General features: G+C 69.4%; 55 protein-coding genes (2 of these 55 running past the window's edge). 11 read left to right on the top strand and 44 right to left on the bottom strand.

The window, feature by feature from the left end; genetic code table 11:
• Positions 1–75: the 3' end of a GlsB/YeaQ/YmgE family stress response membrane protein gene (locus DC434_RS07290; RefSeq protein WP_116634600.1), read on the top strand. 198 nt of this gene lie to the left of the window's left edge; only the last 75 of its 273 coding nucleotides appear in the window; its start codon lies beyond the left edge, outside the window; it ends in the stop codon at positions 73–75.
• 71 nt (positions 76–146) lie between these two features.
• Here the strand turns inward: DC434_RS07290 and DC434_RS07285 are convergent, their stop codons facing one another.
• From DC434_RS07285 to DC434_RS07235, 11 genes are all read right to left on the bottom strand, one after another.
• A complete protein-coding gene (locus tag DC434_RS07285; protein ID WP_116634599.1) occupies positions 147–1,442 on the bottom strand; it encodes an RNA polymerase sigma factor in 1,296 nt (431 codons plus the stop codon).
• The gene (locus DC434_RS07280; protein ID WP_116634781.1) at positions 1,442–1,867 is read right to left on the bottom strand and encodes a YciI family protein; all 426 of its coding nucleotides are present in this window, start codon (positions 1,865–1,867) and stop codon (positions 1,442–1,444) included. The genes DC434_RS07285 and DC434_RS07280 overlap by 1 nt, the downstream gene beginning before the upstream one ends.
• Before the next feature lie 133 nt (positions 1,868–2,000).
• The gene (locus DC434_RS07275) at positions 2,001–3,389 is read right to left on the bottom strand and encodes a glycosyltransferase (RefSeq protein ID WP_243408850.1); all 1,389 of its coding nucleotides are present in this window, start codon (positions 3,387–3,389) and stop codon (positions 2,001–2,003) included.
• A gap of 8 nt (positions 3,390–3,397) precedes the next feature.
• A complete protein-coding gene (gene guaA, locus DC434_RS07270) occupies positions 3,398–4,984 on the bottom strand; it encodes a glutamine-hydrolyzing GMP synthase (RefSeq protein ID WP_116634597.1) in 1,587 nt (528 codons plus the stop codon).
• Complete coding sequence (locus tag DC434_RS07265) at positions 4,981–5,472, bottom strand: DUF3817 domain-containing protein (protein ID WP_116634596.1); 492 nt, start codon at positions 5,470–5,472, stop codon at positions 4,981–4,983. The genes guaA and DC434_RS07265 overlap by 4 nt, the downstream gene beginning before the upstream one ends.
• A 156-nt stretch (positions 5,473–5,628) precedes the next feature.
• The gene (locus tag DC434_RS07260; RefSeq protein ID WP_116634595.1) at positions 5,629–6,606 is read right to left on the bottom strand and encodes a class I mannose-6-phosphate isomerase; all 978 of its coding nucleotides are present in this window, start codon (positions 6,604–6,606) and stop codon (positions 5,629–5,631) included.
• The gene (locus DC434_RS07255) at positions 6,603–7,811 is read right to left on the bottom strand and encodes an ADP-dependent glucokinase/phosphofructokinase (protein WP_243408849.1); all 1,209 of its coding nucleotides are present in this window, start codon (positions 7,809–7,811) and stop codon (positions 6,603–6,605) included. The genes DC434_RS07260 and DC434_RS07255 overlap by 4 nt, the downstream gene beginning before the upstream one ends.
• Before the next feature lie 31 nt (positions 7,812–7,842).
• The gene (locus tag DC434_RS07250) at positions 7,843–8,706 is read right to left on the bottom strand and encodes a ketose-bisphosphate aldolase (protein WP_116634594.1); all 864 of its coding nucleotides are present in this window, start codon (positions 8,704–8,706) and stop codon (positions 7,843–7,845) included.
• 46 nt (positions 8,707–8,752) lie between these two features.
• Positions 8,753–9,598 (bottom strand): carbohydrate ABC transporter permease, encoded by an 846-nt coding sequence (locus DC434_RS07245; RefSeq protein WP_116634593.1) that lies wholly within the window; start codon positions 9,596–9,598, stop codon positions 8,753–8,755.
• A 2-nt stretch (positions 9,599–9,600) separates the two neighbouring features.
• Positions 9,601–10,524 carry a sugar ABC transporter permease gene (locus tag DC434_RS07240; protein ID WP_116634592.1) on the bottom strand — a complete coding sequence of 308 codons (924 nt, stop codon included), beginning with the start codon at positions 10,522–10,524 and terminating at the stop codon, positions 9,601–9,603.
• Positions 10,525–10,610: 86 nt separating this feature from the next.
• Complete coding sequence (locus DC434_RS07235; RefSeq protein WP_116634591.1) at positions 10,611–11,909, bottom strand: sugar ABC transporter substrate-binding protein; 1,299 nt, start codon at positions 11,907–11,909, stop codon at positions 10,611–10,613.
• A 231-nt stretch (positions 11,910–12,140) separates the two neighbouring features.
• Here DC434_RS07235 and DC434_RS07230 point away from each other — a divergent pair, with 231 nt between their 5' ends.
• Entirely contained in the window at positions 12,141–12,944 is an 804-nt protein-coding gene (locus tag DC434_RS07230) for a DeoR/GlpR family DNA-binding transcription regulator (RefSeq protein WP_116634590.1), read from the top strand.
• Positions 12,945–13,022: 78 nt separating this feature from the next.
• Complete coding sequence (locus tag DC434_RS07225; RefSeq protein ID WP_116634589.1) at positions 13,023–13,646, top strand: glyoxalase; 624 nt, start codon at positions 13,023–13,025, stop codon at positions 13,644–13,646.
• A gap of 60 nt (positions 13,647–13,706) precedes the next feature.
• On the opposite strand, the gene DC434_RS07220 is transcribed toward DC434_RS07225, so the two are convergent.
• The 15 genes from DC434_RS07220 to DC434_RS07155 form a co-directional block, all read right to left on the bottom strand.
• The gene (locus DC434_RS07220; RefSeq protein WP_243408848.1) at positions 13,707–18,317 is read right to left on the bottom strand and encodes an ExeM/NucH family extracellular endonuclease; all 4,611 of its coding nucleotides are present in this window, start codon (positions 18,315–18,317) and stop codon (positions 13,707–13,709) included.
• 271 nt (positions 18,318–18,588) lie between these two features.
• On the bottom strand, positions 18,589–19,347 hold the full coding sequence (locus tag DC434_RS07215; protein WP_116634587.1) for an SURF1 family cytochrome oxidase biogenesis protein: 759 nt from the start codon (positions 19,345–19,347) through the stop codon (positions 18,589–18,591).
• A 58-nt stretch (positions 19,348–19,405) separates the two neighbouring features.
• On the bottom strand, positions 19,406–20,521 hold the full coding sequence (locus DC434_RS07210; RefSeq protein WP_116634586.1) for a GuaB3 family IMP dehydrogenase-related protein: 1,116 nt from the start codon (positions 20,519–20,521) through the stop codon (positions 19,406–19,408).
• Between the two features lie 54 nt (positions 20,522–20,575).
• Positions 20,576–22,264, bottom strand: a complete 1,689-nt coding sequence (locus tag DC434_RS07205) for an ATP-binding cassette domain-containing protein (RefSeq protein WP_116634585.1) — start codon at positions 22,262–22,264, stop codon at positions 20,576–20,578.
• A 77-nt stretch (positions 22,265–22,341) separates the two neighbouring features.
• Complete coding sequence (locus DC434_RS07200) at positions 22,342–22,707, bottom strand: type II toxin-antitoxin system VapC family toxin (RefSeq protein WP_116634584.1); 366 nt, start codon at positions 22,705–22,707, stop codon at positions 22,342–22,344.
• Complete coding sequence (locus DC434_RS07195; protein ID WP_116634583.1) at positions 22,704–22,952, bottom strand: AbrB/MazE/SpoVT family DNA-binding domain-containing protein; 249 nt, start codon at positions 22,950–22,952, stop codon at positions 22,704–22,706. Before DC434_RS07195 ends, DC434_RS07200 begins: the two co-directional genes overlap by 4 nt.
• 40 nt (positions 22,953–22,992) lie before the next feature.
• Entirely contained in the window at positions 22,993–23,544 is a 552-nt protein-coding gene (locus DC434_RS07190) for an OsmC family protein (protein ID WP_116634582.1), read from the bottom strand.
• A 99-nt stretch (positions 23,545–23,643) separates the two neighbouring features.
• On the bottom strand, positions 23,644–25,434 hold the full coding sequence (locus DC434_RS07185) for an ATP-binding protein (RefSeq protein WP_116634581.1): 1,791 nt from the start codon (positions 25,432–25,434) through the stop codon (positions 23,644–23,646).
• Positions 25,431–25,778, bottom strand: a complete 348-nt coding sequence (locus tag DC434_RS07180) for a response regulator (RefSeq protein WP_116634580.1) — start codon at positions 25,776–25,778, stop codon at positions 25,431–25,433. Before DC434_RS07180 ends, DC434_RS07185 begins: the two co-directional genes overlap by 4 nt.
• On the bottom strand, positions 25,775–25,918 hold the full coding sequence (locus DC434_RS20085; RefSeq protein ID WP_165807993.1) for a hypothetical protein: 144 nt from the start codon (positions 25,916–25,918) through the stop codon (positions 25,775–25,777). The genes DC434_RS07180 and DC434_RS20085 overlap by 4 nt, the downstream gene beginning before the upstream one ends.
• Positions 25,915–27,402 carry a glycosyltransferase gene (locus DC434_RS07175; protein WP_116634579.1) on the bottom strand — a complete coding sequence of 496 codons (1,488 nt, stop codon included), beginning with the start codon at positions 27,400–27,402 and terminating at the stop codon, positions 25,915–25,917. The genes DC434_RS20085 and DC434_RS07175 overlap by 4 nt, the downstream gene beginning before the upstream one ends.
• Positions 27,402–28,115 (bottom strand): PHP domain-containing protein, encoded by a 714-nt coding sequence (locus DC434_RS07170; RefSeq protein WP_116634578.1) that lies wholly within the window; start codon positions 28,113–28,115, stop codon positions 27,402–27,404. The genes DC434_RS07175 and DC434_RS07170 overlap by 1 nt, the downstream gene beginning before the upstream one ends.
• Positions 28,112–29,101, bottom strand: a complete 990-nt coding sequence (locus DC434_RS07165; protein WP_116634577.1) for an ATP-grasp domain-containing protein — start codon at positions 29,099–29,101, stop codon at positions 28,112–28,114. Before DC434_RS07165 ends, DC434_RS07170 begins: the two co-directional genes overlap by 4 nt.
• Positions 29,101–30,144, bottom strand: a complete 1,044-nt coding sequence (locus DC434_RS07160) for a response regulator (protein ID WP_116634576.1) — start codon at positions 30,142–30,144, stop codon at positions 29,101–29,103. Before DC434_RS07160 ends, DC434_RS07165 begins: the two co-directional genes overlap by 1 nt.
• Before the next feature lie 167 nt (positions 30,145–30,311).
• On the bottom strand, positions 30,312–30,623 hold the full coding sequence (locus tag DC434_RS07155; protein WP_116634575.1) for a DUF2277 domain-containing protein: 312 nt from the start codon (positions 30,621–30,623) through the stop codon (positions 30,312–30,314).
• A gap of 143 nt (positions 30,624–30,766) precedes the next feature.
• Between DC434_RS07155 and DC434_RS07150 the strand changes: the two genes are divergently transcribed.
• Positions 30,767–31,180 (top strand): DUF4190 domain-containing protein, encoded by a 414-nt coding sequence (locus tag DC434_RS07150; RefSeq protein ID WP_116634574.1) that lies wholly within the window; start codon positions 30,767–30,769, stop codon positions 31,178–31,180.
• Positions 31,181–31,244: 64 nt separating this feature from the next.
• On the opposite strand, the gene guaB is transcribed toward DC434_RS07150, so the two are convergent.
• Positions 31,245–32,747, bottom strand: coding sequence for an IMP dehydrogenase (gene guaB, locus DC434_RS07145; RefSeq protein WP_116634573.1), 1,503 nt, complete (start codon positions 32,745–32,747; stop codon positions 31,245–31,247).
• 292 nt (positions 32,748–33,039) lie between these two features.
• Here guaB and DC434_RS07140 point away from each other — a divergent pair, with 292 nt between their 5' ends.
• The 4 genes from DC434_RS07140 to DC434_RS07125 are packed head-to-tail and all read left to right on the top strand — an operon-like array spanning position 33,040 to position 37,103.
• On the top strand, positions 33,040–34,347 hold the full coding sequence (locus tag DC434_RS07140; protein WP_116634572.1) for a branched-chain amino acid ABC transporter permease: 1,308 nt from the start codon (positions 33,040–33,042) through the stop codon (positions 34,345–34,347).
• Positions 34,348–34,352: 5 nt separating this feature from the next.
• A complete protein-coding gene (locus DC434_RS07135; RefSeq protein ID WP_116634571.1) occupies positions 34,353–35,330 on the top strand; it encodes a branched-chain amino acid ABC transporter permease in 978 nt (325 codons plus the stop codon).
• A gap of 52 nt (positions 35,331–35,382) precedes the next feature.
• Positions 35,383–36,336 (top strand): ABC transporter ATP-binding protein, encoded by a 954-nt coding sequence (locus DC434_RS07130; RefSeq protein ID WP_116634779.1) that lies wholly within the window; start codon positions 35,383–35,385, stop codon positions 36,334–36,336.
• Complete coding sequence (locus DC434_RS07125; protein WP_116634570.1) at positions 36,333–37,103, top strand: ABC transporter ATP-binding protein; 771 nt, start codon at positions 36,333–36,335, stop codon at positions 37,101–37,103. The genes DC434_RS07130 and DC434_RS07125 overlap by 4 nt, the downstream gene beginning before the upstream one ends.
• Before the next feature lie 180 nt (positions 37,104–37,283).
• Here the strand turns inward: DC434_RS07125 and DC434_RS07120 are convergent, their stop codons facing one another.
• The 3 genes from DC434_RS07120 to groES all read right to left on the bottom strand — a co-directional run bounded on the left by DC434_RS07120 (position 37,284) and on the right by groES (position 40,073).
• Positions 37,284–38,555 (bottom strand): ABC transporter substrate-binding protein, encoded by a 1,272-nt coding sequence (locus DC434_RS07120; RefSeq protein ID WP_116634569.1) that lies wholly within the window; start codon positions 38,553–38,555, stop codon positions 37,284–37,286.
• Positions 38,556–38,699: 144 nt separating this feature from the next.
• A complete protein-coding gene (gene rarD, locus DC434_RS07115) occupies positions 38,700–39,632 on the bottom strand; it encodes an EamA family transporter RarD (protein WP_116634568.1) in 933 nt (310 codons plus the stop codon).
• Positions 39,633–39,776: 144 nt separating this feature from the next.
• Positions 39,777–40,073: a co-chaperone GroES gene (gene groES / locus DC434_RS07110; RefSeq protein ID WP_028502311.1), complete on the bottom strand. Its 297-nt coding sequence runs from the start codon at positions 40,071–40,073 to the stop codon at positions 39,777–39,779.
• 160 nt (positions 40,074–40,233) lie between these two features.
• Between groES and DC434_RS07105 the strand changes: the two genes are divergently transcribed.
• Positions 40,234–41,442, top strand: coding sequence for a class I SAM-dependent methyltransferase (locus tag DC434_RS07105; RefSeq protein ID WP_116634567.1), 1,209 nt, complete (start codon positions 40,234–40,236; stop codon positions 41,440–41,442).
• Positions 41,443–41,448: 6 nt separating this feature from the next.
• On the opposite strand, the gene DC434_RS07100 is transcribed toward DC434_RS07105, so the two are convergent.
• The 12 genes from DC434_RS07100 to DC434_RS07045 all read right to left on the bottom strand — a co-directional run bounded on the left by DC434_RS07100 (position 41,449) and on the right by DC434_RS07045 (position 52,197).
• Entirely contained in the window at positions 41,449–42,708 is a 1,260-nt protein-coding gene (locus DC434_RS07100; RefSeq protein ID WP_116634566.1) for a hypothetical protein, read from the bottom strand.
• Positions 42,692–43,786 (bottom strand): hypothetical protein, encoded by a 1,095-nt coding sequence (locus tag DC434_RS07095; RefSeq protein ID WP_116634565.1) that lies wholly within the window; start codon positions 43,784–43,786, stop codon positions 42,692–42,694. Before DC434_RS07095 ends, DC434_RS07100 begins: the two co-directional genes overlap by 17 nt.
• 4 nt (positions 43,787–43,790) lie before the next feature.
• Complete coding sequence (locus DC434_RS07090; protein WP_116634564.1) at positions 43,791–44,279, bottom strand: hypothetical protein; 489 nt, start codon at positions 44,277–44,279, stop codon at positions 43,791–43,793.
• Entirely contained in the window at positions 44,276–45,355 is a 1,080-nt protein-coding gene (tsaD, locus tag DC434_RS07085) for a tRNA (adenosine(37)-N6)-threonylcarbamoyltransferase complex transferase subunit TsaD (RefSeq protein WP_116634563.1), read from the bottom strand. Before tsaD ends, DC434_RS07090 begins: the two co-directional genes overlap by 4 nt.
• The gene (rimI, locus tag DC434_RS07080; protein ID WP_116634562.1) at positions 45,352–45,840 is read right to left on the bottom strand and encodes a ribosomal protein S18-alanine N-acetyltransferase; all 489 of its coding nucleotides are present in this window, start codon (positions 45,838–45,840) and stop codon (positions 45,352–45,354) included. The genes tsaD and rimI overlap by 4 nt, the downstream gene beginning before the upstream one ends.
• Positions 45,837–46,454, bottom strand: coding sequence for a tRNA (adenosine(37)-N6)-threonylcarbamoyltransferase complex dimerization subunit type 1 TsaB (tsaB, locus tag DC434_RS07075; RefSeq protein ID WP_116634561.1), 618 nt, complete (start codon positions 46,452–46,454; stop codon positions 45,837–45,839). Before tsaB ends, rimI begins: the two co-directional genes overlap by 4 nt.
• Positions 46,451–47,650 (bottom strand): hypothetical protein, encoded by a 1,200-nt coding sequence (locus DC434_RS07070; protein WP_243408847.1) that lies wholly within the window; start codon positions 47,648–47,650, stop codon positions 46,451–46,453. Before DC434_RS07070 ends, tsaB begins: the two co-directional genes overlap by 4 nt.
• Positions 47,647–49,245, bottom strand: a complete 1,599-nt coding sequence (locus DC434_RS07065) for a PAS domain-containing sensor histidine kinase (protein WP_116634560.1) — start codon at positions 49,243–49,245, stop codon at positions 47,647–47,649. Before DC434_RS07065 ends, DC434_RS07070 begins: the two co-directional genes overlap by 4 nt.
• Positions 49,246–49,452: 207 nt before the next feature.
• Positions 49,453–50,259 carry a response regulator transcription factor gene (locus DC434_RS07060; RefSeq protein ID WP_116634559.1) on the bottom strand — a complete coding sequence of 269 codons (807 nt, stop codon included), beginning with the start codon at positions 50,257–50,259 and terminating at the stop codon, positions 49,453–49,455.
• Positions 50,256–50,738, bottom strand: coding sequence for a tRNA (adenosine(37)-N6)-threonylcarbamoyltransferase complex ATPase subunit type 1 TsaE (gene tsaE, locus DC434_RS07055; RefSeq protein WP_116634558.1), 483 nt, complete (start codon positions 50,736–50,738; stop codon positions 50,256–50,258). The genes DC434_RS07060 and tsaE overlap by 4 nt, the downstream gene beginning before the upstream one ends.
• Complete coding sequence (gene alr / locus DC434_RS07050) at positions 50,735–51,841, bottom strand: alanine racemase (protein ID WP_116634557.1); 1,107 nt, start codon at positions 51,839–51,841, stop codon at positions 50,735–50,737. Before alr ends, tsaE begins: the two co-directional genes overlap by 4 nt.
• Entirely contained in the window at positions 51,838–52,197 is a 360-nt protein-coding gene (locus DC434_RS07045; protein ID WP_116634556.1) for a holo-ACP synthase, read from the bottom strand. Before DC434_RS07045 ends, alr begins: the two co-directional genes overlap by 4 nt.
• A 229-nt stretch (positions 52,198–52,426) precedes the next feature.
• Between DC434_RS07045 and DC434_RS07040 the strand changes: the two genes are divergently transcribed.
• Positions 52,427–53,257: a type IV toxin-antitoxin system AbiEi family antitoxin domain-containing protein gene (locus tag DC434_RS07040; RefSeq protein WP_116634555.1), complete on the top strand. Its 831-nt coding sequence runs from the start codon at positions 52,427–52,429 to the stop codon at positions 53,255–53,257.
• Between the two features lie 141 nt (positions 53,258–53,398).
• On the opposite strand, the gene glmS is transcribed toward DC434_RS07040, so the two are convergent.
• Together glmS and coaA are read right to left on the bottom strand one after the other, a co-directional pair.
• Positions 53,399–55,246 carry a glutamine--fructose-6-phosphate transaminase (isomerizing) gene (gene glmS, locus DC434_RS07035; RefSeq protein ID WP_116634554.1) on the bottom strand — a complete coding sequence of 616 codons (1,848 nt, stop codon included), beginning with the start codon at positions 55,244–55,246 and terminating at the stop codon, positions 53,399–53,401.
• Between the two features lie 76 nt (positions 55,247–55,322).
• Positions 55,323–56,267 carry a type I pantothenate kinase gene (gene coaA, locus DC434_RS07030; protein WP_116634553.1) on the bottom strand — a complete coding sequence of 315 codons (945 nt, stop codon included), beginning with the start codon at positions 56,265–56,267 and terminating at the stop codon, positions 55,323–55,325.
• A 36-nt stretch (positions 56,268–56,303) separates the two neighbouring features.
• Between coaA and DC434_RS07025 the strand changes: the two genes are divergently transcribed.
• A protein-coding gene (locus DC434_RS07025) for a Ppx/GppA phosphatase family protein (protein ID WP_116634552.1) crosses the window boundary here: on the top strand, positions 56,304–56,821 show its 5' portion. 427 nt of this gene lie beyond the right edge of the window; 518 of the gene's 945 nt are visible here — the first part of the coding sequence; it begins with the start codon at positions 56,304–56,306; its stop codon lies off the right edge, out of view.

Genomic DNA, 56,821 nt, shown 5'->3' with positions numbered 1-56,821 from the left:
GCGATCGGCGGCGCCATCGTCGTGCTGCTGATCTACGGCCTGATCGTCGGCCGCGGCAGCAAGGCTCGCAACTGAGCGGATACTGACGCCCGCACAGCACCCCAGAGACCCGTCCCTCCGGCAGCATCAGCTGTCGGAGGGGCGGGTCATCTTTCGTGTCCGTGCGCCTTCCGATCCAGCAGCGCTCTCTCCCGGTCATTTCCGGCCAGCCCCGCTGCCACGGCGAACTCGCTCCGCGCCTCCTCCTCCCGCCCGAGACGCAGGAGCAGCTCGCCGCGCGTCGCGGGCAGCAGATGGTAGCCGCGCAGCACGCCCGACGACGACAGCTGGTCGATGATGCGCAACGCCGATGCCGGGCCCGTGGCCATCGCCACCGCGGCCGCACGGTTCAGCTCGACCACAGGTGAGGGGGCGATGCGTCCCAGCGCTTCGTAGAGCAGCACGATCCGGTCCCAGTCGGTGTCGTCGACGGATGCCGCGACGGCATGGCACTCGGCGATCGCTGCCTGCAGGCTGTAGGCGCCGCGACCGCGACCGACGGCATCCGCCGCAGCGAGAGCCGCACGACCCCGCGAGATGCGGCTGCGATCCCAGCGGCGCCGGTCCTGATCGGCCAGCAGCACGGGGTCGCCGTTCGCGTCCACCCGAGCGGCGAACCGTGCCGCCGTCAGCTCCATGAGCGCGAGCAGGCCGTGCACGTCGGGCTCGCCGGGCATCAGCGCCGCCAGCACTCTGCCGAGCCGGATCGCCTCGTCGCTGAGCTCCGGCCGCATCAGGTCCGGGCCGCTCGACGCGGCGTGCGCCTCGTTGAAGATCAGATAGAGCACCCCCAGGACGGCTCCGAGGCGCTGCGCGTGCTCCTCGCGGGGCGGCACCTCGAACGGGGCGTTCGCGGCGGCGAGCGTCTTCTTCGCACGGACGATCCGCTGCTGCACGGTCGCCGTCGGCACGAGGAACGCGCGGGCGATCTCCTCGCTCGACAGACCGGCGACGACGCGCAGGGTGAGTGCGACCTGCGCCTCCTTCGAGAGCACCGGGTGACAGGCGATGAAGATCAGGCGCAGGACGTCGTCGTCGACGGCATCCGGATCCCACAGCATGTCCCCCGCTTCCGCCTGCTCCCGCTCCAGGTCGTGGGCGAGCAGCGCGACGCGCTCGTCGAGCCGCTCGCGACGGCGCCACCCGTCGATGGCCTTGCGCTTCGCGACCGCGGTGAGCCAGGCCGCCGCGTTGCGCGGAACTCCCTCGACGGGCCACTGCCGCAGCGCGTCGACGAGCGCCTCCTGCGCGAGATCCTCCGCCAGGCCGAAGTCGCCGACGATGCGGGTGAGGGCACCGACGATGCGCGCGGATTCGATGCGCCAGACGGCGGCGACGGCGCGCTCCGTCGACCCCTGATCGGGGGCGGAACGCGCCGTCTCGCTGCGCGGGGAGTCGTCCATCACTGCTGTGCGCGCTGCGCCTGCTCGTCGCGCCAGCCCTCTTCCTTCTGGATCCACTCGTTGTCGGCGGGGAAGTCGGACATGTCGGTGACGCGGCGCACCTCGAGGAAGGAGCCGGGTCCGAGGGGTGCGCGGCTCGCCCACTCGGCAGCCTCCTCGCGACTGGAGACCTCGATGATCCAGAAACCGTTGAAGAGCTCCTTGGTCTCGCCGTAGGGGCCGTCAGTGATCAGGGGCGTCTCGGCGCTGAAGTCGACGACGAATCCCTCGGCGGCGTCGGTGAGGCCTTCACCCGCGGCCAGCACGCCGGCCTTGATCATGGACTCGTTGTACTTCCCCATCGCCTCGATGACCTCTTCGAACGGCATCTCCTTGAAGGACTCCACCGCTTCGTCGGTCGCGCGCATGATGAGCATGTACTTCATGATGTTCTCCTTGTTCGAGGGGCCGTCTCTCGACCCTCTCATCACAGACGTCGAACGGGAATGCCCCGGATCGACATCCTCGGGAGATTTTCTCGAGATTCTCTCTCGAGGCCGTTCCGGTAGCGCGCGGAGCTCAGCGGCGCGAAGGACGCGATACCGCGTCCCGGATCACCGCGGCGAGAGCGGCGAGGGAGTGCTCGGGGTTCCAGGCCGCTGCGACCGCGGGGGCCTCGGCGCTGAGCCGCGCGCGCCACTCGTCGTCAGTGAGCACGCGCCGCAGGGCGTCGCCCAGGGCGTCGACGTCGCCGCCGGGGACCAGGACTCCCCCGCCCTGCTGCAGCACATCGCGGATGCCGTAGCGCACGTCGTAGGCGATGACGGGCGCACCATGCAGCAGCGCCTCGACCACTCCGAGCGGCTGGCCTTCGAACGCCGTGGACGTCACGACGACGGACGCACGATCGAGCACCCGCCCCGGGTCGTCGGTGTAGCCCGCGAGCAGGATCCGCTCCCCCGCATCGAGCTCGTCGAGCAGGGTCTGGATCTTCTCGTGCTCGGCTCCCTCGCCCCAGATCTCCAGCCGGGCGCCCGGAACATCGGCGGCGAGGAATGCGCGGATCGCCTGATCGACGCGCTTGGCGGGAGCGAGCCGCCCGAGCACGACGACCAGGCCGTCCTCGCGCAGGTCATCCCGCCGCTCGACCGGTGTGATGGGGTTGGGGACGACGACGTGCCGCGCCGCGTCGCCGAACCGGGCCACCACGTCGTCGCGCTGCGTCTCGGTCGGCCACACGACCGCGTCGAACCGGTCGGCCAGCGCGAGCCAGCGCTTCCAGAACACGCTCATCGGCGCATCCGGCGTGTACGGCGCCTCGAGGTGGATGGTGTGGATCGGGTGGATGATGCGCACACGGGGATCCGACCAGTCCGCGACGAGCTCGCCGAGCTGTCGGGACTCGCAGATCACGACGATGCGGCGGTCGCCGAAGGACGCCGTGACGTGGTCGAGCCACGCACAGTACAGCCCGCGGAACCCGCGGACACCGCCCACGACCTCCCCCGATGCATCGTGGATCAGCACGGGCTGCTCGGTGAGATGCCAGTCGGGATTCCCGGGGATGACCGGCAGCGCCGCGAACGGGCGGCCGTCGGCGTCCTCGAGCACCCGGTACTCGATGCCGGGCTCGGGTGACGCCGCAGCATCCGCCGCCGCGAGGAGCCAGGCCGCCGCTCCCCCGCCGGGCGCGGCCGCCTCGTCGAAGAGATTGCGCATCCGCGACGGGTCGGTCAGCTCGCCGTGCTCGGCGAAGAACGCCCGGTGCTCCGCGTGCGCGGCCGCCGTACCGGGATCGAAGGTGAGCAGCTGCGGCCCACAGCCGTCGGCGACGCCGGCACGGGCCAGCTGCCGGGCGCGGGCCAGCGAGGCGATCGTGTATCCGCCGTCCCGACCCGGGATCAGACGGCTGGACAGCACCAGGTACTCGGCGTCGGGGAGCTCCCCGGCCGCCGTATCCGGGGACACGGCGTCCCCTACTCCCACTCGATCGTTCCCGGCGGCTTCGACGTCACGTCGAGCACGACGCGGTTCACGTCGCGGACGCCGTTCGTGATGCGGTTCGAGATCTTCGACAGCACGTCGTACGGCAGGCGAGTCCAGTCGGCCGTCATGGCGTCTTCGCTGGAGACCGGACGCAGCACGATCGGGTGCCCGTAGGTGCGGCCGTCGCCCTGCACGCCGACCGAGCGCACGTCGGCGAGGAGCACGACGGGGCACTGCCAGATCTCCTGGTCGAGGCCCGCCTTGGTGAGCTCCTCACGGGCGATGGCATCGGCCTCGCGCAGGATCTCGAGACGATCGGCCGTGACCTCGCCGATGATGCGGATGCCGAGACCGGGGCCGGGGAACGGCTGGCGGCCGACGATCGCCTCGGGGATGCCGAGCTCGCGGCCGATCGCGCGGACCTCGTCCTTGAACAGCGCGCGCAGCGGCTCGATGAGCTCGAAGTCGAGGTCGTCGGGAAGTCCGCCCACGTTGTGGTGCGACTTGATGTTCGCGGTGCCCGCTCCGCCGCCGGACTCGACGACGTCGGGGTACAGCGTCCCCTGCACGAGGAACTTCACGGGAGCGCCGCCCGAGGCCTTCGCCTCGGCGACGAGGTCGAGCTGCACCTTCTCGAACGCGCGGATGAACTCGCGGCCGATGATCTTGCGCTTCTCCTCGGGGTCGGTGACCCCCTTGAGGTGACCGAGGAAGGTGTCGGCGGCATCGACCGTGATGAGTCGGACGCCGGTGGATTCGACGTAGTCCTTCTCGACCTGCTCGCGCTCGCCCTTGCGAAGGAGCCCATGGTCGACGAACACGGCGGTCAGCTGGTCGCCGATCGCCTTGTGCACGAGAGCCGTCGACACCGCGGAGTCGACGCCGCCGGAGAGGGCCGAGATGACGCGGGCGTCGCCGACCTGCTCGCGGATGCGCTCGATCTGCTCGGCGATCACATTGCCGCTGTTCCAGTCGGAGGCGAGACCGGCGCCCTTGTGCAGGAAGTTCTCCAGCACGCGCTGGCCGTGGTCCGAGTGCTTGACCTCGGGGTGCCACTGCACGCCGTAGAAGCCGCGCTCCTCGTTCGCGAACGCCGCGACCTTGGTGGCGTCGGTGGTCGCGAGGACCTCGAAGCCCTCGGGAGCCTTGGCGACCTGGTCGCCGTGGCTCATCCACACGTTCTGCTCCGCCGGCTGGCCGCCGAGGAGGGTTCCGCCGTCACCCGAGATGACGGCATCCGTCGCGCCGTATTCGCGCAAGCCCGTGTGGGCGACCTCGCCGCCGAGGGTCTGCGCCATGTACTGGAAGCCGTAGCAGATGCCCAGCGTCGGGACGCCGAGGTCGAACACGGCCGGGTCGAGGCGCGGAGCGCCCTCCTCGTAGACGGACGAGGGCCCGCCGGAGAGGATGATCGCCACCGGGTTCTTCGCCGCGATCTCCTCGGCGGTGGCGGTGTGCGGCACGATCTCGCTGTACACACCCGCCTCACGCACACGGCGGGCGATCAGCTGCGCGTACTGCGCGCCGAAGTCGACGACGAGAGCAGGGCGCTGCTCGGTCTCGGAATGCTCGGTCAACGGACACCTTCCGGGGCATTGTTCGGGTGGGTCGCTGAGCTTGTCGAAGCGTCTGCGGCCTCCCTGGTGGCGAGATAGGTCTTCACGTCGCGGGCGACGATCGTCTCCATGATGAACGAGAGCAGCGGGATCACACCGCCGAGCGCGAGCAGGATGAAGCGGAGGAACGGCCAGCGCATCAGGCTCCACATGCGGAAGCACGCGAACAGGTAGACGACGTAGAACCAGCCGTGCGCCACGAGGATGAACAGCGACAGGTTGAATCCGTCGCCCGTGGATTCGAGGCCCTCCGGGCCCTCGACGACCGGAGCGAACCAGAGCGGTCCGCCCGAGCCCCCGGCGAAGAGTTCGAGGTGGATCGGCGTGTACTTCAGCACCATCTCGGCGACCAGCAGGAGCAGCATGACTCCGGTGATGATCGACGCGATCTGGTAGAACTTCAGCGCACCGCGGATCGCCGGAAAGCTGGCGACTTTCGGTTCGGGCATGAGTCCAGTCTAGACGGCGCGCGAACGGTCCGATTCAGGTGTCGGCACCGCCTCCGCGCGTGCACGACTTCGGAGATCGAAGGCGAATCCCCGGGCGTCCGGTCCGTTCCGGCGGCGTGTCGGGCCCCATCTCCGCGGTTGTGCACGGGATGCCGCTCAGGGCGCCGGCGGACGAGCGACCAGCAGCTCGCCGTCTCCGCTGACCTCGAGACGGCCCGCGGCTGCGGGGACGAGCACCGTCGCGCCGGCGGCGAGCTGCTGCCCGGCGAGATCGACCGTTCCGCTGACCACGACGACGATCGCGAAGCCCGGCTCGACGACGGCAGCGCCGTGGACCGGCATCCGCTCCAGGCGGAAGTACTCGTCGGCATCGCGGGGGAACACCGAGCCCGACGGCGGCGCCGCATGCACGAGCGCTCCCATCTCGGCGAGACTCCGCGCCGTCCTGGTCACGGCGGCGAGCGCGAGGTCGAAGCCGAGGCCCAGGTGCCCGTGCTGAGGGCCGTCGATCTCGAACCCCTCCCACTCGAGCAGGATCGACAGATCCTCGGGCTGCTGCAGCTCGACGAGGAGCACGCCGGCGCCGATCGCGTGCAGCTCTCCCGGCGGGACCCAGACGACGTCGCCCGGCTGCACCTCGACGGCGTGCAGAAGGCCGAGGAGCGTATCGACGTCCTGGCGCGCGACGAGATCGGCGAGGGCCTCGACCGCCACATCCTCGCGCAGCCCGACATGGACCGTGCCGCCCTCGAGGATGTACCACGCCTCGGCCTTGCCATGCGCACGGCCGAGGTGCGAGGCAGCGAAGTCGTCGTGCGGGTGGGCATGCACGGGCAGGCGCTGACCGGCGTCGAGGAGCTTGACCAGCAGGCGGGCGTCGGAACCCCAGCGCCGCGCGTGACGCTCGCCGAGCCACGCGACCGGATCCGCGTCGATCGCGTCGCGGAGCAGCCGCCCGTCCGCGAGGCTGGTCAGGCCGAGGGCCTCCTCGCCACGGATCGTCGTCGTGGACCCGACCCAGTCCTCCGGCTCACGGGGAGCCGCCGCCGCTTCCCCTCGGAACGCGGAGATCCGGGCGCCGCCGCGGTAGAAGCGTTCCGGTGGGCGATTCGAGGGGATGATGATCGGTTTCACTGCTGTTCTCCGTTCCGGGCGTGGGCCGCGAGGAATCCGCCGACGAAGGTGTCACCGAGGCCGATGGTGGTGGGCGATGCGACATCGAGGGCGAACGCGGCGACGCCGACGGCATCCGGGGTGGTTTCTTCGATCGCACGGACGAGCGAGACTCCCCCGCCGTGCCGCTTCATGGCGGCCGTCGCGTCCGCGTCGGCGGCGGTGAACCCGTCTCCGAGACGATAGCGGGTCGCGGCCACCCGCACCGCGCTCTCCAACGCCGGACGATGCCGCGACGCGTCGGGTCCGACCGCGAGCGCCCAGTAGCGCGTGTGCACCACGAGGGCGGGCACGGGGATCAGCCGGTGGATCTGCCCCAGCGCCGCGGCGACCTGCGCCGGATCGAGCAGATCGACAGCCCGGCCGAGATACTCCTGCAGCTCGTCCTCGTTCATGCCGTACACGTGGATGTGCGGCAGCAGCCGCGCGCGCACCGTCTCGGCGAACGCGCGGGTGTAGAAGCCGGCGTCCTCGTAGTACACCAGAGCCCCCGCCGCAAGGCGCGCCATCGCGGTGAGGAGCTCGCTGAGTCTCCGCACCAGCAGGTCGTGGTCCTGCATCGTGTTGAACCCCGAGATGAGGAACGCGGAAGCCTCCGCGAGCGCCTCGGAGAGGCCTGCGGCGATCGCCATCGTCCGATTCGGCGGATCGTTGGCGAAGATGAGCCGATTGGCCCCGGACGAGACCACCTCGCCGTCGGTCAGGCGCACACGCGCCCCCGCCGGATACTGCACGATCAGGTGCGGATCCAGCGTGTCCCCGTCGGCGGACGACAGGATCGTGATCCTGTCGGGAAGAAGCCGACGCACGTTGTCGTCGATGCTCACCAGATGCTGCACGCTCGGGATGCCGAGACCGTCGAGCACGAGACCGGCGCGGACCCCCGTGCCGCCCAGGGTCACGTCGTAGACGAAGTGCGCGGCGAAGCGCTCGACGACCTCGGAGGAGGCGACGAAGCGCTCCGCCCCGATCCCCTCTGCGGCGAAGGCGAGCACGGCGACCAGGAGAGAGCGCTCGTCGACGATCGGCCCCGTCGTGGTGAGGTCGCCGACGCCCACCTCATGCGCGCCGGCGAGCCGTTCGAGCACCGCGGAGTCCCACCGCAGCTCGTAGTCGACCGTGCCGCCGAGCCCGAGCACCAGCTGCCTGCCCACATCGCCGATCATCCGTCGAGCGCCCTCCCCGTCGATTCGTGCGTCAGTACAGGCCGGCCTTGCCGTCGGCACCGAACAGCTTGATCTTCTCAGCCGCCGTGGCCTTCATGGCGGCGATCGGCTCGGGCTGGATCGCGTTCGGCTCACGCAGACGCTCGTCGGTGCCGAGGATCTCGCGCATGCGGTTGTGGTACGCGACCTTGATGTCGCTGGAGATGTTGATCTTGTTGACGCCGAGCTCGACGGCGCGGCGCAGCTCGGAGTCGGGGTTCGACGATCCGCCGTGCAGGACGAGCGGGATGCCGACGGCAGCCTTGATCTGCTCGAGCAGATCGTGACGCAGCTCGGGGTTCTTCTCGGCCGGGTAGAGCCCGTGCGAGGTGCCGATCGCGATGGCCAGGCTGTCGACGCCGGTCTCCTGCACGAAGCGCACCGCGTCGTCGGGGTTGGTGTAGATGATCTCCGCCGCACCCGACTCGCCGTAGCTGTCGTTCGCGCCGATCGTGCCGAGCTCGCCCTCGACCTGCACGCCGACGGCGTGCGCGGCCTCGACGACCTTGCGGGTCAGCGCGACGTTCTCCTCGAACGGCAGCAGCGAGGCGTCGATCATGACCGAGGTGAAGCCGGCCTGGAACGCCGTGATCATTTGCTCGTACGTGCCGCCGTGGTCCCAGTGGATCGCGACCGGGACGCTCGCCCGATGGGCACGCGAGCGCATCGCGGTGATCAGATCGGTCGTGATGTGCGAGACCTCGTCGGGGTGGATCGCGATGATGACCGGGGCGTTCAGTTCCTCGCTGATGTCGATGATGCCGGTGAACATCGCCCAGTCGCTGATGTTGAACGCCGGGATCGCGAAGTTGTTCGCATTGGCGACGTCGAGGATGGATTTGCCGGTGTAGAGCACGTGTTTCTCCTGTTTCGTGGTGGTCGTGGGTCCGGTCGGACGGAGGTCAGCTCTTCACGGAGCCGGCGGTCAGCCCGCTGATGAAGTAGCGCTGGAAGAAGAGGAAGAGCAGCAGCACGGGGATCGAGCCGAGCACGCTCATCGCCATGATCTGGTTCCACTCGTAGGAGTGCTGTCCCATGAGGAGCTGGATGCCGATGGGGACGGTGCGCATGTCGATCGTGCGCGTCAGGGTCAACGCGAACAGGTACTCGTTCCACGCGATCATGAAGGTGTAGATGCCGACCGAGACGATGCCGGGGACGGAGATCGGGACGAGGATCCGCCAGAGCGCCGTCATGGAGCCGGCGCCGTCCACGCGCACGGCCTCGTCGAGCTCGCGCGGCAGGGTGTTGAAGTAGCCGGTCATCATGATGATCGCGTACGGCAGAGTGAACACCATGTACGTGAGGATCAGGCCCGCATACGAGTTGTAGAGGCCCAGCGCCACCATGAGGCCGAAGTACGGGATGAGCAGCGTGATGGGCGGCACCGCCTGCACGCTCACGATCACCACGTTCAGGATGCGCTTGCCGCGGAAGTCGAACCGGCTGAACGCGTAGGCCGCCTGGATCGCGACGATCAGGGTGAGCACGGTCACCGCACCGGCCACGATGTAGCTGTTCAGGAAGAACCGCATGGTCTCGGGGTTCGTGAAGATCGCGATGTAGGCGTCGAACGAGAACGTGTCGGTGAGCAGCCGCGGGGGCAGCTCGAAGATCTGGGTGTTGGACTTGAACGAGCTGGACAGCATCCAGAGCACGGGTCCGGCGGCGAAGACCGCGCCGATGATCAGGCCGATGGACACACCCGCGGTGGCGACCCGGCGCTTGCCCTTGACGGTGAGAGCCATGGTCAGTCCCTCGCTTTCTGGTGACGGACGTAGAACACGGCGAGCACCATCGACATCAGCAGCACGAGGACGGCGGAGGTCGCGGCGAGCGAGAAGTCGTACTTGGCGAACGCCAGCTTGTACGTGAAGGTGCTGAGCACCTCGGTCACGTCGATCGGACCACCGCCCGTCGTCATCCAGATGAGGGCGAACTGCTGAGAGGTCCAGATCAGGTCGAGCAGCACGAGGCTGACGATGATCGGCCGCAGCTGCGGGATCGTGACATTCCAGAACCGCTGGATGGCGCTCGCGCCGTCGACGGTCGCCGCTTCGTTCAGCTCACCGGGGATGCCCTGGAGCCCAGCGAGCAGGCTCACCATGAAGAACGGGTACCCCGCCCAGATGTTGATGAACGTGATGGTGCCGAGCGCGAGCTGCGGCGAGGCGAGCCATTCGATGTCTGTGTTCAGCAGGAAGTTGATCACACCGTTCGGAGCGAGCAGCATGCGCCAGAGCACGGCGATCACCGCGACTGTGAAGAGCCACGGAAGGACGTAGAGGGCCCGGAAGATCGCGCGGGCCGCATGGTGGAGCAGCGTGCTGTTCAGCATCATCGCGAAGCCGAGCCCCAGGATGAGGTGGGCGATCACACTGCCGATCGTGAAGACGAGGGTGTTGCCGGTCGCCTTCCAGAATCCGGGATCGCCGAGGATCTCGACGAAGTTCGCGATGCCGACGAACTCGGGCGACTTGTTCAGGATGACGTTGTCCTGGAACGAGTAGCCGATCACCATGATGATCGGCACGATCATCAGCACGAGCAGCAGGATGATCGTGGGCGACAGGAAGGCGTAGGACTCCGTGGTCTTGCGCAGCTGACGTCGCCGGCGCGACAGCGGCACTCCCGTGACGATCACCTCGGTGTCGTCGGTCGTTCTCAGGCTCATGGGAACCGGTGCTCCTTGGTTGGTCGGGTGCCGCACCGCAGTGGCGATGCGGCACCCCGTTCATGCGGGAGGCGGGAGGCGGGAGATCAGAACTCCGCTTTCCAGGCCTCCTGTGCCTTCTTGAGCGCATCGTCGATCGACTGCTGACCGTCGAACGCCGACTGCAGCTGCTCGCCGAGCTGACGCATGAGCTCTTCCGCGACAGGAAGACCCGTGAACTCGTTCGCCGGGTAACCCGCCTGGTAGATCTCGAACGCCTTCTTGAACAGCTCGTCGTCCTCGACGAAGGCCGGGACCGATTCCGAGTTGCCCGGGAACGCGTTGGCCATGGTCGAGAGCTCCGAGTTGGTCTCCTCGCTCATCAGGAAGGAGACGAGCTTGAAGGCGGCGTCCTTGTGCTCCGAGTTCTCGGCGACGCCGATGCCCCAGGATGCGTACGGGATGCCTCGTTCTCCGTCGTAGCCGTCCTCCGCGGGGAGCGCGGAGATGGAGAACTTCAGGTCGGGGTTCGTCTCTCGGATCAGGTTGATGTGCGCGAGCGAGTCGATCATCATGCCGGCACGGCCGTTGGTGAACTCCTCGACCTTGTCCTGCTCCTTCATCGTGAACGATCCGGAAGCGATGACGCCGTCGTCCCACAGGCCGCCGATGTACTCGACAGCCGAGGTGACGTCGCCGTTGGTCAGGTCGGGCTGCCCGTCCTTCAGCATCGAGCCGCCCGACGCCCAGACCCACGACATCACGTCGTTCTGCACGCCGTTCGGCGTCTCGAGCGACAGCGGGAGCACCCAGCCGGAGACGTCTCCGCCGAGGGCTGTGACCTTGGCTGCGGCATCCGCGAACTCCGTGCGGTTCGTCGGCGGCGCGGTGACGCCGGCCTGCGCCAGCAGGTCGTCGTTCGTGAACATCGGATAGACGAAGTTCACGACCGGGATCATGTAGGTGCTGCCGTCGACCTGGATCTGGCTGGCCAGCTGACTGTCGTCGTAGTCGTTCTCCTTCATCAGCGCGGTGAGATCGGCGATCACACCCTGCGAGGCGAAGTCGTTCACCCAGGCGCCGTCGAGTCCGACGACGTCGGGCATGGTGCCGGATGCCGCTCCGGCGAAGAGCTGCTCCTTGGTCGACGCGTACGGACCGCTGACCAGTTCGACCGTGATGCCCGGGTTCGCCTCCTCGAACTTGTCGATGAGCGCGCGGAACTCGCCGTCAGGCAGCTCCGGCTCCCACCACTGAGCGAACTCGATCGTGACATCCTCGCCGTCGCCGCCCCCGTCGCCTGAGGTGCTGGGCGTGCAGCCCGCCACCGCCAGAAGGGCAACCGTCGCGGTCGCGGCGCCGACGATCATTCGGGTTCGTCCGCGCCCTCGTCCCACTGTGCTCATCACTTCTCCTCTTCGAGATCGTGCCGCATGACGCGCTTCAATGCTTCTTCATGCGGTTTTGAGCCATGTTATGCCGACATCTGCGTGATCGTCAAGGGCAACTTTGTCGCATTTCCTCCTGCCTCTCCCAGAATCACAGGGATTTCCTGCACCGATCGCCGGTGTCGCTGATGTGCGTCTTTTTGCATGACTATGCGGTGTTGGTCTCTCGAATGTGCTAAAGATGAGGTCATGGATGCTTCCGGAACGGCGCGACGCCGCCTGCCTGCGGGCAGAAAAGCCGACCTCGCCAGCTACGTCGAGCAGACCGGGCAGGTGACGGTCAGCGATCTCGCCGAGCACTTCGGCGTCTCGATCGACACGATCCGCCGCGACCTCGACCAGCTCGACCGCGAGGGCGTGCTCGTCCGCACCCACGGCGGGGCGGTCAGCTCCGCGAGCGGCCCCCTCAAGGACCGCGCGCTCGACGTGCGCATGCGCGTGCAGACCGAGGAGAAGGAGCGGATCGCGCGCGTGGCGGCCGGGCTCGTCGAGGACGGCTCGGTCATCATGCTGAACGCCGGCACGACGACCCTCGCGGTCGCACGAGCGCTGCGGAATCATCACGACCTCACGATCGCCACGAACAACCTCCGCATCCCGGGCGAGCTCTCGCCGTCGGCCTTCCGCGACCTGTACGTGTTCGGCGGAGCCGTACGCTCGATCACCCAGGCGACCACCGGACCGGTGACGTTCACCATGACCCCCGGCGGACCGGAGGTCGACATCCGCTGCGACCTGGCACTCATCGCGGTCGGCGCGATCGACGAGGCCGGATACTCGACCTCGAACCTCGGCGATGCGGCCATGATGTCCGAGATGATCCAGCGCGCGGAGCGGACCGCGATCCTCGCCGACTCCACGAAGCTGGGTCGCCGCTTCTTCGCGCAGATCGCGCTGCTCGACCGCGCCGACTACCTGATCACCGACGCGCCGCCGCCGGCGCGCATCGCCGCCGCCCTCGCGCAGGCCGACGTGCAGGTGCTCACTCCCTGAGTCGACGACGCCCGGGCAGACGCGGATCGGTCAGGATTCGAGAAGTGCCGCCCGCTGCTGCTCCGTAGCGTCGATGACATGAACACGATCATCGATTCCGTCACCCTCGACGTCGCCGACCTCGAGGCCGCACAGTCCTTCTACGCAGACACGTTCGACCTCGGCGATCGTCTGCGATTCCGCACCTCGGATGCCGAGACATCCGGGTTCCGCGGATACACCCTCTCGCTGGTGGTCTCGCAGCCGGGGAACGTGCACGCCCTCGTCGACGCCGCCGTCGCCGCGGGAGCCAGCGTGGTCAAGCCCGTCGCGAAGTCGCTCTGGGGCGTGGGCGGCACCGTGCAGGCGCCGGACGGGGCGATGTGGAAGATCGCCACTTCGTCGAAGAAGGACACCGCTCCCCCGAGCCGCTCCGTCGACGAGATCATCCTGCTCCTCGGCGCCGAGGATGTCGTCGCCTCGCGGACGTTCTACACGGAGCGTGGCATCCCCGTCGCGAAGAGCTATGGCCGCAGCTACGTGCAGTTCGACACCGGGACGAGCCCGATCGGACTCGGGCTCTACCGCCACGCCTCGCTCGCGAAGGATGCGGGCGTGCCCGCTGCCGGCTCCGGATCGCACCGGCTCACCGTCAACGGCGCACTCGGGACCGCGGTCGATCCCGACGGCTTCGCCTGGGCCCCGGTGGAGGTGTACTCCTGAACGACGGAGGCCGTCGGGATCTCTCCCGACGGCCTCCGCTCTGTCATCCTGCGTGCAGGATCACCACCACCCGGTGAGCAGATCCCACAGCCAGTCGAGGATGTCCCCGATGGCGCCGCCGATGCCGCCGGCGCGGTTGACCGTGACCGTGGCCGTCGCCTCGTCACCGTCCGCCTGCGCCACCGCCACCGTGTACTTGCCCGGCTGCGTCTTCTTCGGAACCGTCACCGAGGTGCTGAACGAGCCGTCGTCGCCGACCTGGATCGTGCCGACCTCGATGGCCTGCCCCTTCTTCGGGCGCAGCTCCACCGTCACGGTCTCACCGGGCTGGTAGCCCTCGCCGGTGATGGTGAGCTTCTTGCCCGCCGTCACCTTCGAGGAGCCGAGCGCGATCGTGCCGGCGAACTCCTCCTCGCCCGCGATCGTGAACGGCACCTGCACGGTGGTCCCGGTGCCCGCGACCGCGACGGTGAGCTGCTGCTCCCCGAAGACGCCCGACGGCACCGTGAACGTCAGGCTCGCACGCCCGACCTCATCCGTGGTGTCGACGATGGCGGGATCGATCGCTCCGGCCGCGAGCTGCGTGCCGCCCAGCGAGAGCGACACCTCGCCCGGAGCCGGCTCCCCCGCGCTGAACGCGAGCGAGGAGAGCGAGAGCGTCACCTGGTCGCCGGCGCTGTAGCCGTCGGCATCCGCCGGGCTGATCACGACGCCGACCGCGCGTTGGGCGTAGTCGGGACTCGCGGTCTTGTTCGCGTCGAACCAGTCGACCATGGACTGCAGGTCGATCTTGCCGGTGTCGCGCTTGCCTGTGCCCTGCTTGAAGGTGGAGAAGTTGTCTCCACCGGCGGCGAGGAACGAGTTCGCGGCGACCGTGTAATCGGCCGCCGGATCGATCGGCGTGCCGTCGAGCGTGATCGACGTGATCCGCGAGCCCTGCGCCCCTGCGGGGTCGTAGGTGTACACGAGCCCTTCGGAGGCGCCGAGCTTCAGGAACGGCCGCGCCGAGCCCGCCGGCTGCCACTGCTCCTCCAGCACGCCCTTCAGCTGCGCGCCCGTGAGGGTCAGCGTCACCAGCGTGTTCGCGAACGGCTGGACCGTCGCCGCCTCACGGTAGGTGACGTTGCCGTCGGGATCGGATGCTCCGGTCGAGGCGTACGCGAGGTTCGCCCGGATTCCGCCCGGGTTCATCAGCGCGATGTCGGCATCGGTGGACCACTTCTGCACGTCGGCGACGAAGTTGCCGATGGTGGACTCGCCACCGCGGTTCTCCGAGCCGCTGGTCTGACGCGCGCGGTTGAGGTCGGCGGTGATGTCTCCGACCTTGATCGCCCCCAGCACGTCGGCCTCGGCCTTCGCCTTGGCCACGATGTCGGCGACCTCGGGGACGGCCGGGTACAGCGGCGCACCCGCAGCCGTGAGGGGCTTGATCTCGTTGGTGATCGAGATCAGCTCCTTCGTCTTCGCGTCCACCTGGATGTTCATCAGACCGAGGTTCTCGCCGTACTGCCCCGCCGAGACGACCGGGCGGCCGTCGATGACGTGGTTGTACGCGAGGTGCGTGTGCGCCGAGACGATCGCGTTCACGTCGTCATCGACGCCGTAGACGATCTCGCCCAGCGGCGATTCCGGGGTGATGGCCCCGACATCGACGCTCTCCGCGCCCTCGTGGACGAGGAGGATGACGACATCCGCCTCGCCGTTGGACTCATCGCCGTCGCGCAGGTCGTCGGCCACCGCGTTGACCGAGTCGACGATGCTGCGCACCTCGAGGTCGGCGATGCCTTCCGGCGACACGAGCGAGTCGAGGTCCTCGGTGACGGCGCCGACGAACCCGACCTTGACGCCGTCGAGCTCCTTGACCCATGCCGGGGCGAGCGCAGGCTCACCCGTCTCCGTCACGAACACGTTCGACGAGATGTACTCCCAGTCCGCGCGGTCCTGCACGCGATCGCGCAGGTCCTCCCAGCCCTGGTCGAACTCGTGGTTGCCCGCGGCGCTGACGTCGAGGCCGGCGGCGTTGAGCGCGTCGATCGTCGGGTTGTCGTCATTGATGAACGAGGTGAACGTCGACGCGCCGATCAGATCGCCGGCTCCGGCGAAGATCGTGTTCGGGTTCGCGTCGCGGAACTGCTTGACCGCACCCGCGAGGACGGCCGCGCCTGCGGCGGCGCCGTCGGCCTCGATCCGACCGTGGAAGTCGTTGACCGTGACGACGTCGATGCTCACCGGCGGGATCTCCGAGGAGACGCCGACGATGATCGGGTCGTGGTCGCTGGAACGGTAGGGCGTGCCCGACTCGGTGGCGCCGAACGCGTAGCCGCGGTCGCTCCACTCCGGCGAGTTGATGCCCCAGACGCCGGCGCCCGTGATGGACGCGGCGAGCGACGGCGACGCGATGACGTGGTCGAGCGAGCCGAGCTCGCCGTCGAACGTGTACGTGTGCTGACCGGCGGCCTTGTCGGCGACCAGGTCGCTCCACCCGTTCGCGGTGAAGACGTCGATCGGGTCTTCCTTGCCATAGGCGTTGAAGTCGCCGATCAGCAGCATGTCACCGCTGCCCGACGCCTCTTCCAGATCGGTCGTGAACTCCAGGAGCGACTGCGCCTGCGCGACACGGTCGGCGTTGAAGAAGCCCTGACCGTCGGCGGGCTCTGCACCCGCGCCCTGGGGCGGCGACTTCGACTTGAAGTGGTTCGCGACCACGGTGACGACCCGGCCGTCGATGTCGAACGCCTGGGCGATCGGCTCACGCGCGTTGCCCCAGACGGTCTCGTCGGTGACGGTCGCGCTGTCGCCGACGGTGGTGACGGCATCCTTCTTGTAGATGATCGCGTTGGTGATGTAGTCCGTCGTCGCCGCGTCGTTCAGCGCGTCAGGGGTGGGCACGTAGTCCCACACGTCGCTGCCGGCGTCCTCGTTGAGACCTGAGACCAGGTCCTCGAGGGCCGAGTCGATCGGCTCGCCGAGCTTGACGGAGTTCTCGATCTCCATGAGCGAGACGATCTCGGCATCCAGGCCGTTGATCGCCGCGACGATCTTCGACTTCTGGATGGCGAACTGGGCCGCATTCGCGGCACCACGGGCATCGGGGTTCTCGGACGTCAGCGTCGTGAAGTAGTTGTAGACGTTGAACGAGGCCACCTGCACATCGCCGCCGACCTCGGGAGCCGACTCGGTGCGCGGGTTCGTCGCCGCGAAGCCGACCTTGAGGTCTGCCGGAGAGGCATCGTCGATCGGGATGACGGGCTGCAGACGCCAGTCGTCGAAGCCCCACTGCAGCACGTAGCCGTTGTCGCCGAAGTCGACGGTGTCGCCGTTGCGGACCACCGCGTCCTTCGTGAAGTACGGCTGGGCGCCGGGGTGGCCGTTGTTCGTCACCTGGATGGACCAGCCGTCGTCGAGCAGCAGGCGGTTGGCCCGGTTGGCCGCGGCGATGGCCGCCGCCGCGTCACCGGGGCGCGTGGTCTCGGTGCTCTTGACGTTGAGGTCCGCGCCGGCGTTGAGCCAGAGCGTGCCGAAGTTGAAGAGCTGGTGGCTCGAGGCCAGACGGTAGGTTCCCTCCGGAGCCACGTACATGTTCTCGTACTGCTCGCGGTCGGCGCCGCGCACGGTGTCGGGAAGCGGCGTGACCGCGGGGACTCCGGCACCTGCCGCGAGCACCTCGATGTCGGTCACCGCGCCAGGGTTCAGCTGCGTCTGGCCGAAGTACTCGCCGACCGCGCCGGTCACGGAGACGAGGTCGCCGATCGCGAGGGTCGGGGCCAGCGCGTTCAGGAAGACGAAGATGCCGTCGGAGGCTCCGGGCGTGGCGTCGGTCGCGCCGCCGGAGCCCTGGGTCTGGATGACGATCCCCTTGTAGCCGCCGGTGCGGTAGTCGGCGGTGACGACGCCCTCGACCGTGACGGTCTGGCCGCTCAGCGGTGAGACGTCGGCCGTGCCCTGCACGTCGGCGATCGCGACCGTGGTCGGATCGGGATCGGGATCGGGGTCGGGGTCGGGATCGGGGTCGGTGCCGCCGGTGCCCTGCGGGGTGATGGTGGCCGAGAGCGTGAAGTCGACGCTGTTGTCGTCGGTGTCGGCGCCGCCTGTGCGGTTCAGCGACTTGACGTCGGTGTTCCCCGCCGGCGCCGTGGCCGCCGCGGTCTCGAAGGTGTTGGAGGTGCCGTAGCCGAGCAGATCGACCACGCCGTCGACGCCCGCGACCGAGCCGGGGGTGAGGGTGACGGCGGCCGTGCCCTCGACGAGCGCGAGCGTGCCGGTGGTGCCGCTCGGGGTCAGGGTGCTGACCGCGTCGGGAGCCGGGAGGTCGGCGCCGTTGGCCCCGTTGCTGTTGCCCTGCACCAGGTAGTAGCCGCCGGCCGGGATGACGCCGGTGAGCGGCGCGACGCCGTTCGAGGGCCCGGTGCCCGTCGCGGAGCGGTACTGCAGCGACATGCCGTCGAGGGCGACCGGCTCGGAGGTCGGGTTGTAGAGCTCGACGAACTTGTTCTTGAAGGCGGCCCCTGCGCTGCCACCGGAGAGGTACGCCTCGTTGATCACCACCCCCGTCCCTGCCGGATCGGCGAAGGCGGGCACGGCGGTCAGCGAGCCGAAGCCCAGCGCTGCCACACAGGTCACGGCGAGAGCGCCGACGCGCCCCTGGTTTGTACGGTGAGCGACGGGAGCCATGCGGTTCCCGTCCTCTGGAGCGGACATCATCGGTGCGGTCTCCTCGGTCGGTGGTGCGACATCTCTCATGAATCTGTCACGGCGCGCACCGGGGTCTCCCAGCCCGCACACATGTTGCGAGCATACGGAGCGCTCCGGACATCCTCAATGGAGTTCTCCGATTCGTCACCGACCGCTCACCGGATGGCCGCGGCGACCCCCGACGAAGGTCCATATCCCGGCATTCCGGCGCACATGTGCGCACGGATCTCCGCGCAGATGCGCGATGTGATCAGGCTGTTTCCGCACTCCGCGCCTCGTCGAACTCCTCGACCTCGCGCTCCCAGGCGTCTTTCGCCAGGCGGTACCAGAGGTAGAACGCGAAGCCCGCGAAGATCGCCCACTCGACCGCGTAGAAGATGTTCAGCCAGTTGATCGGCGATTGCTCTTCCGGCGCGGGAGAGGAGATGTCGATGAGCCCGGCCGTCGCCGTAGTCGAGGCGAGATACGGGCGGTACACGTCGAGATCCGCGGTGTCGCTCCACCGGCTGAGAAGCGCCGCCGTCGACATCCGATCCATCCGCTCCGGGTCGGTGCGCGGCGGGACCGCCGGGCCCTCGTCGGAGATGATCCTGCCGCTGATCGCGACCTCGGAGCCGTCGTCCTCGGCGGCGAGGCGCTCGACGGCCGCATCCGCCGCTTCGCGGTCGGGCGCCCAGCCGATCGCGACCGCGATCGACGTGCGGTCGGCGACTCGCAGCTGGCCGGTGACCCAATATCCCTCGACGTCGTCGTTGAACCGGCTCGACACGACGAGGAAGTCGCCCTCGACCCACGTCCCCGATGTCTCGACGCGCTGGCCGACGAGAGGCTCGGGAAGGTACTGCCCCGGTTCCACGACATCGGTGAGCGGCCGCACCTGCTCGGTCGCCCCCGCCGGGGGCGGATCCGTCTCGATCGCGCGCTCGAGCTGCCACTGCCCGAGCCACGCGAACACCCCGGCGACGACGAGGCACAGCAGAAGCATCCCGATCCAGCGTCCCCGGAGCATGACCTCACGAAGGGTCGGCGGGAACGGCGCAGGAGTGGTCACGGTGACGCGCGGAGCCTCAGGCCTCGTACGGGGCGAGCACGACCTCGACCCGCTGGAACTCCTTGAGGTCGGAGTATCCGGTGGTCGCCATGGACTTGCGCAGGGCGCCGATGAGGTTCGCGGTGCCGTCGGCGACGGGCGCGGGACCGTAGAGGATCTCCTCGAGCGTGCCGATGCCGCCGACCTCGACGCGGCGTCCGCGCGGCAGCTTCGAGTGATGGGCCTCCGGGCCCCAGTGGAATCCGCGGCCGGGAGCGTCGGTGGCGCGGGCGAGCGCGACGCCGAGCATGACGGCATCCGCTCCCATGGCCAGCGCCTTGACGATGTCGCCGGAGGTGCCGACGCCCCCGTCGGCGATGACGTGCACGTAGCGGCCGCCGGACTCGTCGAGGTAGTCGCGTCGCGCGGCGGCGACGTCGGACACCGCGGTGGCCATCGGCGCGTGGATGCCGAGCGTCGCACGGGTCGTGGAGGCCGCTCCCCCGCCGAAGCCGACGAGCACGCCCGCGGCGCCCGTGCGCATGAGGTGCAGGGCCGCGGTGTAGGTGGCGGCGCCGCCGACGATCACCGGGACGTCGAGGTCGTAGATGAACTTCTTGAGGTTCAGGGGCTCGTCGACACTGGACACGTGCTCGGCCGAGACGGTGGTGCCGCGGATGACGAACAGGTCGACGCCGGCCGCGGCCACGGTGTCGTAGTGCTCCTGCGTGCGCTGCGGCGTGAGGGAGCCCGCGACCGTGACGCCCGCCTCGCGGATCTCGGCCAGCCGGCGCGTGATGAGCTCGGGCTTGATCGGCTCGGAGTACAGCTGCTGCATGCGGACGGTCGCCTCGCCGTCGTCGAGCCCGGCGATCTCCGTGAGCAGCGGCTGCGGGTCTTCGTAGCGCGTCCACAGTCCCTCGAGGTCGAGCACGCCGAGGCCGCCGAGCTGCCCGAGCATGATCGCCGTCTGCGGGCTGACGACAGAGTCCATCGGCGCTCCGAGCACCGGGATGTCGAAGCCGAACGCGTCGATCGTCCACGCGGTCGAGACATCCTCGGGGTTGCGCGTGCGGCGCGAGGGCACCACCGCGATGTCATCGAACGTGTACGCGCGGCGTGCGCGCTTTCCTCGGCCGAGCTCGATCTCCATGGTCACCCGTCCAGCCTACCCGGCCCCCGACGGGGTCTGCGGCTGCGGAGCCGGTCAGCGCGAGCGCACGACCCGCCTCTCGTCCCAGACCGGCGCATCGGACTCGTAGACCTCGCCGTCCGAGCCGAACACCAGGAATCGGTCGAACGACCGGGCGAACCAGCGGTCGTGCGTGACCGCGAGCACGGTCCCCTCGAAACGCGCGAGCGCGTCTTCCAGCGCCTCGGCCGATTCCAGGTCGAGGTTGTCCGTCGGTTCGTCGAGCAGCAGCAGCGTCGCACCGGACAGCTCCAGCAGCAGCACCTGGAGCCGCGCCTGCTGCCCACCGGACAGCGAGTCGAACGTCTGCTGCGCCTGCCGGACGAGCCCGTACCGGTCCAGCGCTGAGCTGGCGGCATCCCTCGGCATCCCGGCGCGGCGGTCGTCTCCGCGGTGCAGGATCTCCAGCAGCGTGCGCCCGACGAACTCGGGGGGCGCGTGCGTCTGCGCGAAGAGCCCCGGCACGACCCTGGCGCCGAGCGTCGCCGTGCCCGTGTGCGGCACCTCGCTCAGCTGCTCTCCGGTGGACGTGACGTGACCGAGGGTGGCATCCGGATCGCTGCCACCCCTGGCCAGAAGCCGCAGGAAGTGCGACTTCCCCGACCCGTTCGAGCCGAGCACCGCGACGCGATCGCCGTACCAGACCTCGGCGTCGAAGGGCTTCATCAGACCGGTGAGCTCGAGGCCTGCGGCGACCACGGCCCGCTTGCCCGTGCGCGACCCCCGCAGACGCATGTCGAAGTCCTGCGCGGGGGGCCGCTCCTCGGGCGGACCGGCCTCCTCGAACTTGCGGAGCCGCGTCTGAGCGGCCTGATACCGCGACGCGAAGCCGTCGTTCGCCGAGGCCTTCACCTTGAGGTTCGCGACCAGGGTGCGCAGCTTCTCGTGCTGCTCGTCCCAGCGTCGCCGGAGCTCGTCGAGCCGGTCCATCCGATCGGTGCGCGCCTGCTGATAGGTCGCGAAGCCGCCGCCGTGCACCCACGCGATGGAACCTGCGCCGCCCGGTTCGAGAGTGATCAGGCGGTCCGCGGCACGAGCGAGGAGTTCGCGATCGTGCGACACGAGGAGCACCGTCTTGGGCGTCTGCCGCAGCTGATCCTCGAGCCAGCGCTTCGTCGGCACATCGAGGTAGTTGTCCGGCTCGTCGAGCAGCAGCACCTCGTCGGGACCGCGCAGCAGCGCCTCCAGCGCCAGTCGCTTCTGCTCGCCGCCGGAGAGCGTCGTGAGCTCGCGGAAGCGCGCACGCTCGAACGGCACGCCGAGCGCCGCCACCGTGCACTGATCCCACACGGTCTCGTGCTCGTAGCCACCGGCGTCCGCGTACTCCGCGATCGCCGACGCGTACGCCATCTGGGTGTCGTGCTCGTCGCGTTCGATCAGTGCGTTCTCCGCCGCCTCGAGCCCCTGTGCCGCCCCGCGGATCCGCTGCGGAGCGACGCTCACGAGCAGTTCGTGCACGGTCTGACCCTGGCGTCCGTGCCCGACGAACTGGTCCATGACGCCGAGGCCGCCGTCGATCGTGACGACGCCGTCATCGGCCGGCTGATCTCCGCGGATGATGCGCAGCAGCGTCGTCTTGCCGGCGCCGTTCGGTCCGATCAACGCGCTGGTGGACCCCGCGCCGACCCTGAATGTCGCCTCGTCGAGAAGCGGTCTGCCGTCGGGGAGAGTCAGAGACACTCCGGAGACATCGATGTAGCCCACTGTCCGTGGCCGTCCTTCCGCCCGCGAACAGCGAGCCGACCAGGCTATCAGCCCGCGATGGAACGGAGTGACCGGTGTCAGGGACGGAGCTGGGTGATCCGGCCCGACTCTCCCCATGCACGGTCCGCCGTGACCACCGTCACATCGAGACGTCGGGCGAGCGCGAGGCAGAGCCGATCCCCGAGCGACAACCCGCTGCCGCGCTTCCACATCGCTGCGGCGACCTCGGCGTCCGCATGCTGCACGGGCTCGATCACCAGCTCATAGCTGCGCAGCAGTCCGGAGGCGACGCCCCAGTCGGCTCCCGACGCTCGGACCTTCTGGGCCACCTCCGCCCAGTTCGCCGCCCCGATGACCGCACCGTCCAGAAGCTCCTCGACGGCATCAGCGCCCGGCTCGGCCTGCAGGAAAGCCAGGACGGCTGACGCGTCGAGAACGGTCACTCGACCTCGTCCTCCGCAGCCGCTGCGGACCGACGATCGGCGAGAAGCGCCGCGACGAGGTCCTTCCCGGCGAGCTGCGACCGCACCAGGGACTTGGCCTGCTCCCGGGTGACCAAGATCACTCCGCCGTCCGTCTCGATCATCAGCAGCCGCGCACCCTGTTCCCAGTGCTGCCGCGCACGGAGCTCGGCGGGGACGACCAGGCGGCCCCGGTCGCCCATCGGAGCGACAAACGTGGTATCCATGAGATCAGAGTACCACCTGGTCCTTGCCGATGGGTTTCCTTCAGGCGAGCGCGCTCGCCGTGGGAACCGTGTTCGCGAAGAGGTCGAGGACCGGGCAGTGCGCGTCGACGACCTGGCGGAGGTTCTCATACTGCTCGGGGCTGTCGGGGCCCGAGATGTCGACCTTCACCCGGATGTCGTGGAACCCGGCACGGCCCGACTCGTCGATGCCGAAGAGCTTCCGCACGTCGAGATCCCCCTCGGCCGTGATCTCGATCTCGTCGATCGTGAGACCGAGCGCCTGGGCGTAGAGCCGGTACACGACCACCTGGCACGACACCAGCGCGCCCAGCGCGTACTCGACGGGGCTCGCGGCCACGTCGTCTCCGGCGAGCGCGCTCGGCTCGTCCACGAGGAACCGGTGCTTGCCGGCGCGGATCTCGGTGGCGACCGACCCGATTCCTCTGCCGCTCACCCGGTAGGTCAGCTGTGCGCTGCTCGCATCGGCGGCGATGCGCTCGTTCCACGCCGTTCCCGCATCGGTCAGGCGCTGTGCGCGCTCGGCCGGCGTGACATCGGAGACGGCGGTGATCTGGTCCTGGAGAAGAGTCATGCGGCGACCGTAACCGGGGCGTCGGCGCCCGCGCACCCCCGACGTCACAGGGGTTCACGGCCCGTCATCGACCGTCACGAAGGACGGGGTGCGTCGGACTCAGTCGGCGCGGCTCAGGGTCCGCAGCGTCTCGGTCTTGGCCGCCGAGGGCAGCACGAAACGGAACTCCGTGCCGACGCCCTCTTCGCTGCGCACATCCATCGTGCCGCCGTGGGCGAGGACGATGGCGCGCGTGATCGTGAGACCGAGTCCGACGCCGGGTACGGCGTTGCTCGTCGCGGTCGACGCCCGGAAGAACCGGGTGAACAGCATCCCCTGTTCGTCCTTCGGGATGCCGATGCCGGTGTCGCTCACCGACAGCTCCACTCCGCCGTCGACGGGCCGCACGCGGGCGGCGACACGACCACCGCGGGGCGTGAACTTGATCGCGTTGGAGAGCAGGTTGTCGAGCGCCTGTCCGATCCGGCCGGCATCGATGAGGATGCGGACGGGCTCGGGAGCGAGCTCAGCGGTGATCTCGATGCCCTCACGCTGCGCGTGCGGCCCCGCCGACGCCACGGCGGAGCGCACGAGCTCGCCCACGTCGACCTCCGCGCGGTCCAGCGGGAACCGCCCCGACTCGACCTGCGCCGTGAAGAGCAGATCTCCCACGAGGTTCAGCAGCCGCTGGGCATTGCGCTCGATGATGGCGACGAACTCCTGCTGCTCCTCGCTGAGCGGCTGTCCTGGATCGCTCTGGAGCAGATCGAGGAAGCCGATGATCGCGCTCAGCGGCGTCCGCAGCTCGTGCGAGATCATCCCGACGAACTCGTCCTTCATCCGCGCGACCTCGACGGCCTTGCTCTCGTCGGTCACCACGAGCAGATACCCCTGCTGCGTGCCGGAGGCGTCGCGGTGGGGGTTCACGGTCACCCGCGCGGGAACCGAGGTCCCCGCCGACGTCACGATGTCGACGTCGTCCTCGACGTTCTGATCGTCGTCCGCGCCGGCGAACAGCGCCCTCAGCCCCGGTGGCAGGTCGGAGTCGGCATCCACACGCTGTTCCTTCGTGCAGTCGCTCGCGAGCGCGGTCAACGACGCCTCCGCGAAGAAGCGATCGACGCGCACGTCGTCCATCGCCTCGCTGAACGCGACGCCGAACAGCCGCTCCGCCCCCGGATTCCAGGCGGTGATCGTGCCGTTCCGGTCGGTCGCGATCACGGCCTGCGCCGTGATCGACGACCACAGCCCCTCGTACGACTCCACCAGCGAGCGGTACTGATGCTCCTTCTCCCGCAGCTGCACGATCATCTTGACGTTGTCGGCGAGCGCCGCCGTGCGTTCGCCGACCAGCTCCTCCGCCTGCTCGGCGCGCACGCGCTGCTGACGGGAGAGCTCGTTGATCACCGCGGCGACGGCGGCGAACACCAGCGGCCCGATGACTCCGCGCAGCCAGTCGACCGCGCTGTGCGGCGGATCGGCGAAGTACGGCATGAGCAGGGCGATCGAGGTCAGTCCGCCGACGACGAAGACGTAGCGGATGCCGGGCGCCGCGGCGATCCAGATGACGGGCAGCAGCACGAGCGAGGAGAAGAGCGAGCTCGCCCCACCGGTGCCGGTGCGGAACAGACCGAGTCCGACGATGTCGATCAACGGGACGAGCAGGACGACCCACCCGTCGTACACCCGGCGAGCGCTCAGCACGGCCGAATGAGCGGTCGCGGCCAGCACCAGTCCGACACCGCACACCACCGCGACGAGGTGCGTGACGGGCAGATCCGGGATCCACCAGGTCAACAGCACGGCGGCGACCGTCGCGATGAGCGTGGGGGCCTGCTTCACGAGCGGGCTGGGGTTGTCGAAGACCTGGTACCACCGGTTCTCGGCGCGGTCCAGCGGGGTCGCCCTCATCGCGTCACCCGCTCGACGATGCCGCGCAGATCCGCACCGGTGATCGGCTTGGGCAGCGCCGCATCCGCCGGCGGATAGTCCGCGGCGTCGAGGACCGAGCTGATCACGAGGAAGCACTCCGGGAAGCGCTCCTGGACGCGTCGCGCGCACTCCTGACCGGAGATCCCCGGAAGCAGCAGGTCGATCACCGCCAGGACGGGATCGATCTCGTCGAACGCGGCGATCGCGGATTCGGCGTCGTAGGCGACGAAGGCGTCGAACCCCTCGCGGTCGAGGTAGCGACGCAGAAGGGCGGCCTGGTCGACGGTGTCCTCGACGACGAGGGCCAGCGGCCTCCCGCTCATCGGAGGAGCAGCTCTCGCACGATGACGATCACGGCGACGACGGCGAGTGAGAGGAGCGCCTGCGGGACGAGTCGGCGCTCCCGACGTTCATCCGCGGCGATCTCCTCCACCTCGGAACCCTGCGGCGGCGCATCCGTCATGAGACGACCCGTCCGATCTTCTCGGTCTTTATCCACGAGGCGTCAGCACGACGCCACTCCTTGATGTACGAATCCACGGTGATCGCGCACAGCAGCGAACCGTATCCACAGATGTAGACGAGCAGTCCGGCGAAGAACCGGCCGCCCGGAAGCGGCTCGACCGCGCGGGCGAGCCAGATCCCCAGCATCGAGATCGGCCCCCAGAGGTAGAAGATCACGGCCCAGGCGAAGCGGCTCTCGTCGGTCAGGGCGAGACCGACCTGCGCGAGCCCCTCCTCGAACAGCCAGGGGAACAGTGCGAGCGCCATGAGGATCAGCGCGCCGAGCCCGGGGAACATGACCGCCTCGCGCCACGACTGCCTGCCGATGCGGGGATCCAGCTGGACGGAGTAGAGCATCGAGAAGAGGTAGACGCACGCCGCGGAGATCCACATGAATCGGAACACGAACTCCGCGATGTCGCTGTGCACGAGGAGGAGTATCAGCAGGGCCGACGCCGCCAGGAGCATGAAGGCGGGAAGGAGCAGGATGACGAACCACGCGAGCCCGAAGGTGAAGCTGCCGAGGTTGTGGGTGCGGCTCGGCCGGAACCAGAGCTTCCGATAGATCGACGTCAGTTGCACGTTGCCACGGGCCCACCTGAGCCGCTGCTTCCAGAGGCTGTCGACCGTGCGAGGCTCCTCCGCGAGGACGACGGCGTGTGGCTCGAACACCATGCGCCGTCCCTTGAGCTGGCCCTCGAAGGTCGTCATCGTGTCCTCGGCGAGGGTCCCGGTCGGGATGCGCCCGCCGATCGCCTCGAGGTTCGCCCGGGAGTGCAGCTGCGCCCCGCCGGCGAGGCACGCGATCGCGCCGCCGACGTTCTGCACCCGTCGGGCGGAGAGCTGGCCGATCACGTACTCGATGGCGATGAAGCGCGTGAGGTAGTTGCGGTCCCGACTCCCCTCGGCGATGTACGCGGTGACGGCCCCGACCTTCTCATCGGCCAGGTGCCGACTGAGCTTGCGCAGCGAGTCCCTGGCGAAGATGACGTCGGCGTCCATGATGAGCACCGCCTCGGTCCAGGCGTCCGCGAGGACGACGTCGAGTCCGTGGTTGAGGGTGTGCGCCTTGCCCTCGCCGCCCTTGTCGCGACGCAGGTGCACGACGCGACCGGGATGCGCCGCCGCCATGGCCGTGACGATCTCGGGGGTGTCGTCGGTCGAGGCGTCGTCGACGACGAAGATCCGCAGGCGCTCCGGGGCGTACTCGAGCTGCAGCAGCCGTTCGATCGCCGGCCCGATGACGAGCCCTTCGTTCCAGGCGGGGATCACGACGGCGATGTTCGGGTGGTACGGCGCCGCCTTGGCGTAGTGGTTGCGGAACGCGTGCAGCGGCAGCGTGAGGAACTGCAGCGCGGTGTTGATCACGGGCAGCGTGCCCACCAGCACGCACAGCACCAGGAACACGACCAGCGTCGCCTCGGGCCAGGTGAGCTCCGCCATCAGGCTTCGCCCTCCGCGTCGAGGAGCTCGAGGACCCGCGAGTAGCGGCCGACGTCCGTTGCGACGTGGCTGTCGGTGGACGCCACGATCCGCGCTCCCGAGCGGCGCAGCGCGGCGAGCGAGCGGATGCCGGGACACCCCCACTTCTCGTTCACCTCGACGAGCGTGTCGGTGGCGGCGGCGGCGCGCGCCCACGCGTCGGTGCGCTCGTCGCCGAGGTCGTCCTCGGACAGGCCGATCTTCGGCAGGATCGAGAAGCAGTGCGCGAGCTGGTTCCCCGGGTGCCACTGCATCGAGGCGATCAGCGCCGCGACGAGCTGGTCCAGGACATCGTCGGTCGCCCAGCCGTCGGCGATCCGCTCGCGCACGGCGGTCGGCCCGAGCGGTCCGTCGACGCCGGGGAACTGGTGGTCGGCTATGAGGATGCGGTCGATGCCCGCGGGTAGAGCGGGGATGTCGAGCGTGCCCGCTGCATCGAGGATCTTCGCCTCGACGCCGGTGAGGACCTCGAGGCCGTCGGGCACGGACAGCTCCCGGACGGCGGCGAGGTACTCGGGCACCCAGGTGGTGCTCTGTCGAACGTGATCCACGAGGCGCACCGTGCTCAGCCCCGCGGCCGCAGCCGCGGCGACGTTCTCGGCGAGCGTCGACACGGCGTCGTCGGAGAACGTCGAGTGGACATGGTGATCCCCGCGCAGAGCGGCGTGGCTCACAACTCCTCCTGGTGCCCCGCGTGGGCGGAGACGAGCAGGTCGTCGACCTCGACGATCACATCCTCGAGGAAGCGCACCGAGGCGACCTCCCGGAACGGGACCCGCGTCGGGAGCTCGATGCCGAGGAAAAGATCGGCGACGAGCGAGGGGATGTCGACACCCGCGGCGATCGTCAGCGGGAGCGCTCCGGGGAAGCGCGGATTGACCTCGAGCAGCACAGCGCGGCCGGTGCGATCCCGACGCAGTTGCACGTTCGCGACGCCGACGAGGCCGATCGCCCTGGCGATGGACGCGGCCGTGTCCTCGAGCTCCGGGTCGCGGACGGTCTGCCCCGCGATCGCCACGCCCGAGTCGACCCTGGCGCGCGTGCGCGGGACGGCGGCGACGACGTTCCCCGCCGCATCCGCGATGACGTCGACCGAGTACTCCTCCCCCGGGAGGAAGTCCTGCACGATGAGTCCCTCGTCGGTCGGCAGCGCCTCCAGCGCGGCACGATCGGACACGAGCCGGATGCCGCGGCTGCCGGCGCCCTGGCGCGGCTTCGCGAAGACCGGGAACTCCCAGTCGACCTCCTCGGCATTGGGCCCTGCGAGGACCGTGCGCGGGGTGCGGCCCGTCGCGGCGCAGCGCTCGGCGAGGGCCAGCTTGTCGAGCGCGGTGTTCAGGGTGTCGGCCGAGGGCGCGGCGAGCACGGCCGGTGCCAGCTCTCCCCGGCGATCGGCCAGTGCGATGAGCTCCACGTCGACCGTGGAGATGACGAGATCGAGCGCATCCTCGGCGACCATCCGTGCGATCGCGGGAACGAAGTCCTCGTCGCGACCCGGAGGGACGAGGCGGCGCTGCGCCGGTGGGACCAGGTAGATGCCGCTCGCCCAGCCGTCCATGTCGGCGGCGAACACGGTCAGGTCGGAGCGGCGGAGGAGCGAGCGGATGACGGCCACCCCGGCCGGACCCCCCGCACCCGTCACCAGCACGCGCTTCGTCATCAGCTCTCTCTTCTCGTGAGTTCATGGGCGCCGACGAACTCCGCCGTCTCGCGCACCACCTCGAGGGGCTCCACGGCCTTGCCGCCGCCGAACCGCGACCAGTAGCGCGCCGTCGCGGTCACGAACTCAGGTTCGAGGTAGTCGCGGCTGGCGGTCTGCGACTGGAAGCGCTCCAGGAGTCGCAGCTTCTGATCGAGGTACTGGTCGATGCGGACGAACCGCGTCGGACGGAAGTCGATCGTGGCCGACGGGCTCTGATAGCACGCCACGGTGCCGACGCGTCGGGTGGCGACGATGGTCGCCTCGCTCACGGCCCGGTGATCCTGGTGCCGATCGTGACCGGAGTGCGTGTAGACGATGGTCGGCGTGATCTCCTGCACGACCTCCTCGATGAGGCGCACCGTCGTCCCGCCCCCGGAGATCTCGGTGTCCACCAGATCCTTGACGAAGAGCCGCGCGCCCAGCATGTCGGCGGCCGCGAGGGACTCGCTCTGCCTGCTGTCGGCGTCGCCGCCGCGGGCACCGCGCGAGAGGGTGAGGATCGTGATGGCGTCCCCGGCGTGCGCGTGGGCTGCGAGCAGCCCTCCGACGCCGATCTCGACGTCGTCCGGATGCGCGCCGATGGCCAGCACGGTCTCCTTCGGCCGGGCTTCCTCACGGCGACGTCGGCCTTCGGCGGCGAGCCGTGTGACGACCTCGATCAGGCGGGCGTTGTCGAGCGGCTTGGTGAGGAACTCGTCGGCCTGCGCGCGCAGGGCCGACACCGCGTACTCCACCGAGACATGCGCCGTCATCACGATCACGGGGACGTTCGGGCTCGTGCGCCGCAGCTCCGCGAGCAGCTCCAGACCGCTCAGCCCCGGCATCTCGATGTCGGTGACGACGACGTCGGGGCGCACCTCCGCCATCCGCTCGATCGCGACGCGGCCGTCCTGCGCGATGTCGACGATGCAGCCCGCGCGCCGCTCGAGCACCGTCTTCACGAGCAGAGCGACGTCGGGGTCGTCATCGACGACGAGGACGCGCGGAGCTTCGTCAACCATAGAGCGGCTCTCCTTGGGGAGGATCCCTGCCGATGCGAAGATCGGCGTCGCGGTCTCGGTGCCCTACCACCGGGTCCGCGGGGAAAGTCGAGCGGGGTACGTCGATTCTGGCATAGGCGCCAGCGCCCGCTGCGCAGCGCCGGATCGCGGTGCGGCGCGCTCCCGTGTCAGACGGCCCTGGCTGCGCGCTTCTCCTGCTGATACACCCGGATCGCCTCATAGCGCTCGGCCGAACGGGCCTGTCGCTTGGCCGCTTCCGCCGCCCGGTTCTTCGGCGGAGCCGAGGTCACCAGGTCGTCGAGCAGCTGACGGGCCGCGCGGGCGATCTCATCGACGGCCCGGTCGAAGACCGCCTGGTTCGCGCGGGAGGGCGCGTTCGCTCCAGAGATCTTGCGGACGAACTGCAGCGCCGCGTCGTGGCACTCCTCGTCGGTCGCGGCGGGTTCGAGGTTGTTCAGCGGGACGATGTTGCGACACATACCGGCACGCTACGCCGGGCCGACGACGGACGGAAGAGGTCGATCCGGTGAACGGCATGGTGCGACGCGGGTGCTGCTCGCTACGCTCTGGCTACGAGAACCGGCGACGGCCGATCCGCCGTCTCCCTGGAACAGGAGAGAACATGACGATTCCCCAGCCCCCCGATTCCCCGCAGACTCCCCCGGCCTGGAACGGCGCGCCCACCCCGGATCCCACCGCCGCCTACGCGCCGCCCGCTCCCAACAGCGGCGCTCCCTACGCTGCAGCTCCGGTCTCCCCTCCGGGGCGCGTGCTGTCGATCATCGGCCTGGTGCTCGCCTTCGTCGCGGCGCCGATCGGCCTGATCCTCAGCATCGTCGCGGCCGTCAAGCTCGGCAAGGCCGGCGCCCCCAAGGGCATCGCCATCGCGGGCATCATCGTCGGCGCGGTCATCACCCTGCTGTACATCATCGGCATCATCCTGTTCGTGACGCTCTTCGCGGGCATCATCGGGACGTGCGCGGAGCTCGGCCCGGGCGTGTGGACCGTCGACGGCGTCACCTACACCTGCAGCTGATCTCCCCGGAGAGAGACGAAGGGACCGGATGCCGCACGGCATCCGGTCCCTTTCCGTCGAATCCCTACTTCTTGTAGTTGGGCGCCTCGACGACGATCTGCACGTCGTGCGGGTGCGACTCCTTGAGACCCGCCGAGGTGATGCGCACGAACTTCCCGCGGGTCTTGAGCTCTTCGATCGTGCGCGCGCCGACATAGAACATCGACTGACGCAGGCCGCCGACGAGCTGGTACGCGACCGCGGCGAGCGGGCCGCGGTACGGCACCTGCCCCTCGATGCCCTCGGGAATGAGCTTGTCGTCGCTCGGGACGTCGGCCTGGAAGTAGCGGTCCTTCGAGTACGAGGTCTGCTTGCCGCGGGTCTGCATCGCGCCCAGCGACCCCATGCCGCGGTACTGCTTGAACTGCTTGCCGGACTGGAAGACGATCTCGCCCGGCGACTCGTCGGTGCCCGCGAGGAGCGAGCCGAGCATCACGGCGTCCGCACCGGCGACGAGGGCCTTGGCGATGTCGCCCGAGTACTGCAGGCCGCCGTCGGCGATCACCGGGACACCGGCGGGACGCGCGGCGAGCGATGCCTCGTACACGGCCGTGACCTGGGGCACGCCGACACCGGCCACGACGCGGGTGGTGCAGATCGAGCCCGGTCCGACGCCGACCTTGACGGCGTCGACGCCGGCATCGACCAGCGCCTGGGCGCCCTCGCGCGTGGCGACGTTGCCGCCGATGATGTCGATGTGCTCGAACGTCTCGTCGGCCTTCAGACGGCGGACGAGGTCGATGACGCCCTGCGACTGGCCGTTGGCCGTGTCGACCACGAGCACGTCGACGCCGGCATCGCGCAGCGCCTCCGCCCGCTCCCACGCGTCGCCGAAGAATCCGATCGCGGCACCGACGCGGAGCCGGCCCTGGTCGTCCTTGGTGGCGAGCGGGTACTTCTCGCTCTTGTCGAAGTCCTTGATGGTGATGAGGCCGGCGAGCTTGCCGTCCTCGTCGATGAGAGGGAGCTTCTCGACACGGTGCTTCGCGAACAGCGCGATGACCTCGCCGGCCGCGACGCCCACGGGGGCGGTGACGAGGTTCTCGCTCGTCATGACGTCCTTCACGAACGTGGTCTGCCGCTCGAAGCCCGAGACGAAGCGCATGTCGCGGTTGGTGATGATGCCGACGAGCTTTCCGTCGTCGTCGATGACGGGAAGACCCGAGATGCGGTACTTGGCGCACAGTGCGTCGACCTCTTCGACCGTGGCGTCGGCCGTCGTCGTGATCGGGTCGGTGATCATGCCGGACTCGCTGCGCTTGACGCGGTCGACGTGAGCGGCCTGATCCGCGATCGACAGGTTGCGGTGCAGGATGCCGATGCCCCCCTCACGCGCCATCGCGATCGCCATGCGCGATTCGGTGACCGTGTCCATCGCGCTCGACAGCAGCGGGGTGGCGACCGAGATGCGGCGTGTGATGCGCGACGACGTGTCGGCCTCGCTGGGGATGACGTCGGTGTGCCCCGGAAGGAGCAGCACATCGTCGTACGTCAGTCCGACGAAGCCGAAGGGATCGTGCTGGTCCATGGAAGCTCCTCCTGCGCGAGTCGCGCGAATCCGAGTGCGAGTGGGGTGGTCGACGTCGGCCGGTGCGGGTCGAAAACCCGTATGAAGATTCTAAGCGAGACACGCCCGCGAACATTCCCGGAAGCGCCCCTCGTCCGCACGGGATGCCGCCGGTGTAGGTGAATCGCAAAACGCGCACTACGCTCAAAACGTCGTCCACCCTGCGGTTCACACCCGATGCCGCAGAGAAAGCACTCACAGTGGAGGTTGCGTGGGACCCACAACAATCGCCGTGCAGCGAAAACGACCCTGGGTGGTCGCTTTCCTCGGCATCCTCATGGCGCTGACCGCGTTCCTGGTACTGCCTCCGTCATCCGCTTCGGCGGAGACCTCCGACGACGAGCAGGAGGTGACGGACTTCTACTTCGCCGGGGTCATCACCTTCGACGACGAGCCTGTCGAGGGCGTCGTCATGCAGATCGAAGGCAACGGATTCAAGGGTGAGACCGAGACCGACGTCGACGGCAAGTGGCGGCTGTACGTGCCCGAGAAGGACAAGTACACGCTCACCGTCGATGAGAAGACCCTTCCGGACGGCGTGATCGTCGACGCGAGTCTGCTGCCGGAGGGCACGCAGCCCATCGCCGGCACGACAGCCTCGTTCGAGGTCGAGTTCGGCCTCACCGGCACCAAGATCATGAACCTGTTCCTCGGCGAGGGGCAGCGGATCACCGTCTCGTTCCTCGATCAGCTGCTCTCGCGACTCGTCGGCGGCCTGAACTTCGGTCTGCTCCTCGCGCTCGCCTCGATGGGCGCGGCCCTGATCTACGGCACCACCCGGCTGTCGAACTTCGCCCACGCCGAGATGGTCACCTGGGGCGGCCTCGTCGCCCTGGTGACGACCACGTTCTGGCAGCTTCCGCTGTGGGTCGGCATCATCGCGGCGGTGATCGGCGGAGGCCTCTTCGGCTGGGCCCTGGATGCCGGCATCTGGCGGCCGCTGCGGCGGCGCGGTCTCGGTGTCGTGCAGCTCATGATCGTCAGCATCGGCCTCTCGCTGGCGCTCCGCTACGCGTTCCAGTACCTGATCGGCGGTGGTACGCGGCAGCTTCCCGGTGCCAGCCCCGCCCCGATCCAGTTCGGTCCGATCTCGCTGTCGTACATCGACATGATCGGCATGGGCGTGAGCATCATCGTGATCCTCGGCGTCGCCTTCTTCCTGACGCGCACCCGCATCGGCAAGGCGACCCGCGCGATCTCGGACAACCCGCAGCTCGCCGCGGCATCCGGCATCGACGTCGACAAGGTGGTCCGCTACGTGTGGATCCTCTCCGGCACGCTGGCGGCGATCTCCGGCATCCTCTGGGCGTACTTCCGCCCCGGCGTGAAGTGGGACATGGGCGCGCAGATGCTGCTGCTCATCTTCGCCGCGATCACGCTCGGCGGCCTCGGCACCGCGTTCGGTGCTCTCGTCGGCTCGCTCATCGTCGGTATCGCGGTCGAGGTCTCGACGCTCTGGATCCCCTCCGACCTGAAGTACGCGAGCGCCCTGGTCGTGCTCATCGTGATCCTCCTCGTCAGACCCCAGGGACTGCTGGGCCGCAGGGAAAGGTTGGGCTGACCGCCATGGACTTCGGAAGCATCTTCTCCAACACCGCCGTCTATCTGTTCAGCCCGGTCACCCTGGCGTACGCCCTGGCGGCGACAGGTCTCGCGATGCACTTCGGCTTCGCCGGCCTGCTCAACTTCGGTATGGCCGCGTTCATGGCGATCGGCGGCTACGGCTACGCCATCTCGGTGCTCACCTTCGGGCTCCCGTGGTGGATCGGCATGCTGATCGGTCTGCTCGGCGGCGCGCTCTTCGCGGTGCTGCTCGGCATCCCGACCCTGCGTCTGCGGGCCGACTACCTCGCGATCGCGACGATCGCGGCCGGTGAGATCGTGCGCCTGCTGTTCACCACGCAGGTCTTCGACGAGTACACCAACTCCGCCGACGGCCTCGCCCAGTTCAACGGCGGCTTCCGTGACGCGAACCCCTTCCCTGTCGGGACATACGGGTTCGGGCCGTGGACGTACAGCGCGGACGATCTCTGGAACCGCGTGTTCGGGCTGATCGTGCTCGTCGTCGCGATCCTGCTGGTGTGGGCGCTGATGCGCAGCCCGTGGGGCCGCGTGCTCAAGGGCATCCGCGAGGACGAGGACGCCGTGCGCTCGCTCGGCAAGAACGTCTTCGCCTACAAGATGCAGGCGCTCATCGTCGGCGGCGTCATCGGCGCGGCGGGCGGGATCGTGTTCGTCCTCCCCTCTGCCGTCGTCCCCGGCAGCTACACGACCTCGCTGACGTTCTTCCTGTGGACGGTCCTCCTCCTCGGCGGCGCGGCCACCGTGATCGGGCCGACGCTCGGAGCGATCCTCTTCTGGGTCGTGTTCGCCTTCATGGCGAACCTGCTGCCGGCGATGGCGAAATCGGGGATCCTGCCGATGTCCGACAGCCAGGCCTCGACGCTGGTGTTCATCTTCATCGGCATCGCGCTGATGCTGCTCGTGATCTTCCGCCCCCAGGGCATCCTCGGCGACAAGAGGGAGATGACCTTTGTCAAGTGAACTGACCCCCGAGGCGGTCCCCGAGGGGACCGCCGCCCCGGCCACCGGGAGCATCCGTCGGCCGAAGACCACGGGCCTGACCACGGGCGAAGTGAAGCCCGGCGTGGCGAAGGTCGATCCGATCCTCATCGCCGACGGCGTGGAGCGGCGCTTCGGCGGACTCACCGCCGTCGACGTGGACCACCTCGAGATCCCGCGCGGCGCGATCACGGCGCTCATCGGTCCCAACGGCGCCGGCAAGACGACGCTGTTCAACCTGCTCTGCGGCTTCGACAAGCCCAACAGCGGCACCTGGTCGTTCGACGGAAAGAACCTCTCCGGCGTGCCGTCCTTCAAGGTCGCGCGGATGGGGCAGGTCCGCACGTTCCAGCTGACCAAGTCGCTGTCGCTGCTGACGGTGCTCGAGAACATGAAGCTCGGTGCCCCCGGCCAGCGCGGCGAAGGGTTCTGGTCGAGCCTGTTCCCGTTCCTGTGGCGCAAGCAGGACACCGAGATCGAGGCCAAGGCCCGCGACCTTCTGGCGCGGTTCAAGCTCGACGCCAAGGAGCAGGACTTCGCAGCCTCGCTCTCGGGAGGGCAGCGCAAGCTGCTCGAGATGGCCAGGGCGCTGATGAGCGACCCGACGCTGGTCATGCTGGACGAGCCGATGGCCGGGGTGAACCCCGCGCTCACGCAGTCGCTGCTCGACCACATTCTCGATCTCAAGGGCCTCGGCATGACCGTGCTGTTCGTCGAGCACGACATGCACATGGTCCGCCACATCGCCGACTGGGTCGTGGTCATGGCCGAAGGACGCGTCGTCGCAGAAGGACCGCCGGACGAGGTCATGGCGGACCCCGCCGTGATCGACGCCTACCTCGGCGCCCACCAGGACGTCGACCTCGGCGCCGTGACCGGCCGCATCCCCGTGATCTCGGAGATCGACCCGGTGAGCTTCCGCGAACAGGTCGAGGCCGAGGTCGAGGCCGAGGAATCCGCCGACGACGCCGAGGAGAAGAAGGCATGACCGACCAGACGCCTGTCCGGAACGAGATCAAGAACGACGACGTCATCGTGGAGCTGAAGGACGTGCACGCGGGCTACCTGCCCGGCGTGAACATCCTCAACGGAGCGAACCTCGTCGCGCACAAGGGCGAGCTGATCGGCATCATCGGCCCGAACGGTGCCGGCAAGTCCACTCTGCTGAAGGCGATCTTCGGCATGGTGAACGTGCGCGAGGGTGATGTCACGCTCCACGGTGAGAGCATCGTGGGACTCAAGGCCGACAAGCTCGTCAAGCGCGGCGTGGCCTTCGTCCCTCAGACCAACAACGTCTTCCCGTCGCTCTCCATCGAGGAGAACCTCCAGATGGGGCTCTACCAGAACCCCAAGATCTACGCCGAGCGTCTGGAGTTCGTCAGCAGCATCTTCGCCGAGCTCGGCAAGCGGCTCAAGCAGCGTGCCGGTTCGCTGTCCGGCGGTGAGCGGCAGATGGTGGCGATGTCGCGCGCGCTCATGATGGATCCGTCGGTGCTGCTGCTCGACGAGCCATCCGCCGGCCTCTCCCCCGTGCGCCAGGATGACGCGTTCATCCGCGTCTCCGACATCAACAAGGCCGGCGTCACGACGATCATGGTCGAGCAGAACGCCCGGCGCTGCCTGCAGATCTGCGACCGCGGCTACGTGCTCGACCAGGGACGGGACGCCTACGAGGGCACCGGTCGCGACCTCCTCAACGACCCCAAGGTCATCGGCCTGTACCTCGGCACGCTCGGCACCGAAGACGCCGCCTGACGCGGAAGAGAAGAGGGGCGGATGCTGCGGCATCCGCCCCTCTTCCGTGCCAGGACGCTTCGACAGGCTCAGCGACCCAGAGGGCTGGGTCCCTGAGCCTGTCGAAGGGCTGAGCCTGTCGAAGGGCCGAGCGCACGACGAAGGCCCCGGATGCTGAGCATCCGGGGCCTTCGCGTGTGATCAGTTCGTGCGGGTGATCAGGTTGTCCGCACCGTACTTGTAGGTACCGATCGAGGCACCCTGCGGGTCGCCGTTCTCGTCGAACGTGACCTCGCCGGAGTAGCCGTCGTAGTCGGCCGTGCCACCGTCGTTGATGATCTTGGCGCAGTCAGCGAAGCTGGTGCACTTCTCACCGTCGCCGGTGCCGCCGGAGACCTCGGCCATCTTGGCCGCGATGTCCGCGCCCTCGGTGGAACCGGCCGCGAGCGACGCGAGAGCGACGAGGACGACGGCGTCGTATGCCTCGGCGGCGTACGTGAAGTCGTTGACCTCGGGGTTGCCCTCACCGGTCCAGAACGTCTGCAGACGCTCGGTGAAGTCGTCTTCGAGCGCCGGGCCGGGCTTGGTGCCCTGCGCGCCCTCGAGCGAGAACGAGAAGTTCGTGTCGGGCGAGGAGCCGTAGTCCGACAGGTTTCCGTCGACCAGGTACCACTTGTCCGGCGTGATGCCGGCGTTCTGCAGCAGCGGGGCGATGGTCTTGAACTGGTCGAACGACACGATCGCGACGGCATCCGGGTTGGCTGCCTTGATCGTCTCGACCTGAGCGTCGAACTGACCGTCACCGACGTTGTACGAGGCGTCGGCGACGACCTCGCCACCCGCGCCCTCGAAGGTCGACTTGATGTTGTCGAACAGACCCGTGCCGTAGGCGTCGTTCTGGTAGATGACGCCGAGGGTCTTGTGTCCGTCTTCGGCGATCAGGTTGCCGAGGACCTCGCCCTGCAGCAGGTCGCTGGGAGCGGTGCGGAAGTAGAGTCCCTTGTCGTCCCAGTCGGTGAAGTCGGGGCCGGTGTTCGACGCCGAGATCTGCAGGATGCCGGCGCTCACGTTGCCGTCGAGGATGAGGCGGGAGACGCCGGATGCCGCAGCGCCGACGATGGCGGTGACGCCCGCGCCCTGGAGCTTGGTGATCGAGGTCTCGTACGCCTTCGTGTCGGTGTCGCCCTCGTCTTCGGCGGTCAGGTCGATGGTGACGCCTGCGGCGGCCTCGTTGACCTCGGAGACGGCGAGTCCGACGCCCGACTCCATGGGCGGGCCGAGGAACGACAGCGAACCGGTCTGCGGCAGCAGAGACCCGAGCTTGAGTGTCAGGTCGGCGGCCGGCTTGTCGTCGCCTTCGGAGGGCGAGCCCTCCGGAGTGCTGCTGCAGCCGGCGATGACCATTGCGGATGCGCTGAGAAGCGCGATCCCTGCGAAGACCTTCGCGCTGCGCGAACCCTTCAGTGCGTTCATGATGCTCCCTTGCGTAACTGAACGTGGATTGTGACCACGCTCGGGTGCTCTAACACTAGAGCGTGGGACACGCCGTCAGGGGTCGCTAGTGTTTCGGTGCGTTAACGATCCGACACCGAGTCCGGCCTGCGACAGGACCGGGGATCAGACCGGTTCGGGCTCGGCGGCGGCGCGGCCCCGGCGAGCGGCCAGGATGAGGTCCACCACGAAGACGATGATCGCGATCCACACGATGATGAATCCGGCCCATCGCTCGGCCGGCATCGGCTCCCCGAGGACCACGACGCCGAGGATGAACTGCATCACCGGGGTGACGAACTGGATCATGCCGATCACCGTGAGGTCGATGCGTCGTGTGCCCGCCGCGAAGAGCAGCAGCGGAACGGCCGTGACGACGCCGGCGAACCCGAGCACCAGGGCGTGACCCCAGCCGTTCGCCCCCATCGTGATTCCGGCGGGCGTCTGCGCGACGATGATCAGCTGCACGACGGCGATCGGGATCAGCCAGAACGACTCCAGCGTCAGCCCGCTCACCGCGTCGACGGCCGGACCGATCTTCTTCTTGATCAGCCCGTAGACGCCGAACGACGCCGTCAGCGACAGCGCGATCCAGGGGAACGAGCCGTAGGCGACGACGATCACGACGACCGCGATCGCGGCGATGGCGATGGCTGCCCATTGCAGACGGCGGATGCGCTCCTTGAGCACGAAGACGCCGAGCAGCACGGTGGTGATCGGGTTGATGAAGTAGCCGAGGCTGGTCTCGACGACGTGGCCGGTGAGCGTGCCGAGCACGAACACCTGCCAGTTGACGTAGATGAGGAGGCCGGCCAGCGCCGTCCAGCCCAAGAGCTTCGGCTGCCGCAGGATCACACCGAAGGCGGCCCATCCGCGCGTCACCGTCAGCAGCAGGAGGCAGAAGACCAGCGACAGCAGCACTCGCCAGGCGACGACCTCCCACGGCCCGGTCGGCACGAGGAGGAGGAAGTAGAGCGGGAGGATGCCCCAGAGCAGATAGGCGCCGCCGGCGTAGGCGACTCCGGCGGTCCGAGTGGCGCGGGTCGTCTCAGAGGGCACTGCACAACCCTATGCCGCGCGACAGTCCGCGGACGCCACATGGCCATGGACCGAAGGAGTCCGGCAGGAAACCGACGCCGTCTGGCGGAAAGCAGAAGGGACCCGGATGCCGAAGCATCCGAGTCCCTTCCGAGGAACGCTGGTTCAGCGGACGACGACCGCGAGCACGTCGCGGGCCGACAGGACGAGGTACTCGTCTGCGCCGAACTTCACCTCGGTGCCGCCGTACTTGCTGTACAGGACACGGTCGCCGACGGCGACGTCGATCGGAACGCGGTTGCCGTTGTCGTCGATGCGGCCGGGGCCGACAGCCACGACCTCGCCCTCCTGGGGCTTCTCCTTGGCGGTGTCGGGGATGACCAGGCCACTCGCGGTGGTCTGCTCGGCCTCGACCTGCTGGATGACGATGCGGTCCTCGAGCGGCTTGATGGAAACCGACACGGTCTACCTCTTCTTTCTTGACGCTGACACGAAAGACTTGTTCGCACTCTCAACCCGAGAGTGCTAATCCAGTCTATGCGCTCGGCTGGCACTCATGCAATGCGAGTGCCAATGCCACCCGCCGGCTCGGCGACGGGGGCGGGGGAATTAGGCTGAGGGCGTGGAGATGTCCGAGCTGCGAGCCCTGCTGACCCCCGAGGGGCTCGAGCTGCTCGATGAGCTGGGCGCCCTCGACTCGACCGCCGAGGTCGCTCGCGCCGTCTCCCGTCTGCGCGCGGCAGGGCACTCTCCCGATCTGGTCTCCGCCGTGGTCGGTCAGGCGCACCTGCGCTCCAAGGCGACGGCGAAGTTCGGCGCGTTCGCCGGTCGGATGCTGTTCACCCGCGCGGGGCTCGAGCAGGCCACCCGGCTCGCCGTCGCCGCGCGGCACGCGCAGCGCATCCGCAGCGTCGGCATCACGCGGGTCGCCGACCTCGGCTGCGGCATCGGCGGCGACGCCCTCGCCTTCGCCGGCGCGGGACTCGACGTGCTCGCGGTCGACGCCGACGAGGTCACCTCGGTGATCGCCGCCTACAACCTCGCCCCGTTCGGGGATTCCGCGGTCGTCCGCCACGGCACGGCGGAGGACGCTCTCGACGTGCCCGGCGAGACACCCGGCGCCGTCTGGATGGACCCCGCGCGGCGCACCGCCGGCCACAGCGAGACGCGACGCGTGTCCGCCGACGACTACTCCCCCTCCCTCGACTGGGCCTTCGACGTCGCCGCACGGATGCCGACGGGCATCAAGCTCGGCCCCGCGCACGACCGCGACGCGCTCCCGTCCGACAGCGAGGCGCAGTGGGTGAGCGCCGACGGCAGCGTGGTCGAGCTGGTGGTGTGGAGCGGTGCTCTCGCGCGCGAAGGCGTGCGTCGTGCGGCCCTCGTGATCCGCGGCGAGCGCTCGCACGAGCTGACCTCCGGCGCAGACGCCGACGATGCTCCGGTCCGCGAGCTCGGCGCATTCCTGCACGAACCGGACGGGGCGGTCATCCGTGCGCGGCTCATCGGCGACGTCGCGCGGAGCCTCGATGCGGGGATGCTCGACGAGCACATCGCCTACCTGACGTCGGATGCCGCGGTGACGAGCCCGTTCGTGCAGTCGTTCCGCGTGCGGGAGACCATGCCGGCCACGCCCAAGGCGATCAACGCCGTGCTGAAGGCGAACGGGATCGGCCGGCTCGAGATCAAGAAGCGCGGGGTCGACGTCGATCCCGCGGCCTTCCGCAGGAAGCTCACACTGCGCGGCGACGCGGAGGCCACGCTGATCCTCGTGCGGGTGGGCGACCAGCGCCGTGCGATCCTCGCCGACCGCGTTCCCGCCGCGGCCTGAGCGCCGTCACTCGCCGGGATCGTCCGGCGGAGCCTCGACGCGGATCGGATCGCCCGGAGGGGACTCGATGCGGACCGTGTCGCCGGGGGAAGAGGGCGACGTGAACGAGGAGTCCCTCGTGATGGTGAGGAACGGCGTCTGGTTCTGCGTGTTCTGCACGCCGATCGTCCAGGAGACGGGGACCCCGCCGTCGACCCCGTCGACCACCGCGAAGAGCCCCGCACCGGGCAGGTCGAAGGTCGTGCTGCACACCGGGCGCTCCTTCGGGGCGTCGATGATCATGCACTGCTCGAACGAGGTCGCGTCATCGCCGTCGGCGAACCGGGACCCCAGCCACACCGGCTCGTCCTGGAAGTAGCCGACCAGCGACAGACCCATCGAGAACCCCTGCTCGAACAGCTCCGTCGCCCTGGCGCGTTCGTCGCCCTGGAACTGGTTCACCATCGTGAGGTTCGGCGTCCACCGCTGGATCGAGACCATGGGCTCGCCCGTCGTGGAGAACATCATGTAGACGTTCACGCTGGTGCCCGAGGCGACGGCGGGATCGGCATCCGCATCGACGGTGTCCGGCACCATCACGAACGTCGACAACCCGAACGGACCGACGGCGTCGCGGTCCTCACAGGAGTCGGACGACGCCTCCTGCACATCCATCACCACGCAGATCAGTCGTCCGTCCTCTCTCGTGCCGTACCAGACCAGGGCGTCGTCGTCCTGCCCGACCGCGCGCAGCGTGCCCGGGTCGTATTCGCCCTGCTCGTACAGTTCGAGTCGCCGCTGCTGCTGCTCCTCGGTGAGAGGGATGACCTCGGGGCGCTGAGCGAAGAGCGCCCAGCCCGCGCCCACGCCGATCGCGAGCAGCAGCGCCGAGGCCGCGGCCACCAGCCCCCACCGGCGTCGAGGAACCGCGAGCCACGCGCTGCGCCGCCGCTCGCCACCCATCTCGGCGGTGCTTCCCTTCTCGGCGGCGGGGCGGGCGGTGCCGTCGGTGCCCGCGAACGGTTCCTGCGCCTCGGCGCCGGGCGGCACGGCGGCCCCGAGCGAAGCCGTCGCAGCTGTGCCCTGCGGCACGTGCTCGCGATCGATGAGCGTCGGCGGCTCGGCAGCGCGTGCCGGCAACGGCGGCGTCGTCGAGAGCATCAGCGCCGGCCGCGCGTCCTCGAGCTCGCGCAGCCGTCGCGCCTCGGCATCCGTCAGTCCGCCGGCGCGCCCGTAGGCCTTCCGCTGCAGTCTCCCCCGCTCCTCGGAGTCAGTCTCCCCCGGCACCGACCTCACCCCGCTCCCGGGTGATCACGAGGGCTGACGGTCCGTGCGGCGAGAACTCGAAGGTGGTCGTCGTGCCCGTCTGCGGATCGACGACGTTCAGGACGAGCCCCGCGCCCTGTTCCACGATGGTCTGCGGGTCGGCGCACACCATCGGAGACGGAGAGAGGGAGCCGTCGTAGATGAGACATGCCCCCGGTGAGTCGAGCTGCATCGCGCTCCAGATCGGCACATCGCCGTCGTAGCCGGCCACCCAGATCGAACGCGGGTCGAACCCCTCGTCGGCGAGCTTCTCCGCGATGCGCGTCTCGTTCTCGTTCGCGTAGATCATGCCGGCGGATCCCGAGCTGTAGTCGTAGCTGCTGACGGCGACGGCGGGTTCCCCCGATGCGGCGAACAGCAGCTGGGCGGAGACTTCGCGCTGCGTGACGCCGACGGAGTCGACGATGAGCGACCCGTACATGCCGGACTCGGCGACCATCTCGGTCAGCTGGCAGATCGGTGAGGTGCTCTCGCCGTCACCGAGGATCAGGCAGGTGCGCTGGCGCTCCTCCTTCGTCGCGGTCCAGACGACCACGCCCTCCTTCACGGCCAGGGCGCGGATCGACGACGGGTCGTAGTCGCCCTCGGCGGTCAGCGCGTTCTGCCACTCCTGCTGTTCGGCGGTGAGGGCGACCGCCGCGGCACGGCTCTGGCCGAACAGGAGCCATCCGATCCCGACGCCGCACAGGAGCACGACCACTGCCGCGAGCGCGATCCACCGCGCGGGTGCACGGCGCAGAGCAGGAGCGGATGCCGGAGCCTCGTCGACCGGCTCCCGGACGGCCGGGGAGGTCGCGGCGGGGGCGGGTTCCGTCGGCTCGACGGCTCCCGTGACGCGACTATCGGTGATGCTGCCCGCGGTGCCGGCGTCGACGGCTGTCTGTCCGCTCTCCGGTGCGACGCTCGACACCCCACGCTCGACCGCGCCTTCCTGCAGGCCGCGCAGTCGCGCGGCCTCGGCGTGCGAGAGCCCGCCGTCGCGCCCGTATGCCCGCGCCTGCAGTGCACGCATCTCCGCGAGCTCGTCGGCGTCCAGCATCCGGCTATCCGAGCCGCTCGAACTGCATACCGGCCCAGACGAGCCAGCCCAGGCTGTAGACCGTCGCGCAGAGGCCGAGCACCAGCGCCCAGCGGGCGATCGCGCGGCTCTCGACCGGCCGCCGCAGCGACATGATCGCGGCGATGACCGAGACGACCGCCACCGGGATGCCCCAGCCGACGAAGAAGGATGCGCCCAGCGCGACGATCGCGGCGAGGAGCGCCCACGGCGCCAGCCGGGTGTCGTCGATCACGGCGGTGTCCGTCGTGGGCTCCCACTCGGTGTCGTCGACGGCGTCGAGGTCGGGGCCGCTCACGACCACGGGCTCGATGCCGACCGGCCCGGTGGGGAGCTTGGCGTACCCGTCCCGGCGCGCGCCGGGGATCCTGGTCGCACCCGCCGGCTGCTCGACCTCGCCGCTGGGGCGCTCGATGCTCGGGCGTGGGGCCGGTGCGGTCCCTTCGGCGTCGGGGGTGCGCGGGAGATCGCTCATGCCGGAACCGCCTCCGCGACCTGGATCTCCGTCACCGGGAGCGTGGAGTCCGCCCCGAACGCGAGGGTCGACGGTCCGCGCCCCGAGGAGATCAGCTCGGCGGCCAGTGCCGCGATCATCGCGCCGTTGTCCGTGCACAGCGAGAGGGGCGGGATCCGCACGGTCACGCCGGCCGCCTCGGCACGCGCGAGGGCGACCTCGCGCAGGCGCCTGTTCGCGATGACCCCGCCGCCGAGCAGCAGCCGGGGAACACCGAGATCCGCGCAGGCGGCGAGGGCCTTCGTCACCAGCACGTCGACGACCGCTTCGCGGAAGCTCGCGGCGACATCGGCGACCGGGATGGCCGCGCCCCGGTTCACCTCGTCGGCCTCGAAGCCCTCCACCCAGCGGGCGACGGCGGTCTTCAGCCCCGAGAAGGAGAAGTCGTAGCGGTGCTTCGCCAGATCGGATGCGCGGGAGAGCCCCCGCGGGAAGCGGATCGCGTCGGGGTCGCCGTCGAGGGCCGCGCGGTCGATCTCCGGCCCGCCGGGATACGGCAGCGAGAGGAGTCTGGCCACCTTGTCGAAGGCCTCTCCGGCGGCATCGTCCATGGTCTCGCCGAGCAGCTCGACGTCGGTCGTGAGGTCGCGCACGTGCAGCAGCGAGGTGTGCCCGCCGGAGACCAGCAGTGCGATGGTCGGGTACTCCAGCGGTTCGGAGTCGGGGGTCAGGATGTCGGCGGCGATGTGGCCGACGAGGTGATTGACGGCATACAGCGGCTTGTCCAACGACACGGCGAGGCCCTTCGCCGCACCGACGCCGACCATGAGCGCGCCCGCGAGGCCCGGCCCGCTGGTGACCGCGACCGCATCGAGGTCGTCGAGTGTCACCCCGGCCTCGGCCAGTGCCGCGTCGATGGAGGGCTGCAGCGCCTCGAGGTGCGCCCGGGCGGCGACCTCGGGAACGACGCCGCCGAAGCGCGCGTGCTCGTCCATGCTCGAGGCGATCGTGTTGGAGAGCAGGGTGCGCCCGCGGACGATGCCGATACCGGTCTCGTCGCAGCTCGTCTCGATGCCGAGCACCAGAGGCTCACTCATGCGTTCGCCTCCTGCGGCTCATCGGCGGACAGCGGATGCCGGCGCAGGTCGCGTCGCATGACGATGGCGTCCACGTCGTCCGGCTGATAGTAACGAGGACGTCTGCCGATCTCCTCGAAGTGCTCCGCGAGATAGAGGCCTGCTGCCGCAGGGTTGTCCGCACGCACCTCGAGGAAGACCTCGCGCGCACCGCGCTCCCGTGCAGCCGCCAGCAGGGCACGCAGCAGAGCGCGTCCCCGTCCCTCGCCGCGATGCCCGGCGAGGAGGGCGATGGTCTGGATGTCGGCATCCGCGCTCCCCTGCAGCGCACGGATGCCGCCGTAGCCGATGACGACGCCGTCATGCTCGTCGATCAGGTACTGTCCGTGCGGACTGGCGAGCTCGGCGGCCATGGTCTCGGCGCTCCACGCATCCGTCGGGAACGAGCGGTTCTCGATCAGCATGATGGCGTCGAGGTCGGCAGGGATCGCGGGGCGGAGCGTCATGACCGGACCTTCTTGGGGGCCCCGGGCAGGGTGACGTCGGGATGGCGCATGTAGAGGGGCTCGTCACCCGCGAGCGAGCGCCCGGCGGCGAGCGCGCGGGCACCCACGCGTGCGAGGTCGGCACCGGAGAGCGTCGTGACGTCGACACGGCGGATGCCTGCGAGGTGCGCGTCGGCATCGACGGCCTTGACGAGGACGGTCTCGGCGACGACGCGCGGGATGCCGTCGGCATCCGCTCCGTCGAACACCGTGATCGCGACTTCGCGGCGGCGGGCATCGGTGACGATCGCGAAGGGGCCGGACTCGGTCTCGAGAGCGGTCAGCGCGGCTCCGAGGTGGCTGGGCACGGACACCACGGGGATGCGCCGGCCGAGCGCGAACGCGCGGGCAGCGGCGATGCCGATGCGCAGGCCGGTGAAGGGGCCGGGGCCCATGCCCGCGACGACATGCGTGATGTCCCCGGGGCCGGCCTCGGCGAGCACCTGGGCGAGCAGGACGCCGATGACCTCGGCGTGACCGAGAGGATCGACGGTCGCCGCCTCGGCGCGCCGGGTCCCGTCGGCGTCGATGAGGGCGACGGCGGTGCCCAGGGAGGTGTCGACGGCGAGGATCACCTCTCCAGGGTAGTCCGGCCCGCCGGGGGCACGCTCGTCGGCGCCTCGACCTCTGCGGCGGGCGCATCCGACGAGGTCGACAGTTTCCATCGGTCTCCGCCTGCCGCACGGGCGCGGACCGCCGCCGCTCCCGCCGCGGCGGCGAGCTCGTCGTAGTCGTATCCGGTGGAGGCGACCGTCGCCCAGCCGATGCTCGCCGACGCCCGGATGCCGTCGATGGAGTCGCCCCGCTCGATGGTCGAGATGCGGGTGAGGATGTCGCGCATGTGGAACCGGACCGCTTCCTCGCTCCCTCGGATGATGACGATCGCCCGGGTGTCGTCGATGCGGATGGCGTCTGCGGCAGCGGGAAGCGCGTCCTGGATGTCGTCGTGGAACCGGTCGGCGATCATCGCGAAAGTGGAGCCTGTCGATGCCTCACGCAGATCGGCGGGGTCGTCCAGGCGCACGTCGAGGAGCGACCACACCTGCTCGTTCTGGGCGCCGGCCTTCAGCAGCCGCCACCGGGCGCGCTCGATCGCGGCCTCGATCGCGGAGGGCGGTGTCGCCTCCGCCCTGACCATCAGCACCAAGGTGAAGGCGGCGCACGTGCTCAGCACGAGCGTTCCCACCGCGTTCATCCCGCGGAGCGTGCTGAGCTGCTCATCGGTGCTCACCCCCTGGTTCATGGCGGCGGCCACGGCTGCGGTGACCGCGACCACGATGAACGCGCACGAGGCCAGGGCGAGCGGGAGGAGGATGTCGCGTGGGCCCGGCTGCCGGCGCAGCAGCTCGTAGCCGACGAAGGCGGCGAAGACGCCGCTCACGACGAACACGGTGTGGAAGGTGAGCAGATACACCGGCGTCTTCGCCGTCAGCACCAGCAGCGACGGGACGATCGCCAGGTAGACCGCCACGGGCCACCAGACGACCCGCCGGCGCAGATGCATCCGCAGCCCGATCCAGACGAGCGGCTCGAAGCACAGCAGGAGGCCCGACGCGGCGGCTCTCATCAGGGGGTCCGACGTCTGGTTCCCGGCGAGCCAGAGATATGCGCCGAGCACGCCGAGCCCGAACGCGGCCCCCCAGGTGACGGTCGCCCTGCTGGGACGCGCCAGCGTCGCGAGGGTGAAGACCAGGGCGGCCAGGACCGTCACGACGGCGACCATGCTGGTCGTGATGTCGACGTGCACGGGCACGTGGGCGGGCACGATCATTCCAGGACCTCTTTCACTCGCCGCTGCGGAAAATGCAGGGTGACGGTCGTGCCGGCGCCGACTCCGCTCTCCACTCCGATGCTTCCTTCATGGGCCTCGATGATGCCCCGGGCGATGCCCATGCCGAGTCCGGTGCCCGCGATACCCGCCTGGACGGCGCGGTCGGTGCGGAAGTAGGGGTCGAACAGGCGCGGCAGCTCATCGGCGGCGATGCCCGTTCCGGTATCGCTGATGACCACTTCGGCCTGCCCGTCGGCCGCCGTGCCGAGGCGGACGTCGATTCGGCCGCCGGCCGGCGTGTACTTGACCGCGTTGCTGAGCAGGTTGTCGAGCACCTGCCGCAGCCGGAACGCGTCGCCGTAGATGACGAGGCTCTCCGCACCGCTGATCCCGAGCTCCTGGCGATTGCCGGAGATGAGGGGCGCATATGACGCCGCGGACGCCTCGACGACCTCGCGCAGATCGACGGGTTCGAACGGCTCCGCCGGCGCGCTCTTCGTCGTCTCCAACGTGCTCGCCACGAGACCCTCCATCCGCTCACCCGCGTTCGCGATGACCTCCAGCTGCGCGGTGACCTGTGGAGCGAGATCGTCGCGCTCCAGCAGCAGATCGACGTGGCCGATGATGGCCGTGAGCGGATTGCGCAGCTCGTGCGAGACCACGGCCGCCAGCGCGCGGCGCTCCTCGGCCGCCTCCAGCAGCTCGGTGATGTCGTCGATCACCACCAGCGTGACGTGCGCGCCTTCCGCCGCGGCGGCGATCGGCTGCGTGCTCACCTGAAGGGCGCGCCAGTGCCCCTCACTGTCGAAGAGCCAGACCCGCTCGTCGTGCAGGCGCTCGCCGTTCGCGGCGCGCGCCAGGGTCGTGCGGCCCGGCGGCACGGCGGCACCGCGCCGTCGGTCGTACTCGACCGCGGCCGACGCGAGCGTCTCGCCGAAGCGGCCTCGGCCGTACAACGCGCGGTAGGCGTCGTTCATCTGGAGGATCCGCCCGTCCCCGGCGACGACGACGAGAGCGACGCCCAGCGCGTCGATGATCTGGGTGACCCGGCGCTGGTTGGTCTCGGCCCGTTCGGCCGCGCGGTTCACCTGCTCCGAACGCCGCTCGAGAAGGCGTCGTGCGGCCCGTGCCCGCTGCGAGCCGATGCGCACCGTGACGCCGAGGAAGCTCAGCGTGATGATGACGGTGAGGACGCGCAGCAGCAGATCGGCGGTATCCCCCGTGCGCTCGGCGAAGAGCACGAGGCAGACCCCGCAGAAGGCCACCCCGGCGAGCACCCAGGGCATCGTGAAGTACGTGGCGAGCCACGTGACGGGGAAGACCCAGAGCAGTCCGAGCCGGATGTCGGGTGCACTCGTGGCGAACCCGACGGCGAGCGCGTCGAGCAGCGGAAGGACGGCCACCGCCCGGCGCGGGAGCCGGTGCCATGGCATGACGAAGGCCAGCAGCGTCGTGACGACGACGAGGGCCAGCGCCGCGATGAACAGCGGGATTCCCAGCGTCTCCGGCGTGAATGCGGTGATCATGACGACGATCGCCACGATGCTGGCTGTGAACACCAGCTGCCATCGCCAGATCGAGACCGTGCGGATCATCCTCGCCCGCCCTCCGGTCGATCCTCAGCTTTCACGCAAGATTACTCAAAGATCGGGTCACTGCGCTCTTCAGGCGGCCTCCCGGCTCTAACATCCTGAGTGGGGGCTGACTCTGCGACTGGGGATTCGCAGGCGCTGGGCCGCGCGAGTTAGGGGATTCGCAGGCGTCGGGGCCGCGGCTGGGGAGCCGCGGCCTCACCAGCAGACCTACCGCGTGTCGTCGTCCGCGGGGGTGAGACGGTAGCCCACGCCACGCACCGTCTCCACGTATCGCGGCTCCGCGGAGCTGTCGCCGATCTTGCGTCGCAGGTTCGCGATGTGCGTCTCGATGGCGCGCTTGTCGGGCTCGCTGACATGACCGGACACCCCGGGAGGGACGCCGCGCAGTCCGAGAGCCAGCTCGGCCTTGCTGCAGACCCTCCGCTGCGCCGTGAGAAGCGCCGCGAGCAGCTCGAACTCGGTCGGGGTGAGGTCGATCCGCCGCTGCCCCACCAGGACGATCCGGGTGTCGAGGTCGAGGCTGAGGTCGCGGTGCACCATCCCCCGCCACGTCAGCACCGTCGCGTCGGCGCTCGGTGCCGGTGGAGTGTCCGCCACGGTGCGGGCCGCCGGCACGCTGCGCGGGTCCTCGCTGCGCGGACGGCGGAGAAGCGCCTCGATCCTCGCCCGGAGCTCGCGCGGCCGGAACGGCTTGACCAGGTACTCGTCCGCGCCGGAGGTCAGCCCGAGCACGACATCTGACTCGTCCGCCAGCGCGGACAGCATGATGATGAACGTCGAACTGATCCGACGGATCCTGCGGGCGACCTCGAAGCCGTCGATCCCCGGAAGGTTGATGTCGAGCGTCGTGATGACGGGAGCGTGCTCCTCGATCGCGGCGATGCCCTCCAGGCCCGAGCCGGTCAGGACGGTCCGGAAGCCGGCAGCGCGGAACACCTCGTCGAGCAGCGACCTCACATCGGCATCGTCCTCGATGATCACGGCCACGAGAGCGCCGATGCTTCGCTCGCTCATGATGCCGCCTCCTTGCGGATCGTGACGACCCGCGGGGCGTCGGCATCCAGCTCCGACGGGTCGATGTCCTCGCCGCCCACCGGGCGCTCCAGCTCGATGTCCCACCACGAATCCGCGAGCTCCTCGGCCATCCCGCGGCCCCACTCGATCACGACCACCGACCGCGCGAGATCGAGATCGAGGTCGTCGAGCTCGGCGGCGGAGCCGAGGCGGTACGCGTCGACGTGCACGAGCGGTGCCCGCCCGACGAGGGACGGATGCGTGCGAGCGATCACGAAGGTCGGGCTCTGCACGGGTCCGCGCACGCCGAGGCCCTCCGCGAGTCCACGCGTGAACGTCGTCTTCCCCGCGCCGAGCGGACCGGTGAGGATGAGCAGATCTCCCGCCGCGAGCTGCTCGCCGATGCGCAGGCCGAGCTGCTCCATCTCCTCCGAGGTGGCGATCTCCCGGCGCCCGAGGAACGCGGTGTCGACGCTCATGATGCCCGCCGGGGCACCCGATGGCCGATGCGCGTGACGATCTCGTAGTTGATCGTGCCCGCGGCATCCGCCCACTCCGCGGCCGACGGCACGCCGAGCGTGGGGTCGCCGAACAGCACCACCTCGTCGCCGATCGAGACAGGGGTGTCGCCGACGTCGACGACGAACTGGTCCATCGCGACGCGCCCGACGTTCAGGAAGCGCCGCCCGGCGATCGACACCGGGAGCCTGCCGGAACCGCTGCGGGGGACACCGTCGGCGTACCCCAGCGGGACGAGCACCAGCGTGGTGTCGCGGTCGGTGCGGTGGTCGTAGCCGTACGAGACGCCGGAACCGGCGCTCACTCGGCGCACGGCCGCGATCGATCCGCGCAGGGTCATCGCGGGGCGCAGCCCCAGTTCGGAGGAGCGGCGATCGTCGAACGGCGAGAGTCCGTACAGCCCGATGCCGATGCGGACCGCGTCGAGGCGCATCTCGGGCAGGTCGATGGCCGCCGCAGTGGCCGCGATGTGCCGGATCTCCGGACGGATGCCGAAGGACGCCGCAGCGGCGACGCCTTCCTCGAATCTTGCGAGGGCCGCCCTGTCGTCCTCGGGCGAGGTGTTCGAGAGGTGGCTGAACAGGCCGACGATGCGCAGGCGCCCGATCCGCTCGAGCCGCGCCGCCTCCGCGAGCACCCGCGCCCAGTCCGCCGGGGCGATGCCGTTGCGCGAGAGTCCGGTCTCGAACTTCAGGTGCACGCCGACAGGTCGGTCGACGCTCGCCGCGGCCGCCGCGGCCTCGAGCTGATCGAAGGAGGAGATCCCGAGCTCGATGTTCTCGGCGGCGGCGCGCTCGAACCGCTCCCCCGGCGCATGCAGCCACGCCATGATCGGGGCGTGCACGCCCTGCCGGCGCAGCTCCAGCGCCTCGGGGATCTCGGCGACGCCGATGCGGGTGGCGCCGGCGGACAGGGCGGCGACGGCGGTGGCTGCCGCACCGTGGCCGTAGGCATTCGCCTTCACGACGGCGATGATCTCGACGCCGGTGAGTCGACGGAAGTGCCGCACGTTGTCGGCGATCGCATCGAGGTCGATGGTCGCTTCGCGGAACGGGACGGTCACAGTGGCGCTCCTTCGGCGACGACGAACGCGGCGGCGAGACCGGCGTCGTGGGTGAGGGTGAGGTGGAGCGTGAGGATGCCGCGCTCCTCGACGACGGCGGCCGTCGAACCCGAGAGGACGAAGTGCGGCTTGCCCGAGGACTCCGAGGCGATCTCGATCTCGGTCCAATGCACGCCGTCCGAACCGCCCAGCGCCTTGATCAGCGCTTCCTTCGCGGCGTAGCGCGCGGCGAGGGAGGGAAGGCGGAGAGCCCGCTCCGACGGCGCGAAGAGTCGCTCGCGCAGACGTGGCGTCCGCTCCATGGTCCGTTCGAACCGCGGGATGTCCACGAGGTCGATGCCGGTCCCGATGATCACCCGTTCAGCCTACCGAGCCGTGGCGGTTGGCCGCCGGTTCGATGGGGTTCGGCAGTTCGTCGGTCAGGATCACATCTGCAGGTCGAATCGGGCCTATCCGACCTGCACGTGTGATCTCGACCTGCAGACGGCCGACGACGAATACTGCACAGCCGTCGGCGCGCCGATATCCATCCACAATGCCCTCCTTCCGGGCTGCGGCACGGCCGGAGTGTCGGAGGCTCGGGACATGATGGATCCGGCCTATCTCCTCGCCCGCTTCGGCGGCGTCGCACGGGGAACCACACTCCAGGATTACGGATGCTCGCGCACGAGGATCGCGGCCGCGGCGGATGCCGGCGAGATCCGGCGTGTGCGACAGGGGGTCTTCGCTCTGCCGAAGACGGATGCCGGAGTCCTGGCGGCCGCCGCACACGGGGGCAGCCTCACCTGCGCTGCGGCGCTGCGCGCCCACGGTGTCTGGATGCTCCCCGCGCCGAACCACGAGGCTCACGTCTGGATGGGACGGAGCGGCCGTCCGCACTCCCACGAGGGATGCTCGTGCACCACCCACTACTCGCCCGGCTCCGCGGGGCTCGGACTCGCCCCCGTCGTGGTCTGCCTGATCCACGCCTACCGCTGCCTCGATGAAGAGGCCTTCTTCGCCGCGTATGAGTCAGCCTGGAACAAGCGCCTCATCGGCGCCCACGACCGCGCACGGATCCGCCGCGAACTGCCCCGAGCGGCCGGCTGGTTGCTCGATCTCGCGCGGCCGGATGCCGAGAGCGGGCTCGAATCCTTGCTCAGACTGCGGCTGCATCTGCACGGCATCCGCCTGGACTGTCAGGTCTCGATCCCCGGCGTGGGCCGGGTCGACTTCGTCGTGGCCGGGCGGATCATCCTCGAGGCCGACGGCAGGGAGAACCACACGCACGCCAAGCGGCATGACGATCTGCGAAGGGATGCCGCGGCATCCGCCCTCGGATTCGAGACCCTGCGATTCGATTACGCCATGATCGTGCACGACTGGCCGACGGTCCTCGCCGCGATCCTGCCCGCGCTCGGACGATCCCGAGGGTGAGGCGGAGTCGGAGTCGGAGTCGGATCGCAGGCTGAGAATACATCTGCAGGTCGAATCAGCCCGATCCGACCTGCAGATGTATTTTCGACCTGCAAAGTGCAGGGACTGCGAAGCGCGCGACGTGCAGACCGCCGAGAGGGCCTACTCGACCGTGACGGACTTCGCGAGGTTGCGCGGCTGGTCGACGTCGAGGCCCTTGGCCGTGGCGAGCGCCATGGCGAAGATCTGCAGCGGCACGACCGCGAGCAGCGGCTCGAACATCGGGCCCGCGAGCGGGATGTGGATGACCTCGTCGGCGAAGGGCAGCACCGCGGCATCGCCCTCTTCGGCGATCACGATCACGCGGGCGCCGCGAGCGCGGATCTCCTGGATGTTCGAGACGACCTTGGAGTGCACCAGCGCCGAGTGACGCGGCGACGGCACCAGCACGAACACCGGCTGGCCGGGCTCGATGAGCGCGATCGGACCGTGCTTGAGCTCGCCGGCGGCGAAGCCCTCGGCGTGGATATACGAGATCTCCTTGAGCTTGAGAGCTCCCTCGAGCGCGATCGGGTAGCCGACGTGGCGGCCGAGGAACAGCACCGAGCGGGTGTCGGCCATCCAGCCGGCGAGCTGGGTGACGTGCTCCTGCTCGCTCTCGAGCACGCGGGCGACCTTCTCGGGCAGAGCGGCGAACTCGGCGACGTCGGAGGATGCATCGGCGACCGTGCCGCGCACGCGGCCCATGTGCAGGCCGAGCAGCAGGAGCGCGGTGATCTGCGCCGAGAACGCCTTGGTCGACGCGACGGCGACCTCGGGACCGGCGTGCGTGTAGACGACGGCATCCGACTCGCGCGGGATGGTCGCGCCCTGCGTGTTGCAGATGGAGAGGGTGCGGGCACCGCGCTCGCGGGCGTACTTGACGGCCATGAGCGTGTCCATGGTCTCGCCCGACTGGCTGATCGAGACGACGAGCGTGTCGGCGCCGATCACCGGGTCGCGGTAGCGGAACTCGTGCGCGAGCTCGACGTCGACCGCGACGCGCGCCCACTGCTCGATCGCGTACTTGCCGACGAGCGCTGCGTAGGATGCCGTGCCGCAGGCCGTGATGATCACGCGGTTGATGCCGGTGAAGAGCTCGTCGAGCCCGTCGAGCTCGGGGATGACGACCTGGCCGTCCTGGATGCGGCCGCGGATCGTGTTCGCGACGGCCTCGGGCTGCTCCGCGACCTCCTTGGCCATGAAGCTCGACCATCCGCCCTTCTCGGCGGCGGCGGCGTCCCAGGAGACGTCGAACGGCTCGGCCTGGACCGGCGCTCCGAAGAAGTCGGTGACGGTGACGGCATCCGGGGTGATCGAGACGATCTGGTCCTGCCCGATCGCGAGCGCCTTGCGGGTGTGCTCGATGAACGCGGCGACGTCGGAGCCGAGGAAGTTCTCGCCCTCTCCCAGGCCGATGACGAGCGGGGAGTTGCGGCGAGCGCCGACCACGAGCCCCGGGTGGTCCTCGTGCATCGCGAGCAGCGTGAACGCGCCCTCGAGGCGGTTCACGACGCTGCGGAACGCGAGCTGCAGGTCGCCGCCGTTGCCGGCGTACTCGCGGCCGAGGAGGGCTGCGGCCACCTCGGTGTCGGTCTCGCTGCGGAACACGACGCCGTCGGCGAGGAGCTCCTCGCGCAGCGCCGAGAAGTTCTCGATGATGCCGTTGTGGATGACGGCGAGCTTGTCGTCGTCGGCGAGGTGCGGGTGCGCGTTGACGTCGGTCGGACCGCCGTGCGTCGCCCAGCGGGTGTGGCCGATGCCGGTCGAGCCGTCCGAGAGGGGTGCATCGGCGAGCGAGTCGCGCAGCACGGCGAGCTTGCCCGCCTTCTTGCGCATCCCGAGCGCGCCGTCTCCGTCGATGACGGCGACGCCGGCGGAGTCATATCCGCGGTACTCGAGGCGGGCGAGGCCGGCGAGAAGGATGTCCTGGCTGGGGCGCGGGCCCACGTATCCGACGATTCCACACATGCTTCAAAGATAAGCGGCAACTTTTGCGAGTCGTCCGAACAATAGCCCGGGGCCGCTCCCGTGGCAGTTCAGAGAGTCAGAGCTTGCGGAGCAGGACGGATTCGACCGTGTGGTCGGCGCCCTTGTTCAGGACCAGACGCGCGCGGTGCTTGGTGGGCATCACGTTCTCGACGAGGTTCGGCATGTTGATCTCGTTCCAGTAGCCGAGCGCCGTCGTGATCGCCTCCTCGTCGGTGAGGTGCGCGAAGACGTTGAAGTACGACGACGGATTGCTGAACGCGCCCTGCCGCAGCGCGAGGAAGCGGTCGACGTACCACTTCTCGATGTGCGAGGTGTCGGCGTCGACGAAGATCGAGAAGTCGAACAGATCGCTGACCGCGACGTCGTTCGGCGCGGGCGGCGGCTGCAGCACGTTCAGCCCCTCGACGATCACGACGTCGGGCCGCCGCACGACGACATGCGCGTCGGGGACGATGTCGTACCGCATGTGCGAGTAGAAGGGAGCGCGCACCTCGGGGGCCCCGCTCTTCACCTCGGTGAGGAACTCGATGAGGGAGCGTCGGTCGTACGACTCCGGGAAGCCCTTGCGCTCCATCAGACCCCGGCGCCCGAGCTCGGCGTTCGGGTAGAGGAAGCCGTCGGTCGTGACGAGCTCGACCCGGGGCGTGCCGGGCCAGCGGCTCATGAGCTCGCGCAGCAGTCGGGCGATCGTCGACTTGCCGACGGCGACCGAGCCGGCGACGCCGACGACGAATGGCGTCGTCGTGTCGTCCTCCTGCAGGAACGACGAGGTCGCCGCTCCGAGGCGCTTGGTCGACGTGGCGTAGAGGCTGAGCAGGCGGCTGAGCGGCAGGTAGACCTCGCGGACCTCGGTCATGCTCAGCCTGTCGCCGATGCCGCGGACCTCGACGACCTCGGTCTCGCTGAGCGGCTGATCGAGGTCGGCGGCCAGACGCGCCCATTCCGCGCGACCGATCTCACGATACGGAGACAGCGGCTGCGCGGAGTCGACGGTGGTCACTGTTCCATCGTATCGGGGCACGAGTAGTCTCTTCCCGTGCGCCTGGGAGTCCTCGACATCGGTTCCAACACCGTTCACATGCTCGCCGCCGACGTCCGCCCCGGCGGTCGCCCGCTCGCGAAGACGAGCGACCGGACGGTGCTGCGCCTCATGCGCTACCTCACACCGGAGGGTGCGATCTCCGAGGAAGGGGTCGTCGCGCTCGAGGAGGCGGTCGCGCAGGCGCGCAGGGTCGCCGACAGCGAGAAGGTCGACGAGCTCCTGGCGACCGCGACGAGCGCGGTGCGCGACGCGCAGAACGGCGTCGACGTGATCGCCCGCATCGAGGCCGCCCTCGGGCAGCCGCTCCAGGTGCTCGACGGCGAGACCGAGGCCGAGCTGACCTTCCTCGCGGTGCGCCGCTGGTTCGGGTGGTCGGCGGGGCAGCTGCTGCTCCTCGACATCGGCGGCGGCTCGCTCGAGATCGCGGCGGGTGCCGAGGAGATGCCGGATGCCGCGGCATCCGTCCCTCTGGGCGCCGGACGAATGACCGTGCAGTTCCTGCCGAACGACCC

The organism is Microbacterium sp. TPD7012 (assembly GCF_003075395.1).
In the GTDB taxonomy this organism is placed as follows: Bacteria; Actinomycetota; Actinomycetes; order Actinomycetales; family Microbacteriaceae; genus Microbacterium.
The sequence above is the reverse complement of the archived record's forward strand: the minus strand, read 5'-3'. Positions and strand labels throughout refer to the sequence as shown.

Coding starts and splice junctions, on each gene's coding strand:
- DC434_RS07285 (WP_116634599.1), bottom strand. CDS start 1,442: ATGGACGACTCCCCGCGCAGCGAGACGGCGCGTTCCGCCCCCGATCAG.
- DC434_RS07280 (WP_116634781.1), bottom strand. CDS start 1,867: ATGAAGTACATGCTCATCATGCGCGCGACCGACGAAGCGGTGGAGTCC.
- DC434_RS07265 (WP_116634596.1), bottom strand. CDS start 5,472: ATGCCCGAACCGAAAGTCGCCAGCTTTCCGGCGATCCGCGGTGCGCTG.
- DC434_RS07255 (WP_243408849.1), bottom strand. CDS start 7,811: ATGATCGGCGATGTGGGCAGGCAGCTGGTGCTCGGGCTCGGCGGCACG.
- DC434_RS07245 (WP_116634593.1), bottom strand. CDS start 9,598: ATGGCTCTCACCGTCAAGGGCAAGCGCCGGGTCGCCACCGCGGGTGTG.
- DC434_RS07240 (WP_116634592.1), bottom strand. CDS start 10,524: ATGAGCCTGAGAACGACCGACGACACCGAGGTGATCGTCACGGGAGTG.
- DC434_RS07235 (WP_116634591.1), bottom strand. CDS start 11,909: ATGAGCACAGTGGGACGAGGGCGCGGACGAACCCGAATGATCGTCGGC.
- DC434_RS07230 (WP_116634590.1), top strand. CDS start 12,141: ATGGATGCTTCCGGAACGGCGCGACGCCGCCTGCCTGCGGGCAGAAAA.
- DC434_RS07225 (WP_116634589.1), top strand. CDS start 13,023: ATGAACACGATCATCGATTCCGTCACCCTCGACGTCGCCGACCTCGAG.
- DC434_RS07220 (WP_243408848.1), bottom strand. CDS start 18,317: ATGGCTCCCGTCGCTCACCGTACAAACCAGGGGCGCGTCGGCGCTCTC.
- DC434_RS07215 (WP_116634587.1), bottom strand. CDS start 19,347: ATGCTCCGGGGACGCTGGATCGGGATGCTTCTGCTGTGCCTCGTCGTC.
- DC434_RS07210 (WP_116634586.1), bottom strand. CDS start 20,521: ATGGAGATCGAGCTCGGCCGAGGAAAGCGCGCACGCCGCGCGTACACG.
- DC434_RS07195 (WP_116634583.1), bottom strand. CDS start 22,952: ATGGATACCACGTTTGTCGCTCCGATGGGCGACCGGGGCCGCCTGGTC.
- DC434_RS07190 (WP_116634582.1), bottom strand. CDS start 23,544: ATGACTCTTCTCCAGGACCAGATCACCGCCGTCTCCGATGTCACGCCG.
- DC434_RS07185 (WP_116634581.1), bottom strand. CDS start 25,434: ATGAGGGCGACCCCGCTGGACCGCGCCGAGAACCGGTGGTACCAGGTC.
- DC434_RS07180 (WP_116634580.1), bottom strand. CDS start 25,778: ATGAGCGGGAGGCCGCTGGCCCTCGTCGTCGAGGACACCGTCGACCAG.
- DC434_RS20085 (WP_165807993.1), bottom strand. CDS start 25,918: ATGACGGATGCGCCGCCGCAGGGTTCCGAGGTGGAGGAGATCGCCGCG.
- DC434_RS07175 (WP_116634579.1), bottom strand. CDS start 27,402: ATGGCGGAGCTCACCTGGCCCGAGGCGACGCTGGTCGTGTTCCTGGTG.
- DC434_RS07165 (WP_116634577.1), bottom strand. CDS start 29,101: ATGACGAAGCGCGTGCTGGTGACGGGTGCGGGGGGTCCGGCCGGGGTG.
- DC434_RS07160 (WP_116634576.1), bottom strand. CDS start 30,144: ATGGTTGACGAAGCTCCGCGCGTCCTCGTCGTCGATGACGACCCCGAC.
- DC434_RS07155 (WP_116634575.1), bottom strand. CDS start 30,623: ATGTGTCGCAACATCGTCCCGCTGAACAACCTCGAACCCGCCGCGACC.
- DC434_RS07150 (WP_116634574.1), top strand. CDS start 30,767: ATGACGATTCCCCAGCCCCCCGATTCCCCGCAGACTCCCCCGGCCTGG.
- guaB (WP_116634573.1), bottom strand. CDS start 32,747: ATGGACCAGCACGATCCCTTCGGCTTCGTCGGACTGACGTACGACGAT.
- DC434_RS07135 (WP_116634571.1), top strand. CDS start 34,353: ATGGACTTCGGAAGCATCTTCTCCAACACCGCCGTCTATCTGTTCAGC.
- DC434_RS07125 (WP_116634570.1), top strand. CDS start 36,333: ATGACCGACCAGACGCCTGTCCGGAACGAGATCAAGAACGACGACGTC.
- DC434_RS07120 (WP_116634569.1), bottom strand. CDS start 38,555: ATGAACGCACTGAAGGGTTCGCGCAGCGCGAAGGTCTTCGCAGGGATC.
- DC434_RS07095 (WP_116634565.1), bottom strand. CDS start 43,786: ATGCTGGACGCCGACGAGCTCGCGGAGATGCGTGCACTGCAGGCGCGG.
- DC434_RS07090 (WP_116634564.1), bottom strand. CDS start 44,279: ATGAGCGATCTCCCGCGCACCCCCGACGCCGAAGGGACCGCACCGGCC.
- tsaD (WP_116634563.1), bottom strand. CDS start 45,355: ATGAGTGAGCCTCTGGTGCTCGGCATCGAGACGAGCTGCGACGAGACC.
- rimI (WP_116634562.1), bottom strand. CDS start 45,840: ATGACGCTCCGCCCCGCGATCCCTGCCGACCTCGACGCCATCATGCTG.
- DC434_RS07070 (WP_243408847.1), bottom strand. CDS start 47,650: ATGATCGTGCCCGCCCACGTGCCCGTGCACGTCGACATCACGACCAGC.
- DC434_RS07065 (WP_116634560.1), bottom strand. CDS start 49,245: ATGATCCGCACGGTCTCGATCTGGCGATGGCAGCTGGTGTTCACAGCC.
- DC434_RS07060 (WP_116634559.1), bottom strand. CDS start 50,259: ATGAGCGAGCGAAGCATCGGCGCTCTCGTGGCCGTGATCATCGAGGAC.
- tsaE (WP_116634558.1), bottom strand. CDS start 50,738: ATGAGCGTCGACACCGCGTTCCTCGGGCGCCGGGAGATCGCCACCTCG.
- DC434_RS07040 (WP_116634555.1), top strand. CDS start 52,427: ATGATGGATCCGGCCTATCTCCTCGCCCGCTTCGGCGGCGTCGCACGG.
- glmS (WP_116634554.1), bottom strand. CDS start 55,246: ATGTGTGGAATCGTCGGATACGTGGGCCCGCGCCCCAGCCAGGACATC.